Source organism: Corynebacterium sp. LK2590, assembly GCF_040946105.1.
GTDB lineage: Bacteria > Actinomycetota > Actinomycetes > Mycobacteriales > Mycobacteriaceae > Corynebacterium.
This window is the reverse complement of record NZ_JAYWMH010000002.1, coordinates 169,350-225,745: the sequence shown is the minus strand read 5'-3', so window position 1 is coordinate 225,745 and position 56,396 is coordinate 169,350. Positions and strand designations below refer to the sequence as shown.

The following is a 56,396-nucleotide window of genomic DNA, read 5'->3' as shown; positions in this document are numbered from 1 at the left end:
CAGCACCGCGATCTTCAAGAAACGGGCGTTGACCAGATTCGACAAGACGAAGTCGACGAGTCGGTAGGAGCCGCCGAAAGGCACGGCGGGTTTGGCGCGGTCTTCCGTCAACGGAAAGAGGCGTTTGCCCTCTCCGCCCGCGAGGACGATGGCAAGGACGTTAGGCTGGCTTCTCACAACCTCCAACCTATCCGCAGTATCGAAACTACGCAGCGGAAATGGCTAGTATTTACCCCCTGTTTACCTTCGGTGCGCGGCGCGGCATTAATCATTATTCTGGGAGGGTATGAGAGCCGGAATCTTTTCCAAGGAATACCCTCCCGAGGTCTACGGCGGCGCCGGGGTCCACGTCGCCGAGCTGACCCGCTTCATGCGCGACATCATCGACGTCGACGTCCACTGCATGGGCGCCGACCGCGCTGAGGCCGGGGTCTTTGCCCACGGCCCCGACAGCGCGCTGAACGACGCCAACCCCGCCCTACAGACCCTGTCGACCGGCCTGCGGATGGCGCACGCGGCCGACAACCTGGACGTGGTGCACTCGCACACCTGGTATTCCGGCCTGGGCGGCCACCTGGCGGGGCTGCTCTACGGCATCCCGCACGTGGTCACCGCCCACTCCTTGGAGCCGCACCGCCCGTGGAAGCGCGAGCAGCTGGGCGGCGGCTACGACATCTCCAGCTGGTCCGAGCGCAACGCCATGGAATCCGCCGACGCCGTCATCGCCGTCTCTGCGGGCATGAAGGACTCCATCCTGGACGCCTACCCGCACATCGACGCCGGCAAGGTGCACGTGGTGCTCAACGGCATCGATACGCAGCGCTGGCAGCCGCGCCACGGCGACTACCTGGCACAGCTGGGCGTGGACAGCCAGCGGCCGGTGGTCGCCTTCGTGGGCCGGATTACCCGCCAGAAGGGCGTGGAGCACCTGCTGCGCGCCGCCCGCTCCTTCGACCCGGGCATCCAGCTCGTTCTGTGCGCCGGCGCCCCCGATACCCCGGAGATCGCCGAGCGCACCCAGGCCTTAGTGGACACGCTGCGCGCTGAGCGCGACGGCGTCTTCTGGGTCCAAGAGATGCTCGACCACGACCGCGTCCAGCAGGTCTACACCGGCGCGGATATTTTCGTGTGCCCGTCCATCTACGAGCCGCTGGGAATCGTTAACCTCGAGGCCATGGCGTGCGGCACCGCGGTCGTCGCCTCGCGCGTCGGCGGCATTCCGGAAGTCGTCCGCGACGGGATTACGGGTACTCTGGTGCCCTACGACGCCGACGACGCCGCCACCTTCGAGGCGGATCTGGCCCAGGCCGTCAACGACCTCGCCGCCGACCCCGACCGCGCCCGCCGCTACGGCGAGGCCGGCCGGCAGCGCGCCGTGGAGGAGTTTTCCTGGGCGGCAATCGCACAACAAACGGTCGATATCTACCGCTCGCTGGTCTGAGTTTTAAGGAGTTTTTCTTGCCAATCCACATTCACCATCCTGAGCTTCACTTCGCTCCGGAAAGCGGAATCCTGGACGCTCCCGCCGGGGCGCTGCTCGACGGCACGACCTGGCACCTGTACTTCCAGTACCGCGCGCAGCCCGGGCAGGGCGCCCGGTGGGGCCATGTCTTCTCCGAGGACATGCCCTTCGACTGGTTGGAGTGCGACGACGTGCTCGCCCCCGCCGGCGGCGAAATCACGCTGCGCGCCGGCGCCGTCGCGGCAGTCGATGCCGGCGTGAACCTGTACTTCACCTCCGTGACGTCGACGGGCAGCACCGTGGCCCTGGCCCAAGACAAGGACTTCGACCGCGTCTGCGAGGTCTCCGACGACCCGTCCACCCTGGACGCGGCCATCCAGCGGGTGGGCACCGTCGCCTCCGACACCACCGATTTCTCCCGGTTCCGCTCCCCCTGCGTCGTGCCCGGCTGGGCCGAGGCCGACCGCGACGAGGGGCACGCCGGCTGGATCATGCTGGCGCTGACCGGCACCACGGAAACCCCGCAGCCGGTCATCCTCCACTCCGAGGACGGCACCTCCTGGACCTTTTCCGGCCCGCTGACCTTCGACGGCGACACCGGCCTGTCCGGCTGGAGCGCCGGCGGGGACCTGCCCCCGGTCGTCTCCCCGCGCATCATCCGCCTGCGCGATCAGGTCGACGACCACATCTACGACGTCCTGCTAGTGACCATCGAGCGCGGCGACCGAGAAGTCTCCGGCTACCTGGTCGGGCGCCTGGAGGGCACCGTGTTTAACGTACGTACCGGCTTCCAGCAGCTGGACTTCGGGCACGATTTCACCCGCCCGCGCACCACGAACTACATGCCGGGCACGGTCGACCAGCAGCAGCGCTTCGAGCAGTCGCGCCTGTTCGGTCTCATGAACGGCCAGGGCCGCGCCGACGATGCCACCACGCACCCCTCCTTCACCGAGGAAGGCTGGGCCAACGTGCTCTCCCTGCCGCGGCACGTCACCCTGCAGGGCGGCAAGCTCTTCCAGACCCCGGCCGTGGGCCTGCCGGACGCGGTTGCCGAGTCCTCCCGGGCGCGTTCCTGGGTGGGTCTGCTCAACGTGCCGGCCGGCTCCCACCTGACGGTCGAACTGCTCGACGCCGACGGGGATCCGGCCGCGGTCGTGACCCACTCCGGCGAGGAGCTCAGCCTTAAGCGCTGCTCCAAGTTCCAGGATCTCTACGCCGACGATGCCCCCGCCGCCGCCTCCCTCGCCGAGGACGACTCCGACTCGCTGACCATCATCATCGATGGCTCTACCGTCGAGGTCTTCGCCGACGGCGGCCAGGTGGCCATGGCCTCGCGCGTCTACTTCACCGGCGGCTGCAGCGGCCTGCGCACCAGCGGCGACGCCGAAATCCTGCGCGAGTGGGAGCGCGCCGGCTCTTAGGAGAACCGGCCGGGCTAGACCGCGCGCAGGCGGTCGAGGCGGGCGCGGGCGGTGACCGACAGCGTCGTCGGCAGGGCCGCTAGGCGCTCGTCGAGTTCGGCGGCGCTGATGTGCCGCGCCGACGGGCTCATCCCCACCTGGTCGCGGATGGATTCCTTGTCCAGGGTGATGGGGAAAGAGATATCCACCGGGTCGGCGGCCTGCTCGAGGTAGCCGCTGGCCTGCTCGTACATGCGGTCGATCTTGCCCTCTTCCACGCCCAGGATGCCCAGCGGCTCGCGCAGCTCGTCGAGGTGGCCGACCTCGGGGGTCAGCACAACGACCTGGCCGCCCGGGGCCAGGATGCGGCGGAATTCGGCCGGGTTGCGCGGGGCGAAAACCACGGAGATGGCGTGCACGCTGTTATCGCGCAGCGGCAGGCGCTCCCAGACGTCGGCGACCACGGCGCCGATCCGCGGGTGGGCCTTGGCCAGGTGCTTGGCCGCGTGCGGGGAGATATCCAGGCCCACGCCGCGCGAACCCGCAATGGAGTCGAGCGTGTGCGCCAGGTAGTAGCCGGTGCCGGCACCGACCTCGAGGATGCTCGGGGCGACATCGTCAGCCACCGGCTCCACGACGTCCTGGATGCTGCCGGTCACCGCCTCCACGAAGGGGGCGAAATGCCCCCTGGCCAGGTAGGTTTCGCGGGCGTTGACCATGTCCATGTCATCGCCCTGGTGTTTGAGCCCCGCCCCGGCCGCGAGGGTGACGTAGCCCTGCTTGGCTACGTCGTAGCTGTGTCCAGACTCAGACACGAGGCGGGAAAACTCGTCTGCGCCCTGCAGGGCACTTCCGTCGGCGGGATCCGCCAAAAGATCAATGATGTCGGAAAGCATAGACCTACTCTAGCTGGCGACTTCGGTCAGCAACGAACCGAGCTCCGCCGCCTCTTCCTTGGACAGTTCGATGACGATTCGCCCGCCGCCGTCGGAGGGGATCCGCATGACAATCTTGCGCGATTCTTCCACCGCTTCCATCGCTCCGCCCGTGGTACGAGGTTTCATAGCTGCCATGGTTTCCACACTTTCTTTACAAAGGATTACTGCTTCTTCCCAGTCTATCCTTTATTCACATCCGGGGTAGCGGCCCGGTACCTTTCCAGCTCGGTGCTAAGGGCGGCTATCACGCGGTCGACTTGGTCCTGGCGGTAGCCGTGGCGGGCGACGTCGAACTCCAGCTCGGCGTAGTTGCCGGCGGCGAGGGCGGCATCGTTGTGCTCATCGGCGGCCGCCGGGTTGGGGACGGCCTCCATGACGGGCCCGGGACCTACCAGCTTGCCCCACAGCCAGGCGCCCACGACGACGAGGGCGCCCAGCACCACAATCAGCACGAGCCAAGAAATCATGGTTTGAGGATACCAGCAAGCGCAGGCCGCTCGGCCACCTCAGGCACTCCCGCCCCGGCGCGGGCCAGGATGGTCTGCGCCACCACGTCCGCCATCGGTCCCAGCTGCTCCAGCGGCTTGTTGCGGTGGCGCCGCGGGGCCAGCGGCACCTGCGCTATCGATGCCCTCCCATAGGCCCGCCAGACATCAATCAGCAGGCCGGCCTCGACCCCGTAGTCGGCAACGAAGGGAAGCTGCACCGCACTCGCTCGCCGCAGGGCGTACTCGCCTCCCAGCGGCTGGTAGATATCGGCTAGCTCCGGGAAGAACAGGCGCAGCAGGGGCTTGGCGCTAAGCTCCGTCACCCGCCCGCCGCCGGTGGCTTGTGCCCCTAAGGTGCGCTCGTAGTGGGCCTTGACCAAGTGAATCCCCGGGTCCTGGAAGGGCCGGGCGAGGGCGTTGACCATGCCGGGTTCGGCGGAGTCCAGGTCGGCGTCGACGAAGACCACGACGTCGCCGCTCGCGGCGGCGACCCCGCGCCACAGCGACTCGCCCTTGCCGGGCACGGGCGCAATGCCCCCCAGCACCGCGCGCCAGTTGAGCACCGTGGCCCCGGCGCGGGCGGCCTCTTTCGCGGTCTCGTCGGTGGAGTCGGCGTCGATGACCAAGACCTCGTGCGGACAGTCGGCCAGGCAGGCGGCAACCACCCGGGCCACGGTGGCTTCCTCGTTGAGCGCCGGGATGACAACGGAGACTTTCATGCCAGCCCTCGCGTCGTGGCCAGCGGGGCCACCTCCCCCGCGATCGCCGCGGTCATGCGGATGACGTCGACGGTTGCGGCGACCTCGTGCACGCGGAAGGCCGCCACCCCGCGGGCTGCGGCCCAGGCCGTGGCCGCTAGCGTCCCGGCGACGCGCTCGCCCACCCCGCGTCCGACGGTCTCGCCCACGAAGTCCTTGTTCGACAACGCCATGAGCACCGGCCAGCCGGTCGCCACGACCTCGTCGATACGCCGTAGCAGCTCGAGCCCGTGGAAAGTATTCTTGCCGAAGTCGTGCGTGGGGTCGATAAAGACCAGCTCCTCCGGGCAGCCTAGACCCGCGGCCTTCTCGGCCAAGGCGGTGGTCTCTGCGATGACGTCGGCGACCACGTCGTCGAAGTGCACGCGGTGCGGGCGGGTGCGCGGGGTGATCCCGCCGGTGTGCGAGCAGACGTAGCCGACGCGGTGCTGGCCGGCGACCTCGATGAGCTGCGGGTCAAAGCCCGCCCAGGTGTCGTTGACCAGTCGGGCCCCGGCGGCGATGGCGGCCTCGGCGACCTCGGAACGCCAGGTGTCTACGGAGACGACGACGTCCGGGTAGCGCTCGGCGATGGCCGCGATGGTGGGCACGACGCGGTCGATCTCTTCGGCGGCATCGACCTGCGTGCCGGGCCCGGCTTTGACGCCACCGACATCGACTATCGATGCCCCCTCCGCAACGACCTGCTCGCAGCGGGCCAGGGCGCGGTCCAGCTCGAAGGTGCTGCCCTGGTCGTAGAAAGAATCCGGGGTGCGGTTGATAATCGCCATGACCTCGGCGATAGCGTGGTTGTGCATGGGGCTAGAGATCGCGGATGCGCCCGTCGGTCATGATGGCGTGCGCGCTGACGATGTGCTCGACGGCCTCGTCCACCGAATCCGTAACCAGGAACAGGTCCAGGTCGGTCTCGTTGATATAGCCGTCAGCAACCAGGCGCTTTTGCATCCACTCCACCAGGCCGGACCAGTACTCGGTGTCGAGCAGGACGATCGGGTAGTTCGTCACCTTGCCGGTCTGGACCATGCAGGCGACCTCGAAGAACTCGTCCATGGTGCCCATCCCGCCCGGCAGGCAAACGAAAGCCTGGGAGTACTTCAAGAACATAGTCTTGCGGGCGAAGAAATAGCGGAAGTTCAGCCCCAGGTCGACGTACTGGTTCAGGCCCTGCTCGAAGGGCAGCTCGATGCCCAAGCCGATAGACATGCCGCCGGCCTCGTGCGCGCCGCGGTTGGCGGCCTCCATGATGCCGGGGCCACCGCCGGTGATGACGGCGTAGTCCGCGCCGACTAGCTTGTTGCCCAGCTCGACGGCCTGGGCGTAGGAAGGGGCGTCCTCCGGCGTGCGCGCCGAGCCGAAGACGGTGACGGCCTTGGGCAGCTTCGACAGCGCGTCGAAGCCGGCCACAAACTCGCCCTGGATGCGCAGCACGCGCCACGGATCAGCGTGCTGCCACTCGTGGTCGGCGCCCGACTGCAGCAGGCGCTGGTCGTAGGTCGACTCCTGCTCGCCTTCGGTGCGCAGCAGCAGCGGCCCGCGCAGGGTGCGGTGGTAATTCTCAGAAAGGTGCTTCTGATTGTTTTTCTGCGGTGCCATCGACAACGGCTCCCTTTCTATCTGTCTTTTAAGAGTTTTCTCTTAAGAGTTCGTGCTGGTCAGGTACTGGCGCAGGACGCTGGCGACCGAGGTGATCTGGTCTACCGGGCACTGCTCGTCCGGCTTGTGCGCGAAACCGGGATCACCGCAGCCGAAGTTCACCGCCGGGGTGCCCATCTCGGAGAAACGGGCCACGTCGGTCCAGCCGTACTTGGCGCGAACCTGGCCGCCGACGGCATCGATAAGCGCGGCGGCCGCGGGCTGGCCCAGGCCGGGCAGCGCGGGCCCGGCGACGTCGTCGACCTCGATGTCGATGTTCTCGTGCTCGCCGAGGACCTCGCGCAGGTGGGCCATGGCCTCCTCCGAGCTGCGATCGGGCGCGAAGCGGTAGTTGACAAACAGCCACGCCTCGTCCGGGATGGTGTTGGTCGCCACCCCGGCCTCTAGGTGCACGATGTTGATGCCTTCCTTATACACGCAGCCGTCGATTTCGACGTCGCGCGGCTGATAGGCGGCGATGTTGTTGATGACCGGGGCCAGGGTGTGGGCGGCGTTCGAGCCGAGCCAGGCCCGTGCCGAGTGCGCGCGGGTGCCGCGGGCGGTGACCCGCAGGCGGATGCTGCCCTGGCAGCCGGCCTCGATCATCCCGCCGGAGGGCTCACCCAGCAGCGCCAGGTCCCCGGCCAGCCACTCCGGGTTGTCGCGCTGGATGTGGCCCAGGCCGTTGTATTCGGTGGCGACCTCCTCCCCCTCGTAGGCGATGAAGGTGAGATCGTGGGCCAAGGAGGCATCGTTAGCCAGGGTGGCAAAGGTGTGCAGGTAGACGGCCAGGCCGGACTTCATGTCGACCGTGCCGCAGCCGAACATCGTCTCGCCATCCATGTGATGCGGCACGTTGTCGGCCAGCGGGACCGTGTCCACGTGCCCGGCCAGGACCACGCGGGAATCCAGCCCGCGGTGGGTGCGGGCACAGACCGTGTTGCCGAAGCGAACGACCTCCACCTCCTCGATGTCGCGGAGGGCGGCCTCAATCGCATCCGCGATGGCTTCCTCGTGGTGGGAGGGGCTGGGGATGTCCACGAGCTGCTTCGTCAGCTCGACTGAGCAGGTCAGCAGATCTAGGTAATTCGGCTTCGGAGTACTCACAACCGGCCATGCTACCGCGTAACGCGGGGGTGGCGGGCGTGACCTTGGTGACGAACGTGTAAACTCCCAGCAAACACTCGCTGTATTTCAGCGGGATCGACATATCGCAAATCTGGGTTGGAGAATTCAATGGCTACGGAGAAACCACAGCGACTAAAAACCCGCCACCTGACCATGATGGGCCTGGGCTCCGCCATCGGCGCCGGACTGTTTCTCGGCGTGGGCGTGGGCATTCATATCGCCGGCACGTCCATTCTCATCGCCTATGCCATCGCGGGCGCCTTGGTCGCCCTGATCATGCGAATGTTGGGGGAAATGGCCTCCGCCCGCCCGTCGCTGGGCTCCTTTTCCACCTACGCCGGCCAGGCCTTCGGCAACTGGGCGCGGTTTACCTGCGGCTGGCTGTACTGGTTCATGCTGGTGATGGTCATGGGCGCCGAAATCACCGGCGCGGCGGCCATCATCGGCGGTTGGTTCGGCGTCGAGCCGTGGATCCCGGCGCTCATTGCGGTGCTGATCTTCGCGGTCATCAACTTCGCCTCCGTGCGCGGCTTCGGCGAGTTCGAATTCTGGTTCGCTGTCATCAAGGTCGCGGTGATCGTCGCCTTCCTCGTGCTGGGCGTGCTGATGGTCACCGGCCTGTGGCCGGGCACGACCTTCGTCGCCACGGAGAACTTCACCGATAACTTCCTGCCCAACGGCATCCCCGGCTTCGCCGCCGGCCTGCTGGCCGTGGCCTTCGCCTTCGGCGGCATCGAGCTGGTGACCATCGCCGCCGCGGAGTCCGAGGATCCCGCGCACAACGTCTCCACCGCCGTGCGCGCCATCATCTTCCGCATCATCGTCTTCTACCTGGGTTCGGTCGCCGTCATCGCCCTGCTGCTGCCCTTCGAGCTGATCCAGGACGCCGACGACGCCTCCCAGTCCCCCTTCGCCCTGGTGATGGGCACCGCCAACATCCCGGCCGTGGCCGGCTTCATGGAGCTCGTCATCGTCGTGGCCCTGCTGTCCGCGTTCAACGCCCAGATTTACGCGACCTCCCGCCTGGTCTTCGACATGGCCCGCGACGGCAACGCCCACCACGCCTTCCTGTTCACCAACGCCCAGGGCTCGCCGCGCAACGCCGTCGTGCTCTCCATGATCTTCGCCTTCGCCTCCGTCGGCCTGCAGTACTGGAACCCGCCGGGGCTGCTGACCTTCCTGTTCAACGCCGTGGGCGGGTGCCTGCTGGTCATCTGGATCCTGGTGGTCTGCTCCTACCTGAAGCTGCACCCCGAGATGAAGGCCAACGGCGAGCTCACCCAGCTGCGCACCCCCGGCTTCCCGTACGTGCCGTGGATCGTGCTGGCCGCCCTAGGCGCGCTGATCGTGCTCATGCTCTTCGACCCGGCCGCCCGCGCCCAGATCGGCGCCGTCGTGGCGATGTCCGCCGTCCTCATCGTGCTGTCTTTCGCGCTGCCGACCGGCGCGCGCAGCCAGGTGGGGCGCAACAAACGCTAATTAGCTAAACTGGCTCAACGTGCGTCTAAACAACTGAATACGTGGCATATTCCCTTCGATTTTTTCACGAGGCATTTTCACACTATGACTTCAGCATCCGCCCGCGGGCTCGCGACCATCACCCACGACGGCACGGTCTTGGACGTCTGGTTCCCGGCCGTCCACACCGATCAGCCGGTGGAGCAGTCCGGCACCACCCAGCTGGATGAGGTTCCCCAGCAGTTCGCTGAGCTGGTAGGCCCCGACGAGGAACGCGGCGTCGCCCGCGTGGCAGTTGCCACCGGCATCGCCTCGCTTGACGATGCCCCCATCGACACCTACGACGCCTACCTGCGCCTGCACCTGCTGTCCCACCGCGCGGTCCGCCCGCACGAATTGAACATGGACGGCATCTTCGGCCACCTGGCCAACGTCGTGTGGACCAACTACGGCCCGTGCGCCGTCTCCGACTTCCAGATGGTGCGCGGCCGCCTGGCCTCCCGCGGCCCGGTCACCGTGTACTCGGTGGACAAGTTCCCCCGCATGGTCGACTACGTCATCCCCTCCGGCGTGCGCATTGGCGATGCCGACCGCGTCCGGCTGGGCGCCCACCTCGCGGAGGGCACCACCGTCATGCACGAGGGCTTCGTCAACTTCAACGCCGGCACCCTGGGCGCCTCCATGGTCGAGGGCCGCGTCTCTGCCGGCGTGGTGGTCGGCGACGGCTCCGATATCGGCGGCGGCGCCTCCATCATGGGCACGCTGTCCGGCGGCGGCAAGGAGGTCATCTCCCTGGGCGAGCGCTGCCTGCTCGGCGCCAACTCCGGCGTCGGCATCTCGCTGGGCGACGACTGCGTCGTCGAGGCGGGCCTGTACGTCACCGCCGGCACCCGGGTTACCGTCTACGGCAAGGTCGCCGAGGCCGTCGGCGTCGAGGCCGGCGAGCAGGTTAAGGCCGCGAAGCTGTCGGGCGCTTCCGGCGTGCTGCTGCGCCGCCACTCCGTGACCGGCGCCGTCGAGGCCACCGAGTGGAAGGCCGCAGCCGTGGCCTTAAACTCCGACCTCCACAAGAATTAAAATTCGGCCGCTAAGGACCCCTTCGGGGGTCCTTTTTCGTAGGCGACCTACACTAAGAGAGTGTCTACTGCTGAACCTACTCCCGCCGCTACCCTCGGCCACGGCCTGAAGGTCCGCCACCTGACGATGATGGGCCTAGGCTCCACCATCGGTGCCGGGCTCTTTTTGGGCACCGGGGTCGCCATCGCCGCCGCTGGCCCGGCGGTCCTCGTCGCTTATGTCATCGCCGGCACCTTGGCCATCCTCGTGATGCAGATGCTCGGCGAGATGGGCACCGTCATTCCCGCCTCCGGCTCGTTTTCCGAGTATGCCGAGCACGGCATCGGACGCTGGGCGGGCTTTACACAGGGTTGGATCTACTGGCTGGCCACCGTGGCGGTGCTGGGCGCCGAAATCACCGGCGCCGCCGCCTTCATCGGCGCGTGGCTGGCCGTGCCGCCGTGGATCCCCGCGGCCGTGTGCGTGGCCATCTTCGGCGTGATTAACCTTTTGCACGTACGTTCCTTCGGCGAGTTCGAGTACTGGTTCGCCGCCATCAAGGTCGTCGTCATCGTCGCCTTCCTGCTGCTGGGCGTGGCGCTTATCTTCGGCCTGCTGCCCGGCCACACCTTCGTCGGCACCGAGATCTTCTTGGGCGACGGCTTCATGCCCAACGGGCTGTCGGGCGTGGCCACCGGCCTGCTGGCGGTCGCCTTCGCCTTCGGCGGCATCGAGGTCGTCGCCATCGCCTCCGCCGAGTCGGAGGACCCGAAGCGCTCCCTGGTCAACGCCGTGCGCTCGACCATCCTGCGTATCTCGGTCTTCTACCTGGGCTCCGTGCTGGTGATTACCTTCCTGCTGCCCTACTCTTCGCTGGGTGACTCCGATACCGCCGCCGCCTCGCCGTTTACCCGCGTGCTCGAGCACGCCGGTATCCCGTTCGCGGCCGGCCTGATGGAGGTCATCATCGTGCTGGCGCTGCTGTCTGCCTTCAACGCGCAGATCTACGCCTCCTCCCGCATGATGCACTCGCTGGCCACCCGCCGTGAGGCGCCGCGCATCTTCGCCCGCACCAACACCCACGGCGTCCCGCTGCCGGCCATTGGGCTGTCGGTGGCGCTGGCCGCCGTCATGGTCGTCCTCAACTACGCCGATACCGGTTGGCTGCTGACCTTCATGCTCAACTCGGCGGGCGCTTCCCTGCTTATCGTGTGGACCTTCATCGCGGTCGCGCAGCTGCGCCTGCGCCGCCAGCTCGAGGCCCGCTACGAGCTGCCCATCCGCATGTGGGCCTACCCCTACCTGACGTGGCTGACTCTGATTGCGCTGGCCGGCATCGCCGTGCTCATGCTCAGCGATGCCTCCTCCCGCATCCAGCTCGCCTCCGCCGCCGCCATGTTCGCGGTGCTGGCGGTTGCCGGGTTCATCAACTCGAAGGTCCGCGGCATTTCCCCGACCTCGACGCTGGACCTGCCGTAGCAGCTCGGCCGGCTGGGCGCTCACCGTGTGGTGGGCGCCCTTTCTTTGTGCCGGCTTCTGGTTCTCCGGCTGCGCTTATGCCGCCTGCCCTTCTGCCGGCTTCTCTTCCGCCGGCTTCTCTTCCGCCGGCTTCAATTGCCCGGCACAATGAACCCTTCGCGGGCAACGGCGGCGCTTTTCTGCGCGCGAGACCCGCCACCGTGACCGCGAAGGGCGCGCTAAGCGGAAATCACCCCCGCGGCCTACCCACTTGGTAGCAATGTCACCATTTAGGATGGGCATTTTGCAGGTCGCGCCCGCCAGAAACCGGCGTGGGCGGAGTATTTTTAGCGTTTGTCGGCCATTTCCGCCCTCTTCCCTAGCAATGACTCTGCCCGCTGCCTAGCTTTAGGTGCATGGCGATGTGGACGACTGCGCGGCTGCGGGAGGAGGGCATCGGCAAGCGGCGGATTCGAACGCTGCTGGCCGAGGGCCGACTTTTTCGTATCCATCGCGGCGTCTACACGGACCAGCAACCGAGCGCTCACGAGGTCGCGACGTGCCTGCTGGCGGCGTATCCGCGTGCGGCGCTGGCTGGGCGAAGCGCCATCGAGGTGCACTGTGGGCTGCCGCTGAGCTTTCCACTGACGCTGGAGGGGCCGCGGACCATCGTGGGTGAGAATTTCCGTGTCGTGCATTCACGGCTGCGCTCGAAGCAGCAGGTCAATGGTTTTCGGGTCGTGGAACCCTTGTGGGCGGCGCGGCGCTGCCCGGAGCGCAGCGGGCCCATGCTGGAAGGGCACTACCACGGCAAAGACGGCCGGGCTCGGCTGGCTAAGGACAGGCGCCGGATGGGGCGGATACCCAAGGGCCTGCGGGCGTGCCTGCGCGAGTGCGCCATCGGCACGGATTCGCTGCGCGAGCGGGAACTTGCGCGCGCCCTGCGCAAGGAGGGAATTTACCCGATTCATAACTCGGTCGTGGCTGGCTACCGCTTCGACCTGGAGCTGCGGCGGTGGAAGATTCTCATCGAGGTCGACGGCTATACCTACCATAGCCAGCACCGCAACTTCATCCTCGACCGCATGAAATCTAATGCCGGCCAGAACCACGGCTACCTGGTGCTTCGGTTTACCGGCGACTGCATTCGCTTCAACCTTCCCAGTGTGATCAACCAGATCCGCGACGCTATTCGGTGCCGCACGCGAGGACACCCCGGGCAAATGACGTATGTCAGCCGCGAGCCTGCTTGGAAGTGGCACTGGAACCTTTAAGCTTTGCCAGGTAGCCCGCTATTCTCTACGCTTAATCACGAAGATGGGCCTGTTGCGCCGTTGGCTCGGTGCCAATGGGACCTCCCGCCTCCGTAGCCTTCGGTTTTTGTCCCCGGCGGGAGTGGCAAGAGCCAAGAAAGGATTACCTGCCATGTCGATCGCCGATCACATCGCGAATCACACCTTTGAGCAGGTCGAGGCGTGCACCGAGGACGAGTACCAGCGGGAGATAGTATACAAGTCCTACGCCGTGGGGTATTCCACGATGGTCTTCAGCCTGTACACCGTCGGCGCAATCTTCGCCTGGCTCTTAGACGGGCAGCTCTCCCAAGTTTCCGTGGTCGTGATTCTGCCGTACGTCCTGGCCGAAATGCTCAGCACCCAATGGATGACCAAGCACATTCCCCGCCCGAAGCCCGCTACCCCGCGTCTTCTTCCCACCGCGCTTGTCGCTCTACCAGCTGCGATCATGATGGCGGGCATGTTCTACAACACCTACCAGGCGGGCCAGCTTGATACGGCTAGCGGCATCATCGTCGGCGGTATCTTGGGATTTCTCGGCGGGCTGGTTTTCACCCCGCTCATCATCAACCTCCTCCGCGCACGCGACCAGCGGCGCTTGGACGCCTCATTCGATGACTAGTTAGCTGGCCGGCTGGGCGACTACCGCCTGGCCGAAACCTCACTCGACCGCGCATGAACCCTTCGCGGTCACCGGCAAGGCAAATCCGTGCACCAATCCTCTGCCCGTGAGCGCGAAGGGCGCGCGAGGAAAGTTCTGCTGAACATACGAGTAGCCGGCCGACCGGCGCTACCGCGCATGAACCCTTCGCGGTCACCGGCAAGGCAAATCCGCGCACCAATCCCCTACCCGTGAGCGCGGAGGGCGCGCGGGCCGGCGGAGAGCCGGAAACAGGAGCCAACGGCTGCGCGAAACCAAGCGGAAGCGGGAGAAGCGGGCCGGGAATAAGCGCTAGGCGGGCTCCTGCTCGTGGACGACGCGCGGGCCCTCGGGCCGCGAGCGGAAGGTCCAGAGCTTGTTGATGATGAAGTTGACCGGCATGGCGAGAATGACGGAAATCATGTTGGCCCAGTAGGACATGGTGCGCAGGCCGGTGGAGTCGTCGAAGATATCGCGCGGCAGGCCGATTGGCGTGGTGGGGTTCATCAGCAGCACCATGAAAATCTGTGAGACGACCAGCGCGCCAAGGCCGGTGAGCAGGAACGGGAAGAAGCCGCGCAGCCAGGACACGCTGCTGACCGATTTGAAGGTCCACATGCGATTGAGCTGGTAGTTCCAGGTGTTGGCCACGAGGAAAGCGATCACCATGAAGACGTTGTACCAGCGCACGTTGAATTCGGTGCCGAAAATCGGGAACCAGACGTCGGTCTCGTGCACGGAGAAGAAGCCTTCGGCAATCTTCTTGCACAGCACGAACACGGCAAAGTTAACCAGCGCGCCCGAGCCGCCCACCATTCCGAATTTGATGAACTGCCGGAGGTTGGCCGCCATGCGCGCGAAGCTCTGCTCACTCATGAACTACCTTTTCAGGCCTGCGGATAACAACAATAACTCTTCGAGAATACTCCGCGACTACTGCGGGAGCGAAAACCGGCGCTGCGTGCCTTGCAACGGATCGGTAAAGCTAAGGCTGGTGTGCCACAGCTTGAGCGGCCGGGAAAAGTCGTAAAGGTCGAGGCCACGGTCGATTGGGTAGGTGTCGTCGCCGAGAATTGGCGCGCCCAGGTGGTTCAGCAGCACCCGCAGCTGGTGCGTGTGCCCGGTCTCCGGCCACAGGTCGGCCACCCGCCCGTGCGCGCGGACTCGGGTGCGGGTGGTGGTGCCGGTGGCATCGACGGCCACGCGGCGCTGCCCGGCGATCTTGCGCATGGGCAGGGTTATGAGCTCGTCGATGTCCAGCGGGGCGGAAAGCTCCGCGCGGTACTGCTTGCGAACGCGGCGCTGGGCGAAAAGCTGCTGGTAGACGCTGCGGGTGGCGCGCCGGCGAGAGCAGACCACAATCCCCGCGGTCAGCCGGTCCAGCCGGTGGATGGGCACGATTTCGTCCTCGCAGAACTCGAGGCGGAGGCGGGTCTGGACGGTGTTGCGGACGATGCGCCCGTTGCTCGTCGTCGGCAGAAAGTGCGGCTTGTCCACCACGATGAGGTCCTCGTCAGCGAAGAGGACGCGGTGGTAGAACGGGACCTCCACTTCCGCCGGCACGACGGGGTGAAACCACGCCGGCACGGGCCGCGGCAACGCTTGGCCGGGACGGAGTTTCTCGCCCTCGGCAAACGGGGAATCACCAGCACGGGCGGCCCAGTACTCCCCTTCCCACGGAACGCGACCGCGCAGGACGGTCTTTTGCGGGGAGATACCCTCCCGGCAGCCGATGGGCGGCACTAGCGCCCCAGGCGCTCCACCGCGGCGGCAATACCTTCGTCCGTGCCGTTGAGGCCCATGCGGATGTATTGCTTGCCGGCCGGGCCGTAGAAGTCGCCAGGTGCGACCAGGATGCCGCGCTCGGCCAGCCAGTCGACGGTCGCCCGGCAGTCCTCGCCGCGGGTGGCCCACAGGTAGAGGCCGCCGTCGGAGTGGTCGATCTTGAAGCCCGCTGCGGTCAGTGCCTTCATCAACGCCACGCGCCGGCGGGCATAGAGCTGGCGCTGCAGCTGCTCGGAGGCGTCGTCGTCAAGCGCGGCGACCATCGCGGACTGGATGGGGCCGGGCACGATGAGGCCGGCGTGCTTGCGCACGGCCAGCAGCTCCTGGACGAGGTCGCGGTCGCCGGCGATAAACGCCGCGCGGTAGGACGCGAGGTTCGCCGTCTTGGACAGCGAGTGCAGGGCCAGCAGGCCGGTGTGGTCGCCGTCGCACACGCGCGGGTCCAGGATGGATACCGGCGGGTTGTCGTCGTTCCAGCCCAGGCCGAGGTAGCACTCGTCGGAGGCGACGATGGCATCGTGAGCCCGGGCCCAGGCGACTACCTCGCGGAGGTGCTCGACGGAGGCGACCTCCCCGGTCGGGTTGGCGGGATAGTTGAGGTAGACCAGCGAGGCATCGCCGAAGTCGGCGGTGTCGTCGGCTCGGACAACCTCGGCGCCGGCGAGACGCGCGCCTACCTCGTAGGTCGGGTACGCCAGGCCGGGGATCACGATCCGGTGGCCACTGAGCCCCAGCAGGGTGGGCAGCCACGCGATGGCTTCCTTAGAACCGATAACCGGCAGCACCGACTGGGTATCCAGGCCGGTCACGTGGTAGCGCCGCTCCAAAGCGCTCACGATGGCCTCTTGTAGCTGCGGCGTGCCGGCGGTGGCGGGGTAACCCGGCTCCGCGGCCGTCGATGCCAGGCCCAGCTGCACCCCCGGCGAGACCGGGTCCACGGGGGTCCCGACGGACAGGTTGATGATTCCGTCCGGGTGCGCGGCGGCCTTGGCCTTGGCATCGGCCAGCGAGTCCCAGGGAAAGTCCGGTAGCTTCTCCCCCAGCGGGGTGCGGTTCATGGTGCTTCTACTCCTGATTCTGTGGCGGCAACGCGGCGATCATCGGCGCGTCGAAGTCCTGCGGGCCCAAGGCGGCAGCCCCGCCCGGGGAACCCAGATCGTCGAAGAAGGCGGCGTTGGCGTCGTTGTAGTCGAGCCACTCGTCCGGCACGTCGTCCTCGTAGAAGATGGCTTCCACCGGGCAGGCGGGCTCGCAGGCGCCGCAGTCCACGCACTCGTCAGGGTGGATGTAGAGGGAACGCTTGCCTTCATAGATGCAGTCGACCGGGCACTCCTCGACGCAGGACCGGTCCATCACGTCAACACAAGGTTGGGCGATTGTATAAGTCATGGGTGAAAATTATCTCCTGATCCAGTTTTTAGGCCGTTAAATAGTATGTCACTTCGTCTTGACAAAATGCCAGACACCGCCCGCTATGCCCGCAAAAAGCAGGCACACGGTGCGAATATTATTGGCTAGTAGTTGATCCCCGGTTACTTCAACGCCAAACAAAAATATCGCGAAGAGCAGGATCCACACCGCCAAAGGCAGCGCGACCACGAAGGGATTCGAGCTCCACAGCCGCGCCGTTTTGGTCAGCACGTGGTTGAACAGGAACGCCACCACGATGGTAATCGGGAACGGTACCGGCCCAATCCACGCGTTGAGGTAGACCACCTCCAGCAGACAGGACAGCGCCGCCCCGAGGCACAGCCACGTCAGCCCACCGACGGCCTCGGCCCGCGTGAAGTCGGTGCGGATAACCGCCTCCTCGCCGCTCATGAGTCTAGCTCCCCCAGCAGCCCACGGATGCCCTCGCCGAGCGGCGACGGGCCTTGGGCGAGCTGGAAGGACTCGGTGCGCGGCAGCGGCATCAGCAGGCGGTTGGACAGCGCGTAGCCGGTGGGCACCTCGGCCGGGTTGGTGGCTTGCACCCAGGCGGGTTCCGGGTTGGTCTCGGTGACGGTGCCGTCGCCGAGCCAGATCTGGGTCGCGTGGGCGGCCATCGCGCGCCGCTTGGCCTGGTAGGCGGCCGGGGTGAGCCGGACCTTGAGATCGGCGCCGGCGTTGGTGAAGTTGTCTAGGTAATCGGCGATCGGCAGCTGCCAGCCCTCCGGAACGCGCAGGGTCTCCAGCGCCCCCAGCGTCAGCTCGCGCTCGTAGATGGCCCACCACACCCGGGGCACGGCCCATCCGGCCTGCTCTAGCGCCTGGTGGGTAGCCTGGTGCACCGCGATGTGGTCGGGGTGCCCGTAACCGCCGTCGGGCCCGTAGGTGATGACGGCATCAGGGCGTAGCTCGTCGATGAGCTGGGCGATGAGCTGCGCCGCCTCCGGGACGCGGTTGACCAGGGCGCGTGGGTTGGCGTGGGCGGCGGATTCTGCCATGCCGGAGTCGCGGAACTGGCCGGGCCCGCCCAGCAGCACCGACCGCGCGCCCAGGTGGGCGACGGCGGCGTCCAGCTCGCCGATGCGGAAACCTCCCAGCTGGTCGGCCTCGTCCGCCACCAGGTGCTGGTACTTGTCCCCGATGACCTCGCCTTCCTCGCCGAGCGTGGCCGTCGCGACGGTGACCTGCGCGCCGCGCGCGCTCAGCCCGGCGATGGTCCCGCCGGTAAACAGGGTCTCGTCGTCCGGATGCGCGTGGGTCAGCAGGACCCGAAATCCCGACAGGTCCAGGTTAGTCTTCGACACGTTCTCCTTCTTTCCAGGTTGGGGCGGTTTCCAGCGACCACTCGGCCGGCGCGCCCGCGGGGCCGGCGATGCCCCGGCCCACGGCGTGTACCCGGGTTTCGTCGATGATCGGCACGTAGAGGGTCTGGGCCGCATTCAGGGCGCGCACCTGCTCGAGGGCCTGTTCGCCCGTGTATTCGCCTCCCAGGATACGCCCCAGCTGCGCCTCGGCGTCCTCGGGGCAATAGCCGGACAGGTCGCCGCCAGCCTTGTTCTCGGGGCTCGGGCAAACGAAATAGTCGGCGAAGTCCGCCGGCTGCAAGGTCAGGTCGTGCCAGGCGAGGACGGCATCGGCGCGCTCGTTGGGCAGTAGCGTGGAGGTGATGACCGACATCTTCTCCCCGACCACCTCGGCGGCAATGCCCTGGCTGGTGAGCACGTCCACGAGCGCATGGGCGGCGTTGGTGGCGGGCACGTCGGACGGGTCCGCGGCCAGCTGGATGGGCCGGTTCTCGGCGAGCTCGCGCAGCGGGGTGAGATCCGCGCCGGCGGACACCGGGTTGCGGGCCACGGCCAGGTCCGCGCTGCGGCCGGTGGCCAGGCGGGCCAGCTGATCGGTATCGACGAGGCTGGCTAGGGCGCGGCGGACGGAGGCATCGGCAAGCGTTCGGGTGGATAGCTGCAGGCGCAGCTGCCGCAGCCCGGCCTGGGTCTGGGCCTCGACCCCGGGCACCAGGGACAGCGACTCCATGGTGGTCTGCTCCGGCAGGGTGTCGGCGAAACCGACCTGGCCGGTGCGCAACATGTTGACCGCCTGCTGGGACGAGCGCATGTAGTGCAGCTCGATCACGTCCAGCTGGGCCGGCTCCGCGCCCCAGTAGCGGTCGTTGCGGTTCAGGGTGATGATGCCGCGGGCGTTGTCCACGGAGGCGACCAGGAAGCGCCCGGCCGAGGCCGGGATGTCGTTGGCCAGGGCGGCGCTAAAGGAGGCGTCGCCTTCCTCCAACAGGTGGGCGGGCAAGAGGTGCTGGAACAGCACGCGCCAGTCAGCCACGCGGGTGGATAGATCCACGGTGACAATCTTGCCGCCGTCGGAGCTGTGCACCGCACTGATCGCCTGGTAGGCGGCCGGGGATTTCACCCCTGGGGCGCTGCGCATCTTCTCCCACAGGTAGCTGAAATCGGCTGAGGTCAGCGGGGTGCCATCGGACCACTGGGCGGCCGAGGAAATCTCGTAGCGCAGGCGCTGGGCCACGCCCTCCGGGGCCTCGACTTCCTCGGCGGAGTCCACCACGTCGGTATCTAGCTGGTCCCCATGGAAAACCGACGGCAGCACGAGGTCGGCGATGTCTTCAACGAGCTGCTGGTTGTCCGCCAAGAGGTGCGGGTTCAACCCGGCCTGGAGCGGGTCGACGCCGACGGCCACGCGCGAGCGCTCGGTGGGCTCGGGCGGCGGGTTGGTCGTCGTCGAGGTGGTAGAGGGCTCCGACGGGGCCTCTTCGACCACCGGCGGCGGGCCCGGGTTCGCCGCGCACGCACTGAGAACGCCGCCGCCCAGCAGCCCGGCGCTCAGCAGCGCGATCGCGCCGCGAAACGGCTTTGTCACCGGTGCACCTGCCTTCTAGAAAGAAATAAATCCCACCCCACTTTAGTGCAGTAGGGGCGGGATGAGGTAGTTAACGCTCGGGCGAACTACTTATTGAGCTGCTTGTTGCGGGAGGCCGCGCGCTTGCGGTCGGTCGCGGACAGAATCACCTTGCGCACGCGCAGGGCGTTCGGGGCGACCTCGACGCACTCGTCGGTGCCACAGAACTCGAGGGCCTCTTCCAGGCTCAGGGTGTGGGCCTTGGCGAGGGTGACCGTGGCGTCGGCGGTGGCCGAGCGCATGTTGGTCAGCTTCTTTTCCTTCGTGATGTTGATGTCGATGTCCTCATCACGGTTGTTGGCACCGACGACCATGCCCTCGTAGGCCTCGTCGCCCGGCTCCACGAAGAAGCTGCCGCGGTCGGCCAGCTGGGTCAGCGCGTACTGGGTGATCTGGCCGGTGCGGTCGGCGACCAGGGAGCCGGTCGGGCGGGACTTGATCTCGCCGGCCCAGACGTCCAGGCCGTCGGAGATGGAGTTGGCGATGCCCGCGCCGCGGGTCTCCGTCATGAACTGGGTGCGGAAGCCGATGAGGCCGCGGGCCGGGATGCGGAAGACCATGCGGACCCAGTCGCCTTCGCGCACGTCCATGGACTGCATCTGGCCCTTGCGGGTGGCCATCAGCTGGGTGACCGCACCCTGGTGCTCGGAGGGCACGTCGATGGTGATCAGCTCGTATGGCTCGTGGACCTTGCCGTCGATCTCCTGGGTGACGACCTGCGGCTTGCCGATGGTCAGCTCGAAGCCCTCGCGGCGCATGGACTCGATGAGCACGGACAGCGCCATCTCGCCGCGGCCCTGGACCTCCCAGGCGTCCGGGCGCTCGGTCGGCAGGACGCGCAGGGAGACGTTACCGATGAGCTCCTGGTCCAGGCGGGCCTTGACCAGGCGGGCGGTCAGCTTGTCGCCGCCGCCACGGCCGGCCATCGGCGAGGTGTTCACGCCGATGGTCATGGAGATGGCCGGCTCGTCGACGGTGATGCGCGGCAGGGCCTCCGGGTGCTCCGGGTCCGCGATGGTGTCGCCGATCATGATGTCGGAGATGCCGGAGATGGCCACGATGTCGCCGGCGATGGCGTCCTCGGCCGGCTGGCGCTCGAAGCCAACGGTGCGCAGCAGCTCCGCGACCTTGACGGTCTTGGTGTGCTGGTTGCCCTCGTCGTCGTAGTGGATCCAGGCGACCTGCTGGCCCTTCTTGATGGTGCCGGAGTAGATACGCAGCAGCGCGATACGGCCCAGGAAGTCGGAGGAGTCCAGGTTGGTCACGTGCGCCTGCAGCGGGGCGTCGATGGTGGCCGACGGCTCCGGCAGGACGTCGTAGATGACGTCGAAGAGCGGCTGCAGGTCCTCACCGGCAGGCACGTTGCCGTCGCCCGGGTTCTCGGTGGAGGCGATGCCGGCACGACCGGAGGCGTAGAGCACCGGCAGGTCGAGCAGCTCCTCGGCGGCGGCCGCGGCCTCCGGATCGTCCAGGCCGGCGGCGATTTCCAGCAGGAGGTCCTGGGATTCGGTGACGACCTCGTCGATGCGGGCGTCCGGGCGGTCGGTCTTGTTGACCGCGATGATGACCGGCAGCTTGGCCTCCAGGGCCTTGGTCAGCACGAAGCGGGTCTGCGGCAGCGGGCCCTCGGAGGCATCGACCAGCAGGACCACGCCGTCGACCATGGAGATACCGCGCTCGACCTCGCCGCCGAAGTCGGCGTGGCCCGGGGTGTCGATGACGTTGATAATAAGGTCGGCGCCATCCTTGCCCTTACCCTTACGGATAATCGCGGTGTTCTTGGCCAGGATGGTAATGCCGCGCTCTTTTTCCTGGTCGTTGGAGTCCATGACACGGTCCGTGTGTTCGCCGTGTTCGCCGAAAGCGCCGGACTGCTCCAGCATGCCGTTGACCAGGGTGGTTTTGCCATGGTCAACGTGGGCGACGATGGCGACGTTACGGAACTCAGTATGGGTCACGAATCGATTCTCCTTCAATGGAATCTCGGGTTTCCCGCTTTCCTTGCCGGGAGCAGGCTCTTGCCGCCCAGGCTCCCAGGAACGGGACATTTTTCAACGGGGTACTACGATACCCCGCCTGCTGGTTCGCTGCAGAATTGGCCACCGAAAAACCGCCCAAAATTATCCCCGCCGCCCTCCCGGCCCCCGCAGCGGCTTCCGCATTTGCCCCGCGCTGGGATGTGTAACGAAACCATTACATTCGACGAAAGATGAAGTAATAGTCAAGTTTCCAGTTGACTGTTGCCAAAAATTGAATACTGTTACTACAGGTGAAGTTGTTACGGCTGTAACTAATGTGACTCAGGAGGCTTGCAGACACAAATCCCGGGGTCAGATTAGTCACCGCCGGACAACGACTTCTTTACTAGAACTTATCCCCCACCCAAGGACTGCGTTCATCGTGACCATTTCCTCTGCGGACCACGCCAACCACCCGCGCCGCCGGAACTCGACGTCCCGCCTCGGCCGCGCGGCAGCCATGTCAGCCGCGACCGCCGGCCTTATCGGCGCCCTCGTTGCCATGGTCTCCCCCGCCGAGGCCGCCGCGCAGGTACCGGCGCCCGCCGCCTCGGCCGCGTCGTCCGCCGCCGAGCTGAGCGCGCAGTTCGAAGACGCCGTCGGCTCCTCGCTGCCGGTGGATCACTTGGGCCGGCCCACCCCGCAGGCGGCCGCGCAGGTGCGCGACTTCGCCTACCAGCCGTGGATGCCGGAGGACGCGCGCAACGCCATCCTGGCCGCGCTGGCTTATACCACCGGCCAGGGCGGCGGCGAGGCCGGCGTGGAGATGCCCGTCGGCGGCCCGAACTTCCGCCAGTTCTACTGGCCGACCGTCTCCGGCCGCTGCATCGGCGGCACGCAGGACTCCGTCGGGTCTGCCATCGCGGTGCCCGGTCCGACCAAGATCCCCACCCCTGGCGCGGGCGCCGGCGAGACCGCCTTCCTGTTCACCGCCATGGGCACCCAGGCGGCCACGCCCAACCAGGGCCAGATGAACGTCCACTGGTTCAACCTGAACAACTTCCGCAGCGGCGTTACCGCGCTGGGCAACCACGGGATTAACCCGGACGGCCCGGCGACCATCTCGGGCCGCGCCGCCACCGGCCCCGGCACCGTCGTCGCCCTGCTCAGCGGCGCCGTCAACACCGAGGAGGGCAGCTGCCGCTTCGCCCCCACCGCCGCCATCGTGGAGGTTAATTAAAGCTATGAGCGTTGACTTGCATCCCGTGAAGGAAGAAACCTTCGACACGCGCGGCGATTTCAACATCGATCCGAAGGGCTTTAACCGCCCGGTCGACCGCTACGAGCGCACCGATTTCGGCCTCTACATGGGCCGCGGCGCCGACCACCCGTGCTTCGGCTACCTGGAGTCCTGGCTCCTGCCGGAACTGCGCCTGCGCGCCAACATCTTCCACTTCCGCCCCGGCGTCGAGCACTCCCAGGACTTCTACTTCGACATCGCAGATATCTCGGTGACCGACGACGTGTGGTCCACTCGTGACCTCTACGTCGACTTGGTCTCCCTGACCGGCCGCCCGGTCGAGGTCTTGGACATCGACGAGCTCGCGGCCGCCACCTCCGCCGGTTACCTCACCGCCGAGGAGGCCGAGGGCGCTATCGATGCCACCCTGACCGCGGTCGAGGGCATCACCCGCCACCGCGACGACGCCATGGAGTGGCTGCGCCAGCTGGGCTTCCCGCTCACGTGGGCCGACGAGGTAGAGCTCGTGCCCGCCGGCAACGCCTAAGCACTCTAGCGTCGCAAGTGTTGCAGCCGCCGGGGATCCGGGGTAGATTGCAATCGTTTTAGCTGTTGATTTTTGCTTAAAATTCTTGCTTTCGCCTTTATTCGCCTAGCACTGTTCGGAGAGTGGTTTCATGACCGGTGGCCTTCTTGCCTTGTTCGATGACATCGCGCTGATCGCGCGTTCGGCGGCCTCGTCGATCGACGACGTCGCCGCGCTGACGGGCAAGACCTCCGCCAAGGCCGTCGGCGTGGTGGTCGATGACGCCGCCGTGACCCCGCAATACGTCGCCGGCGTGGACCCCAAGCGCGAGCTGCCGATGATCTGGCGCATCACCAAGGGCTCCCTGGTCAACAAGCTCATCATCATCCTGCCGGTGGCCCTCCTGCTGTCCTGGCTGGCCCCCTGGGCGCTGACCCCCATCCTGATGCTGGGCGGTTGCTACCTGTGCTTCGAGGGCGCCCACAAGATCGCCGCGAAGCTGCTGCCGGGCATGCAGGATCAGGAAACGCCGGTGCGCGAGTCCGGCCCGGAGGCTGAGGATTCCCTCGTCTCCTCGGCCATCCGCACCGATCTCATTCTCTCGGCCGAGATCATGGTCATCGCTCTCAACGAGCTGATGGAGGAGTCCTTCGGGCTGCGCGTGGTCACGCTGATCACCATCGCCATCGTCTTCACCCTGGGCGTCTACGGCGCTGTGGCCGTGCTGGTCAAGATGGATGACATCGGCCTGCGCTTGCTCGAGCGCCGCGAGGGCAATTCCTTCGTGGGCAAGGCCCTGGTCAAGGGCATGCCCTACGTATTGCACATCATCGGCATCATCGGCACCGCCGCGATGCTGTGGGTCGGCGGCCACATCCTGACCTCCGGCCTGGCCGAGTTCGGCTTGAGCGCGCCCGCCGATGCCGTCCACCACTTAAGCCAGCTGGTCCCCGCCGGCGTGCTGGAGTGGCTGGTCGATACCGCCGGCTCGATGGTCTTCGGTTTCATGGGCGGCGCCATCATCGTCGCCGTCGTCGAAGGTATTCAGCATGTCCGGGCGGCCAAGTAGCACCACCCGTAGCACGCGGCTGAAATCCCGGCTTTCCTACTTGGCCCTGCTGGTCGCGAGCGGTATTTCCGCCGGCCTGGTCGGCATGGCCATGACGCTGTTCGTCGACGCCCTCCTGTTGGTGGGCGCGCACGACGATCCGGGCCCTGCCCACTGGCTAACCGTCGTCGGCGTGCCGTCCGCCGGCGGGCTGCTGGCCGGGGCCGGCTGGTGGTGGCTGCGCCGCGGCGGTCCCGTGCGCACCGTGGACGACGCGTTAAGCGGCGGCCGGGGCCTGCCGCTAGGCCGCACGCTAGCCGATGCCGCCTTCCAACTGCTCGCCGCCGGCACGGGCAGCTCCATCGGCCGGGAGAACGCCCCGCGCCAGGGTGCGGCCGCCCTCGCCGCGGCCTTCCCCCGGAAAGACGGCCATACCGACAGCGTCGTTCGCGAGCTGTTGCCTATCGCCGCCGGCGCCGGGCTGGGCGCGGTCTATAACGTCCCGCTGGCCGGGGCCATCTTCGCCTTCTCCGTAATGCGGATAACCCCCACCTTCCGCACGGTGTGCTCCGCGCTGGCGGTTTCCGGGCTGGCGACCGTAACCGCCTGGCCGGTGGTGGGCCACCAGGCTTTCTATACGCTGCCCGACTTCTCCCCCAGCCGCGGGCTCGTCCTGGCGGCCGTGGGCTGGATGGTGGTGGTGATGCCGCTGGCCGGCGGCATCGGCGGCGCTTTCGCAGCCGGCGCGGACTGGGCCGGCCGCAACCGCACCCCGCCGCGGTGGTACCTGCCGCTTTCCGTCGGCACGGCCGGGGCGGCCGTGGGCGCCTGCGCGCTGGTCTTGCCGCCCGTGCCGGGCAACGGCTTCGATATCATCCAGCTCACGCTGCACCTGGGCGGCAGCGGCGCGCTCTTTGCCTGCCTGCTGGTGGCCAAACCTGTCCTGACGGTGCTCTGCCTGCGCTGCGGGGCCGTGGGCGGCACGCTCACGCCCGCACTGGCCACGGGGGCATCGCTGGGCGGGGCCGCCGCCTTCTTCTTTCATTGGGCCGGCCTGCCGTGGATGGACAGCGAATACTCGATCATCACCTGCGCGCTCATCGGCGCCGCCGCAGTGCTGGCGGTCACTCAGCGGGCTCCCCTCTTCGCCGCCGTCATCACCTGGGAACTGACCGCGGCCCCGCTGTGGCTGGTCGGCCCAATTGTCGTCTCGGCGCTGGGCTCGTTCTACCTCGCCCGCGGGGCGCGGCGGGCGGCGGCTGCGCGCAAGACTCCTACAGGAACAGCAGCAGCGACAGCGCCATGATGGCCATGCCCGCGATGACGCCGTAGATGGCGAAGTGGTGCTTGCCGGTTTCCTCGGCCGTCGGCAGCAGCTCGTCCAGGCTGATAAAGACCATGGTGCCGGCGATGGCGGCGAAGCTAATGCCCATCGTCGCCGGTCCCAGCAGCGGCATCAGGAGCACGAAACCGATAAGCGCGCCCATAGGCTCAGCTAAGCCGGAGACCAGCGCCCACCAGAAGCCCTTGGCGCGCGAGCCGGTCGCCTCCCGCAGCGGCACGGCCACGGCGATGCCCTCGGGGATGTTGTGGATGGCAATCGCCACCGCGACGGGCAGCGCGACCTGGACGTCCTCGAGGCCGGCCAGGAAGGTGGCAAAACCCTCCGGGAAGTTGTGGATGGCCAGCGCGCCGGCGGTGAACACCCCGGTCTTCATGAGCCGGCGGCGGCGAGCGGCTTCCTCGGTGGTGCCGGGCTCGTGCGGGTTAATTTCCTCCGGCACCAGGCGGTCGATGATCGCGATGACGGCAATGCCTGCGAAGAACGCGCCGACGGCCGCCCAGGTCCCGGCGCGCGCGTCGGCGAAGGCCTCGGTGAGCTGCTCTTTGCCCTCCGGGAGGATCTCGACGAAGGAGACGTACAGCATCACGCCGGCCGACAAGCCCAGGGCCCCGGCCATGAAGCCGGGGCCCGGGTTGCGGCGGCTGACGGCAATGGCGCCACCGATCGCGGTGGACAGGCCGGCCAGCAGCGCCAGCCCGAAGGCGAAGGCGATGGTGGGCAGATCGTGCATGCCCACTACCTTAAAGGCCCGGCCTTTCCCCCGCCGTTATTAGTCCGACTTAACTCCGCCGTCGCCTTCCGGCTCGACGCCGCTGTTGTCCTCGGCGATGTACTCGCCGGTCTCGTAGTCGTAGCCGACGGCGTTGCCCTCCTCGTCGGTGCGGGTGTACCACTCGGTGACCTCGTCCGCGGTGGAGTCGAAGTCGGCGCCGGTGGCGTAGTCGGACTCGGAGGGGGTCGGCTCGATGGTCAGGGCGAAGTCGTCGCCGTAGTCGCGCACGCCGTGGACGACGGCGTTGGAGATCGCCTGGGACTCGTAGTGGGCACGGATGCTCATCGGGTCGTTGCGCAGTTCGCGCACCAGGGCCACGCACATGGCCACGATGATGACGGCGAAGGGCAGCGCGGTAATCGTAATGAGGTTCTGCAGGCCCTGCAGGGCGTTGCGACCGCCGGCCAGCAGGATCACCACGGCGATGCCGGCCATACACAGCACCCAGAAGATGGTGATCCAGGGCTTGGGCCGCGGGTTGCCCTTCTGCGTCATCTGCGAGTTGACCAGCGAGGCCGAGTCCGCGGTGGTCACGAAGAAGACCGCGAGCATCACCATCACCAGCGGCGCGACGATTTCGGTACCGGGGAGCTTATCCAGCACCACGAAGAAGATCTCCTCCGGCGCGGGCATGGACTCGGCGGTGCCGTCGGGAGCCACGGCGTTGGACTGGCGCTGCAGCCAGATGGTGGTCCCGCCCAGGATGGTGTAGGCGCCCACGATGATGGCGGCCGGGATAAAAAGCACGCCCAGGATGTACTGGCGGATGGTGCGCCCGCGCGAAATCTTGGCCACAAAGACGCCGACGAACGGCGCCCAGGACACCCACCAGGCCCAGTAGAACGTGGTCCAGGCCGAGAGGTAGGCCTGCATCTCTTCGCCCTCGCCCATGTTCGCGGCCAGCATGTCCGGCATGGAGCCGACGTACTCGACGACCACGGCCGGCAGCATATTGGCCAAAAACGCGGTCGGGCCGACCACGAAGAAGAAGATCGCCAGGCCGAGCGCCAGGGCCAGGTTGATGTTGGACAGCCAACGGATGCCGCGGGCCACGCCCGAGACCGCCGAGGCGATGGTGCCGACCGAGAGCACCATGATGATGACCAGCGCCAGGGCGTTGCCCTCCGGCGACCAGCCGGTGACCACCTCGACGCCGCGGCTAATCTGCAGCGCGCCGATGCCGAGCGTCGCCGCCGTACCGAACAGCGTGGCGATGATCGCCAGGCCGTCGATAACCCGGGCCTGCCAGGAGTCGTTCTTCTTGGTTCCCAGCAGCGGCAACAGGATGGAGCTCATCAGCGGCACGCGCCCGCGGCGGTAGGACACATAAGCCACGGCGAGGCCGACGATGGCGTAGATGGCCCAGGCATTCAATCCCCAGTGCATGGCCGCCTGTGCCATCGCGCCCATCATGGCTTCCTCACTGGCGGCCTCGTAGGCCCCGGGCCGCGGCGAGAGGTAGTGGCTGAGCGGCTCGTAGGGGCCGAAGAAGATGATGCCAATGCCGATGCCGGCGCCAAAGAGCATGGCCGCCCAGCTGACCGTGGAGAACTCCGGCTTTTCCCCGTCCACGCCGAGCGGGATGCGCCCGTAGCGGGAAAACGCCAGGATGAGGAGCAGGAAGACCAGCCCGATGGCCAGCACGGTAAAGATCCAGCCCAGGTTCGTCATGACCCATTCGAGGGCGACCGAGGATGCATCGAAAACCTGCTGCGGGGCCAGCACGCCCCAGATGATAAACGCCACGATGAGGCCGCCGACCACCACCAGGATGGGTTTGTCCACCCCGTACTTGATCTTCTGGTCCTCGATGGACACGCCCGGCGCCAGCGCCGGGTGGATGTTGTGCGGGTAGATGATGTCCTTGAGCACCCGCTTGGCCTGCGGCAGGCGGCCTGGCTTGCGGTTGTGCCCGGCGCCGCGCTGGGCCGAAACCGGTTCCGACCCTACGCCGGCGTCGGACGATGATGAAGGTTCTTGCTGCGAGATGAGGATCCTCCTTGCCCTAGACACTCGATTCCCGAGTGGATAAAAGAGTGGACAGAACACATAAGTCGATACTTCTGTGGCGTATACCATAACGCACTGTGTGCTGGACTTCTCCACTTTGGGCAAACGTCCACCCTAGTAATCGGGTAAAGGCGGCGGAGGCCTCGATAGACTGTCTGGCAGTGAGGGCTTGCCGCTCAGCTTTCGGCTGGTTCTGGCTGAGCCCACCCGTTTCTCAAAGCAACCGCAGGAGCGCCGCCTTATGCGTAACTACCATCTGCCCGCCCAGTTCCTTGGCGTGGAGCACCTGGCCCTCCTGGATCACCTCATCCCCGCCGCGGTGCTGAGCCTGCCCGGCCTGGCGCACGAGCCGCAGGTCTTAGAGGTTAGCCTGGAGCCCCTGCCTACCGGCTGGCGGGTCCGGGCCGCCGTGGGCATCATCGCCACCATCACCGCGGAAGAAGCGGTGGCCTTCCCCTCCCTGGAGCGCCTGCGGCGCGCCGGGCTGGTGCCCACCACGTGGGCGCAGTGCGAGATTGCCGACGGCCAGGTCGAGGTCGGCATCCACCTGGGCCCGGACGAATGGTTGGTCCCCGTCAACACGGTGCCGGCCCAGGCAGCGCTCCTCGACGGCGGCCAGCCCGCCGCGGTGGATACCTCCCGCGGGGACCTGCCGGACGATTTCGCGGCGCGCAGCCGCGCCTGCCAGCTCATCGTGCGCGTGGACAGGCAGGCCGCGGAGCTCATCGCCAGCACCGAAGACCACGTCTTAGGCACCATCGGGGCCCCGGCCGACTACCCGGCGCTGACCGCAGCTCTCGATGCCGCGGGTGACCGCTCCGTCTGTGCGCGTGCCTATGTGGCCGACGGCAGCATCGCCGTCGATGTCCCCGCCGACGCAGAAGCGCTGCGCTTTCGCCCCGTCCCGCCTGCGCTGCCGGACGCGCAGGCCTGGCCGGCCCGCCCGCAGCCGGTCCCCCAGGTCTGGGACGTCACTCTCGATTGCGCCGCCTTCCCCCTGCCCACCCCGGGCGGGCGGCCGGTTTTAGGGCCCGATGCTCCCGACGAGGAGGAGGCCCCCAGGAGCGCCTTCGGGCCTTTCCCGAAGCTGCACCACGACCCGCCGGCGCAGGACTAGCGCCTCCCGCTAGCGCAGCTCGCGGTGCCCGGCGTCGATCCGGCGGGTCACCCGCTGGGCATCGAAGTGGTCGAGCACCGGGATGACCACGCGGCGGGTGGTGCCCAGCGCCTGGCGCGCCTGCGAGGTCGTAAACGGCTGGTCCAGCTCGCCCAGGCGGGCCTTGGCCCACTCCAGACTGGCCGGCACCAACACCACCCCGCCGCCCAGGCGCACCACGCGCCCGGCGCGCTCGGCAGCGGCCAGCTCCTTCGCGCCCAGCCCCCAGGCCTCCAGGTCGCCGGCCTCGGGCGCCGCACAGGGGGCATCGGCCAGCTGCTTTTCCAGCTTGGCGATGCCTTCTTCCGCCGCGCCGAGGCCCGCCTGGCGCCCCGGCAGGCTCAGCAGCCCGTCGGCGGAACTGACCTTCGCCGCGGCGATGACGACGTCGAGAAGCTCCTCGCCGGGCAAGGCCAACAGGTGGACCGCGGCCACGCGCGGCATGCCGGCGGCCAGCGGGTTGTCGGCGAAATAGGCCTCAAGTGCGCCCAGCAGCTCGGTCTTCCACTCCGTGACCGCGCGGGCGGCAATCCACCACCCGCGGAAGGCGACCACGCCGGCCGGTCGGTTGTCCGTATCCAGGCCCTGGCGGGCCAGGTCCTCGACGCGCACGGCCTTGCGGCGACGTACCTGTTCCCCGGCGTCGCTGGCATCGGTAATGCCCGCCAGCACCTGGCCGCGCCGGGTCCCGTCCCCGCGGCGGTTGAGCTCCGGCGGGGCGACGTCGATGACCTCGACGCCGGCCAGCACGTGGCGCGCGCCCGAGCCGCGCAGGATGAGGCGGTCCCCGACCACGACCGGTAGCGGCTCCGGCAGCTGCAGGCGGGCGTGCTGGGTGTCGAAGGGCCGCACGTGCACACCCACCCCGGCGCTGCCCAGATGGGCGACGACCTCCTGCGGGACCTCGTCCAGGCCCCGGCCCGTGGTGCGGCGCACGTCGATAACGCGGGTGGCCTCCCACTTGCCCGGGGTGGCCAGCACGTCGCCGCGGTGGATGGTGCCGGCGTCGATGCCGCGCAGGTTCACCGCCACCCGGCTGACCGGCTGGGCAAGGTCGATGGCGGAGTTCTCACTGTGCAGCCCGCGCACCTCGACCTCGCGCACGCCGGTGGCCTGGAACAGGCTGAGAGTGTCCCCGGGCCGCAGGGTGCCGGCCACCAGGGTGCCGGTGACCACGGTGCCCGCGCCGGTGATGCTAAACGACCGGTCGATCCACAACCGCACGGCGGCTGCCGGGTCCGGTTCCGGCCCGACCAGGCCGTCGAGGGCCTCGCGCAGCTTGTCGATGCCCTCGCCCGTGACCGCCGAGACCTCCACCACCGGCGCCTGCGCCAGCGGCGTGCCGGCCAGCTCCCGCTGGACCTGGGCGGCGGTGTTAGCCCGCTGTTGCGCGTCCGCCTTGTCCGCGCGGCTTAAGACCACCACCGCGCGCTCGATACCCAGCGCCACCGCGGCGTCGCGGTGATCGCTGCTCTGGGCCTGCCAGCCCTCGTCCGCGGCGACGACGAAGAGCAGGATGGGCGCCGGCCCCAGGCCGATGGGCCCCAGCCCGGCCAGCATGTTGCCCAGGAAACGCTCGTGCCCGGGCACGTCGACGAAGGCGACGTCTTCCCCGCTGGGCAGCGTGGTCCACGCAAAGCCCAGGTCGATGGTCAGCCCGCGGCGCTTTTCTTCCTCCCAGCGGTCCGGCTCCATGGTGGTCAGCGCTTTGACCAGGGTGGATTTGCCGTGATCGACGTGTCCGGCAGTGGCGATGACCTGCATCTAGATAGCCTCCTTCAGGGCCGCGAGCAAGGTGGGATCTTCTCCGGGCGGCACGCAGCGCAGATCCACCAGGCAGCGCCCGTCGTGGACGCGCGCGAGCACCGCCGGGCTGCCCTTGCGCAGGCGCCCCGCCACCTTGTCGTCTAAGGCGATGGCGTAGCCGGGCAGCGGGTACTCCGGCGCCCCGCCGCCGCCCACGCGCCCGGCGTGCTCGACGACCTGCGCGCCCAGCTCCGCGGCCATCGCCTCCGTGCGGGCTTTCAGCGGCTCGGCGCTGACGTGCAGCGCGTCCGCGACGGCGTTGCTCGGCGTGTTCAGCGCGGCCTCTAAGGCGTTGAGCCGCAGCTTGTCCACCCGCAGCGCCCGGGCCAGCGGGTGCTTCTTCATGCAGGCGATGGCCTCCCGAGTGCCGAGCAGAATCCCGGCCTGGGGGCCGCCCAGCAGCTTGTCCCCGGAGGCGATGACCACGTCCGCGCCGGCCGCCAATTGGGCGTGCAGGTCGGGCTCGTCCGGCAGCGTCGCGTCCGGGGTCAGAAGGCCCGATCCCAAGTCCACGATGAGGCGGACGCCATGCTCCTGCGCGACCGGGCGCAGCTGCTCCACCGAGACCGCGCTAGTAAAGCCGGTGATCCGGAAGTTCGAGGGGTGCACCTTCAAGATGGCGCCGGTCTCCGGACCAATGACTCCGACGTAGTCGTGGAGGTGGGTCCGGTTCGTCGCCCCGATCTCGCGCAGGCGCACGTGCGAGGACTCGATGAGCTCCGGTAGGCGGAAGCCCGCGCCGATTTCGATGAGCTCTCCCCGCGAGATAATCACTTCCTGGTGCGGGGCCAGCGCCGCAGTAGCCAGCAGCAGGGCGGCCGCGCCGTTGTTTACGATGAGCGCGTCCTCAGCCGCCGGGCACGCCGCAAGCAGCGCATTGACCGCCCCGCGTCCGCGGTGCTTAGAGCGCAAGCCCGTCTTGAGATCCAGCTCCACGTCGGTGTAGCCGGCGGCGGCGACCAGGGCATCGACGGCCGCGGGCGGCAAGGGGGCGCGTCCCAGGTTCGTGTGCACGATAACGCCCGTGGCGTTAATGACCGGCCGCAGCGAATACGGCTGGGCGCTGCCGACTCGCCGGGCGACCTCGCTCGCCACGTCCTCCGGCGGCACCTGCCCGCGGCGGGCCTGGTTGAGGACACCGTCGACGATGCTGCGAATCACCGGCTCAGCCACGTGCGCCCGGGCCTGCTCGACCTCGGGCAGTTTCAGCAGTTCATCGGTGCGCGGGATGTTGCGGCGCGGGTCAGTCACGGCACTCCTGGATAAAAATAAGCTTATTGGCGGAGACGGACAGGAATCGAACCTGCCAGACCGAGATACTCGGCCTCACCGGTTTTGAAGACCGGGGCGCCCACCAGGACGCAGACGCCTCCACCGGAGACTCTACCAAGCACCCCCGCGGCCAACACCAGCGCCCGCCTGCCTAGGTGCGCCCTTCGCGGTCACCAGCGCGAGCAAAGTGCACACTTTCCTGCTCCCGGTGAGCGCGAAGGGTTCATGGGAGGGGCGACAACCGTACCATCCCGGGCGCTTTGACGGGTAGGCTCGGGGGCATGGACGATATCAAGCTGACCTCATTCGCAGCAGGCGGCGGTTGCGCCTGCAAAATCCCCGCCGGCGAGCTCGAATCCGCCGTCGAAGGCCTGGTGGGCCACGCGGACCCGAACGTCATCGTCGGCCTGGACGCCGGCGACGACGCCGCCGCGGTCAAGATCCAGGACGGGCTGGCCGTCATCTCCACCGCCGACTTTTTCACCCCGATGCTCAACGACCCCTATGACTGGGGCCGGGTCGCCGCGGCGAACGCGCTGAGCGACGTCTACGCGATGGGCGGCACGCCCGTTACCGCCATCAACCTCGTGGGGTGGCCGCGCGAGGTGCTGAGCCTGGACATCCTGCGCGAGGTGCTGCGCGGCGGCATGGACGTAGCCGAGCAGGCCGGCATTTCGATTACCGGCGGGCACTCTATTACCGCGCCGGAGCCGCTCTACGGGCTCTCGGCCACGGGCATCGTGGACCCGGACAAGCTCATGCGCAACGATTCCGCCGAGGCGGGCCTGCCCATCACCCTGACCAAGCCCATCGGCGTCGGCATCCTGAACAACAAGCACAAGGCCACCGGCGAGGCCATCCCGTCGGCGGTCGAATCCATGACCACGCTGAACCGGGAGGCCGCTCAGGCCGCCACCCAGGCCGGGATCAAGGCCGCGACCGATATCACCGGCTTCGGCCTGCTGGGCCACCTGTACAAGATGTGCCGGGCCTCCGGCATCGCGGCGGAGATTGATCAGTCGGCCGTGCCCGCCATCGACGGCGCCCGCGAGGCGTTGGCCGACGGCTTCATCCCCGGCGGCTCCCGCCGCAACCTGGACTGGGTCCGCCCGCACCTGGACGGCGGCGAGGCCAGCGAGGAAGACCTCATCTTCCTGGCCGACGCGCAGACCTCCGGCGGCCTGCTGCTCATCGGTGAGGTGCCGGGCTACCCGGTCATCGGCCGCACCGTGCCGGCTACCGGCGAGGCCCTGATTAGCGTGCGCTAGCGGCCCAGCTTATTTTTCAGCTTGCCCAGCAGACCCGGCTTGGTCTGCTGGGTTTTGTTGTCCATGCGCGGGCCGGTGACGTGCTCACCGCGCTCGAAGACGAAGGTCATGCGCGCGCCGGTGCGTTCCGGCTCGCCGACCAGGCGGTGGCCGGCGGCGGTGGCATCGTCAGGCACGTTGCGGAAGGCCTGCGGGCAGTCGGTGGTGATCTGCAGCTTCTGCCCCGGGTCCATGTCCTGCAGGGCGCTCAAAGTCTGGATAACCGGGTAGGGGCAAGATTCGCCGCAAAGATCCAGCTCGAAATCAGGTAGCTCGTTCACTAGTTGTCCTTTCCGTACTGGGCGTCGAGGCGGCCGCGGCGGTCGGTGCGCAGCGGAGCCTGCGCCAGCCACCACAGGCCGAGGGCGGCCAGCGAGGCGATGAGCGCCAGCCACGGGCCCCAGGATTCGTAGAAGTTGAATTTGATGGCGTTGGCCACCAGGGCATCGTAAATGCCCCAGTGATCCCAGCCGTAGGCCAAGACGGTGGCGCCGATGATGTTGCCGGCGAAGGCCACCCAGGCAACCAGCTAGCCCTCCATCGCGCGGTACATCATGCCGGTCTCGCAGGCGCCGGCGAAGATGATGCCGATGCCGAAGAGGAAGCCGCCCAGGATGGTGCCCCAGCCGGCCGGCTTGGTCAGCGGGGTGGCATCCGTAAGCAGCAGGACCGCGAAGGTCACGACGACGGCGGCGGCCAGACCGATGATCAGCGAGTCCGCCAGCTTGGTCTTCTTGGTCACCCACAGGTCACGGAACGCGGCGGTAAAATAGATCTGGCCGCGCTGGATGAGCACGCCGAAGGCCAGGCCGAAGAGGACGGCCACTCCCAGCAGCGGCTGGCCGGAAGCGAAGTAGACGACGGCGATGACAAGCGTCACGATGGTCACGGCGATGCCCAGCCAGCGCTTGCGCTGCAGCTGCCGGCGCACGTCCGCCAGGCCCACCTTGGGCGTGTTGATCGGCTTGGGCTTGGAGGGCCCGCGCCACCACGGCATTTTGATGATCTTGACGCCCACGGCCGTGCCGACCGCGGTCATGATGGTAAACAGCCAGGCGTGCAGGGAGAACTGCGGGATGCCGGTGAACATGGCGGCGAGGTTGCAGCCAAACGCCAGGCGGGCGCCGAAGCCGGCGATGATGCCGCCGCACAGGGCCTGGACCCAGCGGCGCTTCAGCGGCGGGATGCGCCAGCGGAAATCGCCGGCGATGAGGGCGGCCACCAGGGAGCCAATGAGCATGGCGACGACGATCCAGCCGTCGGTGCGCTGGAGGGGGTTGCCCTCCATGGTGGTGACCTCCTGGTAGTACTGCCAGGACTGGATATCTGCGCCCAGGGCCTCGACCAGGTGGCCGCCCAGGCGGGTGAACTCGCCGGTCACTGCCCAAACAGTGCCGGTCAGAAGGAAGTAGAGACCACTGAGCACGCCCAGGATGGCGAACACGGGTCCAGGGGCAAGGCCTACGCGGCTGCGATAGAAGGCGTCGTACGAGCGCTTGTCATAGGACGACTTCGTGCGGGGAATAGTCACGAATATGCAATCTTTCATTCGGTTGTAGCTCGTGCCGAAGGTTCTGTCCCACCTTGGGCACACGAGCCAACGTTATGCCGCCCTTTGACAGGGCTGACAAACCGAAAACTCAGACTGCGCTGTCCCCCGCTAATCTGGGGTGACGACCGAGCTATCCAAGCCCTGCTCCGCCCGCCGCGCGGCGGCGCGGCGCTTCTGCGGGCCGATGGTCGTCATCGGGTCCTTGACCGCCTCCAAACCCGCATTCAGCACGCCGAAACGCGTGCACGCCGAGCCGGCCAGCAGGCTCAGTCCGGAGGCGACCGCGCCCCACCGCGACTTGGTCAGCGCGGAAATCGCGGTGCCCACTCCCCCGGCGGCGATGAAGTACTCGGAGGCCTTCATCAGCTTGCCGGGCGTGCCCTTGTGCAGGGTCTCGCGCGGCTCGGGCTCCATGTTTTCTTCCATGACGCGGGTGGCGACCAAGTCGCTGACCGCGGCCATCATGCCCAAGGCACGGGCCGGGCCGGCGAACTGCTGCGGGGTGGTCACCATCGCCAGGCCGGAGGCCGCCGCCGAGGCCGAGGAGACGAAGACGAAGGCCAGGTGCCGCTTCGTGTCGTTCCAGGTCGGGTTCGAGGTGTTGCCCAGCAGCACGGCGGTGTAGCCGGCCAGCGGGCCGCCCAGTACACCGGCGACGACGCCGGCCGGGCCGGCCGCGCCGTGCACGGCCTTGCGCGCGAACTTCGGCAGGGGGACGCGGCGCCCGGTGGCATCGTCGAGCTCGGACAGAGCTGGCAGCGGGGCCGCCGTGGCGAAGGTAGCCAGGATCCAGGAACCGATGCTCATCGGCGAGGTCACCTTGAACACGCGGAACATGTTGAGCAGCCGCTCCGGGCGGCCCAGGTCGAGCACCAGGCAGACCGAGCCGGCCGCGGCTGCGCCGAAGGCGGAGATAGACGTCGAACGCCGCAGCGCTCGGTTGCCGGTGGCCTGCGCGCCCAGCGACAGCAGCGCCGAACCGCCGGAGACGCCGCCTAGGAACAGGTAGACGCCAATCGGCCACTCCCACGGCGGGGCCTTGACCACGGGCTTGCCGTAGTAGGAGGAGAACTCGAAGTCCTCCGCCATCCGCTGCTCCTTGGAGCCGTCCTGCGCACCGGCGCCTACCTTGCCGCGCTTCTTGCGCTTCGGCTTGGTGCCGTCGAATTTCTTGTAGCGGTTAGCCCGCTCCGGCTGCGGGGGCCGGTATTCGTCGTATGCGCTCACTTCTTGCCTCCCAACACGAAGGATCCCGCGACCGCCAGCGCCATCGCGCCGATGGCCTTAGCTGCTGTCTTGTACATCTGCGGCAGATCCGCAGTAGGCACGCGCGGATCCGGCGGCAGGCCGTAGACCTCCGGCGAATCCAGCAGCAGGAACAGCGAGCCGGTGCCGCCGACGCCGTCCTCCGAGTTCGCCCCGTAGAGGCGCGCCTCGTGCAGGCCCTGCGCGTGCAGCTCGCGCACGCGCTCCTGGGCGGCGGCGAGCATGTCGTCGTAGGTGCCGAACTGGATGGAATTGGTCGGGCAGGTCTTCGCGCACGCCGGCTCCTGCCCCATCTTTAGCCGGTCGTAGCACATGGTGCACTTCTGGGCCACGCCCAGGTTTTTCACCGGCATGGGCTGGCCCGCGGTGTGGTCGTCGCCCTGCGGTTTAAGCTGCTTGAGCTTGGCCAAGACGTTGACGCCCGCGTGGGGGTTGTCCTGGTGATCGACGGTGGCGGTCTTGTCCGTCTTCAGGGTCACGCCGCCGTCGTCGCGGCGCTCAATCACGCCGAACGGGCAGCCTGCCACGCAGGTACCGCAGCCGTTGCAGACGTCGTCTTGGACGACCACGGTGCCGTACTCGGTGCGGAAGAGCGCGCCCGTTGGGCACACGTCCAGGCAGCCGGCGTGGGTGCAGTGCTTGCACACGTCCGAGGACATCAGCCAGCGGAAATCCGAAGTATCCGGCGGGGTGGTGTCAATCTCTGGCTCCGCGCCGCCGATGGTCGGCATGCCCAGCGAGATGAGCTTCCGCCCCTCCTCGCGGGCCTCCTGGATGCGGTCGTCGCCCTGCTCCACGAACGCCACGTGGCGCCAGGTATTCGCCCCCAGCGCGCCGGTGTTGTCGTAGGAGTTGCCGGTGAGCTCGTAGCCCTCGACGGGGTTACGGTTCCACTCCTTGCAGGCGACCTCGCAGGCCTTGCAGCCGATGCACACGGAGGTATCGGTGAAAAACGCCATGCGCGTGTATGAGTCATACCCGTGGGAGTGCTCGGTCAGCGCGTTGGAATTAGCGCCCAAAACGTCAGTCACCTAGAACTCCTTTCCTTCGTCGTCCGCCACGTTGCCGGCGGTCCGGTCCGTGCCGGTGCCGCCGTCCTCGTCGGCATTTTTGGACTCGATGGTGAACTCATCGAGCACGTCGACCAACTGGTTGCCCGAATCCAGGTCCAGGTTGGCCCGGCGCTGGTATTCGTGCAGCAGCTCCAACTTGGCCTGGCCGCGCGGGCGGCGGCCCGGCTGGATATCGCAGGCGCCGATCTTCGAGTTCTGGATGAACACGTTCGGCTCCAGCGTAAGCCCCAGCAGGTCGTTCGGGCCGTCGCCGGCCACCACCGCGTTGTTGGAATCGCCGTAGTGGAACGGCAGACCCAACTGGTGGAACTCCTGGCCGTTGATGACCATCGGCTCCATGCGGTCGGTGACCAGCACCTGCGCCTCGATCACGCCGCGCGGCGAGACAATCGTGGCCCAGCCGCCGTTTTCCAGGCCGCGCTTTTCTGCCAGGGCCTTGGAGACCTCGCAGAACAGCCCCGGCTGGAGCTCCGCCAGGTACGGCAGGCGGCGCGACATCGCACCCGAGGTGTACATCTCCGTCAGTCGGTACGTGGAGAAGACGAACGGGAAGACCTCGGATCCCGGCGTGCCGGCCTCCGGCTTCGACAGGTTGTCCGGGCGCTTGATGGTCAAGCGCGTCGGCGACTGCTGCTGCTTGTACAGGATGTTGCGCACCGGAGACTCATGCGGCTCGTAGTGCGTCGGCAGCGGACCGTCCGACAGGCCCGACGGAGCGAACAGCCAGCCGCGGCCGTCGGTCTGCATGATGAAGGCATCCGTGCCGTCCAGGGCAGCCGGGCCCACCGCGTCGATGGGCGCCTTGTAATCCGGCGGCAGCGTGGCCGGGAAGTCCGGCACGTCGTCGCCGGCCCACTTGCCGGCCTCGGCGTCCCACCAGATGTACTTCTTGCGCTCCGACCACGGGGTGCCGTCCGGCGCCGCCGATGCCCGGTTGTACAGGATGCGGCGGTTCGCCGGCCACGCCCAGCCCCATTCCAGAGCGACCTCGTTCTGCTCCGAACCCGGGACCTTCTTGGCCGAGTGGTTGATGCCGTCCTTGTAGACGCCGGTGTAGATCCAGCAGCCACCCGAGGTGGTGCCGTCCGACTTCATCTCCGTGAACGCCGGCAGCAGCTGGCCCTTCTTCGGGCCGTCCAGGTAGTAGCCGTTGATCTCCTTGAGGATGTCCTCCGAGTGCGGCTCGCCTTCCTCGTTTTCCTCGTAGTCCCACGCCAGCGCCTGGATGGCGCGGTCGCGCGGGTCGGTGGAATCCGCCAAGCGCTCCTTGATCTTCTTACCCAGCTGGTAGAAGAACCACAGCTCGCTGGTGGCGTCGCCCGGGGCATCGACAGCCTTGAAACGCCACTGCAGCATGCGCTGCGTCTGCGTGAAGGTGCCGGCCTTTTCCACGTGGGTGGCCGCCGGCATGAGGAAGACCTCCGTGCCGATCTCTTCCGTCTTGAGCTCGCCGGTCTTAATCTCCGGGGAGTCGTGCCAGAAGGAGGCGGTCTCGATCTCCTGGAAGTCGCGGACCACCAGCCACTTCAGCGCGGCCAGGCCACGGCGCTGCATGCCACCGTTGGACTGCGCCACCGCCGGGTTCTGGCCGAAGACCAGGTAACCCTCGACCTGCCCGTCGAGCATGCCCATGAGCGTCTCGTAGGTCGAGTGCGCCCCGGAGATGCGCGGCATCATGTCGAAGCCCCAGTTGTTGTCCTTCGTGGCGTTGTCGCCGAAGTAGGACTTCATCAGGGACACGGCGTAGTTTTCACCGATCTGCCAGAAGCCCTTCGAGCCCGGCTTGGCGAAGTTGGCCACGTAGTTGTCCCAGCCGTCGTCCTGGACGTGCGGCATCGGCAGATAGCCCGGCAGGTTGTTAAACAGCGTCGGGATATCCGTCGAGCCCTGGATCGAGGCGTGCCCGCGCAGCGCCATGATGCCCGAGCCCGGGCGGCCGACGTTGCCCATCAGCAGCTGCAGGATAGCCGCCGTGCGGATGAACTGCGCGCCCAGCGTGTGCTGGGTAAAGCCCAAAGCGTAGGCGAAGCACGTCGTGCGATCCGGCTTGGAGTTATCCGCGATCGACTGCGCCAGGTAGTAGAAGTCCTCCTGCGAGATACCGCAGGTCTCCTCCACGATCTCCGGCGTGTAGCGCGCGTAGTGACGCTTGAGAATCTGGAACACCGAATTCGGGTGCTGCAGGGTCTCGTCGCGCTCCACGTTCCACGCCTGGCCCTCATCCTTCTTGACGTACTGCCACGAGTCGTTGACGTACTTGCCGGTCTCCGGGTCGAAGCCGGAGAACAGCCCGTCCAAGTCCTCGGTGTCCAGGTAGTCGTCGCTGATGATGGTCGGCGCGTTGGTGTAGTTGACCACGTAGTCGTGGAAGTACAGATCATTGTCGATCATGTACTTGATCAACGCACCCAGCAGCACCACGTCCGTGCCGCCGCGGATACCGATGTGTCGGTTCGCGAAGGCAGAGGTACGCGTGTACCGCGGGTCCACGTGGATGATGCGGGCACCACGCTTCTTGGCCTCAACCACCCACTGGAAGCCCACCGGGTGGCACTCGGCCATGTTCGAACCCTCAATGACGATGCAGTCCGCATTCGCCATATCCTGCAGCGGCTGGGTTGCGCCGCCGCGGCCAAACGAAGTTCCCAAACTGGGAACGGTGGCGGAGTGTCATATGCGGGCCTGATTTTCGACCTGCACCGCGCCCGTGGCGGTAAACAGCTTCTTAATCAGGTAGTTTTCCTCGTTATCGAGCGTCGCCCCGCCCAGGCCTGCCACGCCCATGGTGCGGTTGAGCGGACGGCCGTAATCGTCCGTGTCCTGCCAGCCGTTGCGGCGGGACTCCAGGTAGCGGTCCGCGATCATCTCCATCGCGGTATCCGTGTCCAGGTCCTGCCACTCGGTGGCATACGGCGCGCGGTACTTGATGGTGGTCAGGCGGGACTCGGAGTTGATCAGCTGCTCCGAGGCCGAGCCCTTCGGGCACAGGCGGCCGCGCGAGACCGGCGAATCCGGATCGCCCTCGATCTGGATAACCTTGTCATCTTTAACGTAGACGCGCTGGGAACAGCCCACCGCGCAATAGGGGCACACGGACTGGACAACCTTGTCCGCCTCCGCGGTCCGGCCGTGCAGGTGCTGGCTCTTGGCGGACTGGGTATTCACGTCCCGTCCGAAGGCGTCACCCGAGCGGAACTGGCGCACGACAGGCCAGTTGAGAGGGCTAAATTTAGACATGTCCTCAATCTACGGCGCAGACCGCCCGATTTCCAGAAAGGCTATCCTAATTAAGCCCTGTTAGAGCCACTGCCACGGCTTTTAGTTGCCGCGTCAACTTCCGGCGTTCTAAACCGGATCGTAGACGCGCACGCGCAGCCCGTAGCCACCGCCGTCCAACGCGACCATCTGCGGGATAAAATCCTCCGGCCGCGGATGGTCGGGCAGCTCTTCGAGGTAGCGCTTGTGCTCGCTCAACGATGCCACCCCACCAGCCACCGCTTCCCCACTCAGCGTCTGCACGTGGGTACTGTCCGGGTCGTTAGCCACCAGCAGCCGCTGCGCCTTGTGGGCCGGCAGGTCTAGGTCCTGGAAGATCCAGGGGTTGTCGGCGTCCCGGATGGCGTCAATCGTGGACACGCCCACCGCGCGGTGGTCGACGTGGTTGAGCCCCCAGCGCGCCTGCAGGCCGAACATCATGATGGCGACGGTATCCGGCTTAAACTTCCGGATCTTGGCGGCGATGGCCCGGCGCACCGCGTGCGAGTGCTCCACCAGCCCGTCCGGGAAGTCCAGGATCTCTAGGTCCTCGACCCCGACGGCCGCGCAGGCGCGCCGTTGCTCCTCCGCGCGCAGCGGGCCGCATTCCTCCGGCGGCAGGCTCCTAATCCCGGCCTCGCCGGCGGTGACCAGCAGGTAGGCCACCTCCTTGCCGGCGTCGGTCCATTGCTTGACCGCGCAGGAGATGCCGTACTCGGCGTCGTCCGGGTGCGCTACCACCACGAGAATGCGTTCCAGCTGCGAATCATCCAGTGTCTCCAGAGCCATATCCCCATTCTGCCAGGAGTTTCGGCGGCCGGCTAGGGCTTGCGGGATTGTGCTATTGACCTGCCAGGGTCTAAGGTGGAACAGGCAATTAAAAGAACTACCCTGTCTATTTTTCCTAACCTAGTCGGTTCATTTCTAAAGAAGGTTTCTCATGTCCTCTTCCACGCCATCGTCCGCGGCCACGCCCGCCGACGATAAGAACACCCGCGGCTCCTCCGGCCTGCCCAAGTGGGCCACCGGCTTCGGCGCCCAAGTTATCGCCGGCCTGATTATCGGCCTCATCCTCGGCTTCATCGCCGCCGGCATGGGCGGCACCTCCGAGGATCCCAACTGGCTGACCTCCCTGCTCACCGGCGTCGGCTCCGCCTACGTCCAGCTACTCAAGGTCATGGTGCCGCCGCTGATTTTCGCCGCGGTCATCACCTCGGTCGCCAACCTGCGCAAGGTTGCCAACGCCGCCTCCCTGGCGATTTCCACCCTCATCTGGTTCGCCATCACCGCCCTGATTTCCGTAGTCATCGGCATTCTCGTCGCCGTCGTCATAAAGCCGGGCGTGGGCACCACCGTGGACGCCTCCACCGCCGAGGAACCCAGCAACGTCGGCTCCTGGCTCGGCTTCCTCCAGTCCATCGTCCCGGAAAACTTCATCGGCCTGGGCGCTTCCTTCAGCGACAACGAGGTCTCGCTGAGCTTCGGTGCCCTGCAGATCCTCGTCGTCTCCCTGGCACTGGGCATCGCCGCCGTCAAGGCCGGCAAGGCCGCCGACCCGTTCCTGAACTTCACCGAGTCCTTCCTCAAGGTCATCCAGGTCGTGCTGTGGTGGATCATCCGCCTGGCACCCATCGGCACCGCCGCGCTCATCGGTAAGGCCGTCTCCTCCTACGGCTGGGACGCCCTCGCCTCCCTGGGCAAGTTCGTGCTTGCCATGTACGTCGGCCTGGCCCTGGTCATCCTGGTCGTCTACCCGGCCGTGCTGGCCTACAACCGCATCCCGGTCATGGGCTTCTACAAGCGCGTTTGGCCCGTGTTCTCCCTGGGCTTTGTCACCCGTTCGTCCATGGGCGTCATGCCGGTGACCCAGCGCTTTACCGAAAAGGCCATGGGCGTGCCGCGCGAATACGCCTCCTTCGCCATCCCGCTGGGCGCGACGACAAAGATGGACGGCTGCGCCTCCATCTACCCGGCCATTGCGGCCATCTTCGTCGCCCAGTTCTACGACATCCCGCTGAGCCCGACCCAGTACCTGCTCATCATCTTCGTCTCAGTCATCGGCTCGGCCGCCACCGCGGGCACGACCGGCGCGACCGTCATGCTGACCCTGACGCTGTCCACCCTGGGCCTGCCGCTGGCCGGCGTCGGCCTCTTGCTGGCCATCGAGCCCATCATCGACATGGGCCGCACCGCCGTCAACGTCACCGGCCAGTCCGTGTGCGCCACCATCGTCGCCAAGCGCGCGGGCATCCAGGACAAGCAAGTCTGGGACGCCGCCGAGCACGGCGTCGGCGATATCATCGAGCCGTCCAAGCAACCTGCCGCCTAAGCCGGTACCGCCCAAGCCCCCTCCTGGGGGCTTTTTTCATGCCTTACACCCCCTTGATGAACCCTTCGCGGTCACCAGCACGACCCGGCTGCACCAGAATCTGCTCCCGGTGAGCGCGAAGGGCGCACCTCTAAATGTCTTCGGTGTGCAAGTTGCTGCCCTTGGCGGCGTCGGTGCGACCGTGGACGAGGTAGTAGACGCAGCCCGCCATCACGATGAGGCCGGCGAGCAACCAGTACATGGCCGAGTAGCCGGTAGAAGAAATGAGCATGCCCAGGAAGATCGGGCCGAGCCCCACACCCAGGTCGAGGAAGAGGAACATGGTGGAGATGCCAGCGCCCATCTCCTCACGCTTGACCAGCCGCACGGAAATCGCCTGCACGGCCGGCATGATGGAGCCATAACCCAAGCCGACCAGCGAGCCCGCGAGGACCACGTGCCAGTCGGCGGTCGCCGTGGCCAACAGGGCGAGGCCAGCGATAAAGCCCGCCAGCGTGATGTAGATGACACTGTTGTCACCGCGCCGGTCCTGGAGACGCCCCAGGAAGAAGCGCATGGCAAAGGTCATTAAGGCATAGGCGATGAAGAACAGCCCGGCACCGGCGGTCAGGCCGGTCGCGTGCGCATAAGAATTAAGGAAGGTCACGACGCCGGTGTAACCGATGCCGACTAGGAACATGAACACGCCAATGGGCGCGACCCGCGGGTGGACCACCGCGGCCAAGGTGAACTTCGGCCGGGAGTCGCGGTTGCTTTCCGGAACCTTGAGGAACAAGGCGACGACAAGATCGATGATGGTCAGCGCGGAAACGACCACGAACATCGTGGTATACCCCGGCCCGTTGGCCAGAAAGAGGCCGATGGCCGGGCCGATCGCCGTCGCCAGCGTGGTGCCGAGGGCGAAATAGCCGGTCCCCTCGGCGCGCTTGCGGTTCGGGATGACGGCTTGCGCCACGGCCATAATCGCCGTGGAGGTCACCGCGTAGCCCACACCGTGCACGAAGCGAACGGGAATGAGCACCGCCAGCGAATGCGCCGGGAAATACAAAACACAGCTGACTACAACCAGTACCAGGGACACCAAGAGCGAGGACCGGCGGCCGACGGCGTCGACTACGTAGCCGGAAAAGAGCCGGGCCACGGTGGCGCCCACGACGAAGGAGCTAGCAGCGAAGCCGCCGGCGGTATCGGAAGCACCGAATTGGGTGACGGCATAGACCGCCATCGTGGTGATCAGGATGTAGAAGACGAGGAACTGCGCGAAGTTTACGATCCACGCGAGGATAAAAGTCGGGTTGAAAAGCTTGTCGTTGTCGGCATGCGTTACGGACGTATGGGTCACCTTCTTGAGTTGTGGCAAGCTGCACGCGGCAGCGGGAATTATTGGAACCGAAATACTTTATCAGTACCACTTAGCCGCCCAAGCACTGCCTCACCGACGACAAGACCTAGGCGAATACCTGCTGGAACTAGTCGAAGACCTGCTGGCAGCACAAAACCCCGGCAGGCGCGGGGCCTGCCGGGGTGTGCTATTTAGACGAGGAAGTGTTTACTTCTTGTCCTGGGTGCCCAGGCCGTCGGTGTCGATCTGCTCCTTGCGCAGCTCCTCGGTGTGGCGCTGGGTCTCGGTGACCTGCTCCTTGTTGAGGTTGATCTTCTCGACCGGGACGGTCTGCTTGTCAACGTTGAGGCGCTCCTCGTGCAGGGTGACGGAAGCTTCCTCGGTGTCGCCGTCCTTGATCTCGCCGGTGAAGTTAGCAGCCTTTTCCTCGGAGATCGGGGTGCGCTCGACGCGGACCTCTTCGTGGGTAACCGGAACCTCGACGGTCTCGGTGTCGGTGACGACGTACTTGCGCAGGCGAGCCTCGCCGGAAGCAACCTTTTCCTTGTTGACGTTGAGCTGCTCCTCGGAACGGATCATGGAGCCGTCATTGTTAGCAGCGGTGCGGTCGTCGGTAGCAGCCTGGCGCTCGGTGGCTGCGGCCTCGCGGTCAGCAACGTTCTTGTCAGCAGCGTGCTCGCCGGCAACCTTCTTCTCGTCGGCAGCGGTGCGCTCGCCGGCAACGCCAGCGCCTGCAACACCTGCGCCGGCGCCAGCACCAGCGACACCAGCGGTACCGGCGTTGGTGCGGTCCTGCTCGCGGTTAACGTCGCGGTTGGTGTCGCGGTACTCGGTGCGGTCCTCGGCCTGCTCCAGGCCGTAGTGACGGAAGATGTCGTTCTGCTGTTCCGGGGTCAGTGCGGAGTCGGAATCGAAGTCCGGGGCATCCTTGATGCGATCCTTGGAAAATGCCAGACGCAGCTCGTCACCGTTGAAGTCGTGGCCGCGCAGCGGGACCAGGCTGCTGTTCATGCCGAACAGACCGTGCTTGACGTCCACGAAGGTGGGCTTACCGGTGTTGTCGTCCACGAAGATCTCGTTGACGTCGCCGAGCTTCTCGCCGTCCTTGTCGTAGGCGGTGGCGTTGAGCAGGTCCTTGATGTCCTTAGACATAGTCACACTTTCCTCTCGGTTAGTTATTGGTAATTTCGTCTGTCGGAATCACACGGCCTACACCCGTGATTTGCTTTCTTATCACCGGCGTAGTTAACTTATTCGCTTTTCCGTGCTGCCACCCAAGGTACGCGTCCAGCTCAATATCGCCATGAAAACGTCTGTGTTTTCCATGAATGGCCGCGAAATGGGAACGTTATCGCAGGCCAGAACTTTGATAACAAATCGGCTACATTTGATTCGCGCCCGATGTTAACAGTGTCTCGCGTCGCATAAGTGTCGTTTATGGGGTCTCCGACACGCTACCCCCGCGGTCCGGCGGCCCAGCGTTCCCACCGCTGAAACGACTCACTCCAGCCCGGGCACACCGACTAAACTAGAAGGAACTGAGTCCGCCGGCCCCGAGCTAGAAAGTCCGTCCCTCCATGTTCAACCACTCCGGCGCCGCCGCCCATGCCGTGACCGGCATCATTAACTACATCCGCTCCCGGCGGCTGACCACTGGCGATAGCCTCCCCTCTGAGGCAGCCCTGTGCGAGGAGCTGGGCTGTTCCCGCTCCAGCGTGCGCGAGGCGGTACGCACCCTGTCGAGCCTGGACATCGTCGAGGTGCGCCACGGCCACGGGACTTATGTCGCGGACATGTCCCTGTCCCCCATGGTCACGAGCATGGTCTTCCGCATCGTCTTGGACACCGACCACTTCCTCGAGCGCCTCCTGGACGTGGTCAATACCCGCCAGGCCCTCGATCTGTGGATGACCGACGACCTGGTCAGCCACTACCGCGGCGAAGACATGTCCCAGCTACAAACTATCGTCGAGGGCATGCGGGCCCGGCGCGCCAAGGGCGAGTTGTTCACCCGCGAGGACCGCGCCTTCCACGCCCAGCTCGTCTCGGTCACGTCCAACCCCCTCATTAAAGAGCTTTCCGATGCCTTCTGGCAGGTCCACATGGCCGTCCTCCCGCACGTGCGGATCGCCCTGTCGGAAAACCTCGACCTGACCGTCGAGGCCCACCAGGACATCATTAACGCCCTTTATGCCGGCGATGCCGAAGCCTACCGCCGCGTCGTCGTCGAGCACTACTCACCGCTCAAGCGTGCCATCGACCGACACACCATGGGGCACCGCTCTAGCGCGCGCCCGAGCTAGGCATGCAAAAGCCCGGCCGCGGAAGCAAGGTTCCGGCGACCGGGCATCGTCAAGCAGGGTTTAGTGCTGCCCCTCTGCGATCTCCTCGACCAACTTGTCGTTGAAGGCCGGCAGATCGTCCGGCGTGCGAGAGCTGACCAGACCCTGGTCGCAGACGACCTCGTCGTCAACCCAGGTAGCGCCCGCGTTGCGCAGGTCAGTCTGTAGGGACGGGAAGGAGGTCAGGGTGCGGCCCTTGAGCACGTCCGCATCCGTGAGGATCCACGCGCCGTGGCAGATGACGCCGAGCGGCAGGTAAGCATCGACGTGCTTGCCCACCAGCTCGACCGCGTCCTTGTCCATACGCAGCGCATCCGCGTTACCGGTGCCGCCGGGCAGGATGATGCCGTCGAAAGACTGCCCCTTGGCCAGGGACGTCGTGGTGTCGACGTCCACCTTGGTGCCGTTCTTGCCCTCGATGACGCCTGCCTTCGGCGCGATAATCTTCACGGTCGCACCCGCGTTCTTCACGGCCTCGACCGGGGAGGTCAGCTCCGAATCCTCAAAGCCGTCAGTCGCGATAACCGCAACGGTCTTGTTGGACAGATCAGCCACAACAATCACTCCTTGAAATTCGAAAGTAACTTACGGTCCCCGATCGTAGGCGCCATTTTTCGTTCTTGCAGAAGCCCTCCGCACGGGGCGAATCTGGGCCCAGAAGAATTACACTTCGATGCCCGCGGCCTGAGCCACCTTCCGGTACCCGGCCGCATGGTCCGCGACGCTGGCGTGGGCGTTGAGGCCGCTCGGGTTGTCGAGCACAAACAAACGGGTGCCCTCCCACGGCGAATCCTGCTCCCCGATGACTGCCTGGGGCAGTTTAAAAGCCTTGCGGTAGGCGGTAATCCCCAGCACGGCCACGACCTTCGGGTGGTGTGTGCTAACGACGTCGTCCAGGCGTGCCGGGGCCTGGAGCAGCTCGTCGGTGGTTAGCTCATCGGCGCGGGCGGTCGCGCGCGGAACGAGGTTGGACACGCCGATGCCGAGTTCTTGCAGTTCGGCGAAATCGGCGTCCGCGTAGCCGCCCGAGGCATCGAATTGGTGCGTGGTCAGCCCAGCCTGGTAGAGACCGGGATAGAAGCGGTTGCCGGGGCGGGCGAAGTGCGCGCCGGTCGCCGCGGTCCACAGGCTGGGGTTGATACCAACAAACAGCAAACGCAGCGGCTCCGGCAACAGATCTGGCACGGTGGCGCCGCGGTAGGCGGCCAGTTGTTCTTGGCTAAAACGCATAGACCCCAGGCTAGTCCCGTCAGCCGCTAGACTTTGGCACCATGGCTTCCCTGTTGGTCACCGCCTTCGGTCCATTCGGGCCGAGCTCCTACAATCCGACGCGCGCGGCATTGCCGGGCATCGAAAGCGCGCTTGCCGATGCCGCCGTCACCACCGCCGTACTTCCCGTGGAGTTCGCCGCCGCGCGAAGGCAATTGCGCGGCCTCATCGCCAGCCATCGTCCAGACTTCGTGGTGTGCTTAGGGCTGGCGGAATCCCGCCGGGCGCTATCGATGGAAAAGGTGGCGGTCAATGTGATGGCCGCGCGCCTCCCGGACAACGCCGGTGCACAGCCGCTAGATGAGCCGGTCTGCGCCGGGGCGCCGGCGGCGTATTTTTCTACCCTGCCGGTGGCCGGCATGGCCGCGGCGGTGCGCCGGGAAGACCTCCCCGCGGAGGACTCCTACAGCGCGGGCACCTACGTGTGCAACACCGCCATGTTCACGGCCCTGCACGCCACGGCCGGAACACCCGCCCGCGCCGGGTTCATTCACGTGCCCCAGGCCCTCGGCGCGGAATCCTCCGCCACCGGAGCGCTCACCAATGAAGGACTCACGCAGGGTGAGATCACGGCCGGCATCGTCGCTGCCTTGCGGGCGCTGGCGACGGGTGTCGCCGAAAGACAGGACAGTACGCCTCCGCCCGCTGGGCACGTAGATTAAGGCGCTGGCCACACATAAAAAATCCGGCCCAGGAGCACACTGCCCCGGGCCGGAAAGCATCCAGGTCTAGACGTTGAACTTAAAGTCCACGACGTCGCCGTCCTGCATGATGTAGTCCTTGCCTTCCTGGCGGACCTTGCCGTGGTTGCGGGCCTCGGCCATGGAGCCGGCGGCGTCGAGGTCCTCGAAGGAGACGATCTCGGCCTTGATGAAGCCCTTCTCGAAGTCGGAGTGGATAACGCCGGCGGCCTGCGGGGCGGTATCGCCCTGGTGGATGGTCCAGGCGCGGGACTCCTTCGGGCCGGCCGTCAGGTAGGTCTGCAGGCCGAGGGTGTTGAAGCCGGCCTTGGCCAGGGTCTGCAGGCCCGGCTCGCTCTGGCCCACGGACTCGAGCAGCTCGAGGGCCTCGTCGTCGTCCAGCTCCAGCAGCTCGGTCTCGGTCTTGGCATCCAGGAAGACGCAGTCGGCTGGGGCGACCAGCAGGCGCAGCTCTTCCTTCTTGTCCTCGTCGGTAAGCACCTCTTCGTCGGAGTTGAACACGTAGAGGAACGGCTTCGCCGTCATCAGGTGCAGCTCCTTGAGGAGGTCGAGGTTGACCTTGCCGTCCTTGGCGGCGGCGAACAAGGTGGTGTCGTCCTCGAGGATTTCCTGGGCCTTCTTGGTCTCCTCGACGGTCTCGGCCAAGTCCTTGTTCTTCTTGGCTTCCTTCTCCAGCCGCGGCAGTGCCTTTTCGATGGTCTGGAGGTCGGCCAGGATGAGCTCGGTGTTGATCACCGAGATATCGCTGGTCGGGTTGACCTGGCCGTCGACGTGGATGACGTTATCGTCGGAGAAGGCGCGCACGACCTGGCAGATGGCGTCGGCCTCGCGGATATTGGACAGGAAGGCGTTACCCATGCCCTCGCCTTCGGAAGCACCCTTGACGATGCCGGCGATGTCTACGAAGGAAACCGTCGCCGGCAGAATGCGCTCGGAGGAGTAGATTTCCGCCAGGCGGTTCAGGCGCGCATCGGGAAGCTCCACCAAGCCCACGTTGGGCTCGATGGTGGCGAACGGGTAATTCGCCGCCAAGATGTCGCTGCGGGTCAGGGCGTTAAACAGCGTGGACTTGCCAACGTTGGGCAATCCGACAATTCCTAATGTAAGACTCACGTGCCCAATCCTAACGCACTGGGGGCAGGTAGCCGACAGCCGGTTGCAGGTATTTCCCATTCTTACGGCCTTTTAAGGCAAGATAGTGGACGTGAGTTCTAAAGAAGATGAAGCCGCCAACCCGGCCATAACCTCCGCGGAGGGCCAACAGAAGCTGCTGAAGTCGGTCTCTCCCCACCCACCGGGCGACCAGGTCGACCGCTTGGTCGTGCTCGGGCACTACATCCGCAGCATCGCCCTGTGGTCGGTGCGCGTCTTCGTCATCGGCCTGCTGGTCTACGCGCTCGGCTGGCTCATCGGCAGTTTCTGGGAGGGAATTCTGCCGGTCATCCTGGCCCTGATCGTCTGTACCGTGCTGGCGCCGTTCGCCTCCTGGCTGCGACGCCACCGCTTCCCCGCCTCGCTGGCCGCGGCGATTACCATGCTGACCTTCGTGTCGTTGGTGGGCGGACTGGTCGCGTTCATCGCGCCGGATTTCGCGCGGCAGTCGCAGTCCCTCTACCTGCAAACCGTCGAGGGTATCCAGCGCCTGCAGCTGTGGGCGCAGGGGCCGCCGCTGAACCTGGACAGCGACGACATGGGCCAGTACATCGACGACATCGCCTCCTGGCTGCAGGCCCAGGCCGGCGACATCGCCGGCTCCGTGTTCACCGGCATCGGCACGGCGACCTCCCTGCTGATCACCCTGGTGGTCGTCACCGTGCTGACCTTCTTCTTCCTCAAGGATGGGCATAAATTCCTGCCGTGGCTGCGCGAGAGCGTCGGCCGCCGCGCCGGCTGGCACCTGACCGAGCTGTTCACGCGCGGCTGGAACACGCTGGGCGGGTTCATCCGGGCCCAGGCGCTGGTCTCCGGCATCGATGCCATCTTCATCGGCGGCGGCCTCGCCATTATCGGCGTGCCGCTGGCGATGGCCCTGGCGATCATCACCTTCATCGCCGGGTTCATCCCGTTCATTGGCGCCATCGTGGCGGGCGCGCTGTCCGTGACCATCGCCCTGGTCTCCCTAGGCTTTACCGAGGCCCTGATGGTGCTCGGCCTGGTCCTGCTGGTCCAGCAGCTGGAAGGCAACGTGCTCTCGCCGTTGCTGCAGGCCCGCGCGATGAGCCTGCACCCGGTTATCGTCCTGGTCTCCGTGACGTTGGGTTCGGCGCTTTTCGATCTGGTCGGTGCCTTCCTCGCCGTGCCCGCCGCGGCGATGATCGCGGTGGCCTACCGCTACGTCCAGGACATCCTCATGCTGCAGTCCGGTGAAAAGTCCACCGACGACGTCGAGTTCTCCACCATGGCCGGCTACCTCGTCGGCCGCGTCAAGCAGGAACAGGGCCTGCGGCAGCGCCAGGATTGGCGTGAGGAGGCCCCCGAGCCCGACGGTGCCGACGTGAGCGAACTAGTCGATCTGAGCTCCCCGCCGCCGGAGTACGAACGCCCGGCGGCCCGCACCGGCATCCGCAAGCTGAAGGACAAAATCGCGCGAATGTTCGAAACGCGGGAGGGATCTTAAGGCTTCCGTCCGGCGGGTGTGCGAAGTTAGAAGGCATGAGTACTTCCACGCTCGCCACGGTTGCCTTCCTTCTCATTAGTGTGGCCCTCGGCGCGGTCCTGGGCTGGCTCGGGCACGCCCACTGGCAGCGCCGGCAGCCCACCGCCGCCACGACCGGCCCCAGCGCCGCCGAGCAACAACAGGCCGCCCTCCAAGCCTCCCAGCAGCGGCGCGCCGACGTCGCCGAATCGCTAGCTCCCCTGGAAAAGGCCATGGACCGACTGGGCCTGCACCTGCGCGAGCTGGAGGCCGACCGCGCCAGCGAGTTTTCCTCCCTACGCGGCCAGGTCCAGGCGATGATGCGCACCTCTACCCGCCTGTCCGACAGGACCGACCAGCTGGTCACCGCGCTGCGCTCGCCCAATGTGCGCGGCCGGTGGGGCGAGATTCAGCTCGAGCGCGTCGTCGAACTGGGCGGCATGGTCAAGCACGTGGACTTTAACCCACAGGTCTCCGCCCACTTCGGCAGCCACCAAGTCCGCCCGGACCTGCTCATCCACTTGTCCGGCGGGCGCCACATCGTCATCGACGCGAAGGTGCCGTTTAGCTCCTACCTCGACGCGCTGGAGGCCCAGGACCCCGAGGAACACGCGGCCTTTCTGCGCCACCACGTCCACCAGATGCGCAACCACATCACCACGCTTGCAGGCAAGGACTACATCGAGGCCTTCCAGCCCACCCCGGAGTTCGTGGTCCTCTTCGTGCCCGCGGATCCCTTCCTGGACGCGGCGCTTAGCGTGGACCCCGAGCTTTTGGAATTCGCCTTCTCCCGCAACATCGTCATCGCCACCCCCACCACGCTCTTCGCCCTGCTGCGCACCGTGGCGCTGGGCTGGCGGCAGGAAGATCTCTCGGACAAGGCCCGGGAGGTCCAGCGCCTGGGGCGCGAGCTCTACAGCCGGGTCAACACCGTGGGCGAGCACTTCAACAAGGTGGGGCGCAACCTGGAAAAGGCAGTCGATGCCTTCAACTCCACGCTGGGTTCCTTCGACAGCCGCGTCATGGTCACCTCCCGGCGGCTCGCGGAGATGGACATCTCGGCCCGCACGGACAAGCACCCGCCGCAGATTTCCCCGGTCGAATCCTCGCCGCGCCACGCCGCCGAGTCCGACTAGTATCTAGCCTCCGGCTCTCTCCCGGGCAGGGCCCAGAACCTCCGGCCCTGCCTGGGCGACTTCGGGCACGCGGCCAAATGATTCCCAGGACACGATGGGCGGCAGGTAGAATAACGCCTCGTGTCACATGCGAACGCTTTTCATAAAACCCAGGCTCGAACGGCCCGCGGTGGGCTGCCGCTCGGCATGGCGATCGCTATCGTCGCTGCGGCTTTGACCACCGGACTTCTCCTGTCCCTCCTCTTCGGGGACCTGGGGTGGCCGTACCTACTCTGCTACATCGTTAGCGTTCTGGCTGTCACCTGCACCGTGGCCCCGCGGGGGCTGTACCTGACCGTGGCCACATCCCCGCTGCTGTACGCCGTGTTCACGCTGCTCTGCGGTTGGCTGGTTACCCAGGAAAGGGCCAGCGAGGGGGCTTCAGCGTTTTCTGCTACGGCCCTGGTCACCGGCGCCTTCCCGTTCCTGGAGCACTTCATTCCGTTTTTCCTGACCACGCTGGCGTCCATCGCGATTATGGCCTTCCGACTGCGGCGGCTGCGGTCTAACGCCCGTACGGAAAACGAAAAGGCCCAGGTCGCCCGCCGCGCGGAGGCCGCGGCCGACAAGCGCAATCGCGACACCAGCGCCCGGGCCCGCGAGCGCAGTAGCCGGCTCACCGTGGCCGAGCTCATTGCCCGCAACGAGGAGCAAAAGCGCCACGCCCAGGCCGGCAATATCCCGCTGGGCCGCACGTCTGGGCTTGGCTCCGAACAGCCCGCCTCGCGGGGTGGCCGCGTCCGCGAGCGCGACCGGGAACAGCGCCGGCAGGAGCAGACCAACCAGCAGGCCTACCGCCCGGATCCGAACCGCCGCGCGGGCAGGCCGGGTTCCTACCTTCCCCGGTACGGCGAGGCCACCAGCCGGCTGGCTGAGACGTCCCGCCAGTACTCGCCGAAGTCTCAGGCTCAGGCCCGCCGCATGCGGCCGAATCCCTCCCGCGACGACAACCTCTACGAGGACTAGGCGAAAGGCTAGACGCGGCAAGATAATCACAAGCGGCGAGGCGGTCACATTCTTTAAGGTGGCCGCCTCGCCGCTTTCTTTGCGCCCCGGCACTGGGGCGCGGTGGGTTTAAGACTGGTTTGCTGCCGCTTCCTTGGCTGCCTTGGTGCGAGCCGGGCGCAGCTCGCGCGGGAGGGCGAACTGGATGGTCTCGGTGGTGGTGGTGACCTGCTCCACGTCGCTGTAGCCGCGCTCGTCGAGGTACTCGAGCACCTCGCGGACCAGCAGCTCCGGCACGGAGGCGCCGCAGGTCACGCCGACGGTCTGCACGCCGTCGAGCCAGGACTCGTCGATCTCCTTGGCGAAGTCGATCAGGTGCGACTCCTTCGCGCCCGCGTCCAAGGCCACCTCGACCAGGCGAACCGAGTTCGAGGAGTTGCGGGAGCCGACCACGATCATCAGGTCGCACTTCGGGGCGATGGCCTTCACCGACTCCTGGCGGTTCTGCGTCGCGTAACAGATATCGTCTGACGGCGGGTTCTCCAGGTGCGGGAAGCGCTCGCGCAGCTTGTTGACGATGGTGATGGTCTCATCCACCGACAGGGTGGTCTGGGACAGCCACACGAGCTTCTCGTCGTGGAGGAACTCCGGCAGTTCCGCCACGCCTTCCACGCCGTCAACCAGGTGGGTAATCTCCAGGGCCTCACCGGCGGTGCCCTCGACCTCCTCGTGGCCCTTATGGCCCACCAAGAGGATGTGATAGCCGTCGCGCTCGAAGCGCTGGACCTCCTTGTGCACCTTCGTCACCAGCGGGCAGGTCGCGTCCAAAGTCAGCTGGCGGCGCTGCTGGGATTCCTGGCGGACGGCCGGGGAAATGCCGTGCGCCGAGAAGACCAGGTGCGCGCCCTCGGGGGCCTCCGATGCCTCGTCGACGAAGACCACCCCGCGCTCGGCCAGGGATTCCACCACGTAGCGGTTGTGCACAATCTGCTTGCGCACGTAAATCGGGGCGCCGTATTTCTCCAGCGCCTTTTCTACTGTTTCCACCGCGCGGTCCACACCGGCGCAGTACCCGCGCGGGGCCGCGAGAAGCACATTCTTTCCAGCATCAGTCATGCCCCCAGAATAACGAAATCCACTGCAAAACAATAGACTGGGTGCAAACGCCTATAATCACGGGAGAACGGGAGGAAGCTCACACATGAATGCACCGGCGAATACCCCGGATACTCCGTGGCCGGTGGGCAAGGTCAATGACCAAGTCAAAGGGTGGATCGAGCGGCTAGGCTTCCTCTGGGTCGAGGGCCAGCTAACCCAGATCAACGTCAAGAACACGTGGAAGCTGTCCTACCTGACCCTGCGCGACGTCGAGCAGGAAAAGTCCGTACAGCTGACCTGCCCCACCAACCTGATCCGCTCCCTGCCGACTCCGCTCAAGGACGGCGACCGGGTCATCATCCGCGGCAAGCCGGCCTTCTACGCCGGCCGCGGCAGCTTCTCGCTGTGGACGACGGAGATCCGCCACGTCGGCCTGGGCGAGCTACTCGCCCGCATCGAGATGCTGCGCAAGCAGCTGGCCGCCGAGGGGCTTTTCGACCCGGCCCGCAAGAAGCGCCTGCCCTACCTGCCGGGCAAGGTCGGCCTGATTACCGGCCGCGGCTCGGCGGCCGAACGCGACGTCATCTCCGTGGCCCAGGACCGCTGGCCGGCCGTCCAGTTCCGGGTCATCAATACGGCGGTGCAGGGCCGCTCCACGGTCCCAGAGGTCGTCGACGCCCTGCAGCAGCTGGACCGGGATCCGGAGGTAGACGTCATCATCATCGCCCGCGGCGGCGGCTCGGTCGAAGACCTGCTCCCGTTTTCCGAGGAGGCCCTGCAGCGCGCCGTGGCGGCCGCGGCCACCCCGGTGGTCTCCGCCATCGGCCACGAGCCTGACAGCCCGGTGCTCGACAACGTGGCGGACCTGCGGGCGGCCACCCCGACGGACGCGGCCAAGCGCGTCGTGCCCGACGTCATGGAGGAAAAGGCGCTGATCAACGAGGCCCGCCAGCGCATGGCCGGAGCGCTGCGCGGCTGGGTGGACAACCAGCGCCGCGGGCTGGCCAATATCCGCTCCCGCCCGGTGCTGGCCGATCCCCTCTCCCCGATCACCGCCCGCCGCGAGGAGATCGACCGCTCTCGGGCCACCATGCGCCGCGACGTCAATTACCTGCTCGAC

53 protein-coding genes and 1 tRNA gene (2 of these 54 cut by a window edge) are annotated in these 56,396 nt (G+C 66.8%); 20 read left to right on the top strand and 34 right to left on the bottom strand.

All coding sequences use genetic code 11. The annotated features are described in order from the left end of the window. A protein-coding gene (gene glgC, locus VVR85_RS03735; RefSeq protein ID WP_368519612.1) for a glucose-1-phosphate adenylyltransferase crosses the window boundary here: on the bottom strand, positions 1–177 show its 5' end (the start). 1,041 nt of this gene lie to the left of the window's left edge; 177 of the gene's 1,218 nt are visible here — the first part of the coding sequence; the start codon lies at positions 175–177; its stop codon lies beyond the left edge, outside the window. A gap of 109 nt (positions 178–286) precedes the next feature. Here glgC and glgA point away from each other — a divergent pair, with 109 nt between their 5' ends. Then, positions 287–1,441 (top strand): glycogen synthase, encoded by a 1,155-nt coding sequence (gene glgA / locus VVR85_RS03730; RefSeq protein ID WP_368519611.1) that lies wholly within the window; start codon positions 287–289, stop codon positions 1,439–1,441. Positions 1,442–1,464: 23 nt separating this feature from the next. After that, positions 1,465–2,883, top strand: a complete 1,419-nt coding sequence (locus tag VVR85_RS03725; protein WP_368519797.1) for a GH32 C-terminal domain-containing protein — start codon at positions 1,465–1,467, stop codon at positions 2,881–2,883. Positions 2,884–2,897: 14 nt separating this feature from the next. Here the strand turns inward: VVR85_RS03725 and VVR85_RS03720 are convergent, their stop codons facing one another. The 7 genes from VVR85_RS03720 to dapE are packed head-to-tail and all read right to left on the bottom strand — an operon-like array spanning position 2,898 to position 7,785. Next, positions 2,898–3,758, bottom strand: coding sequence for a methyltransferase domain-containing protein (locus VVR85_RS03720; protein WP_368519610.1), 861 nt, complete (start codon positions 3,756–3,758; stop codon positions 2,898–2,900). Positions 3,759–3,767: 9 nt separating this feature from the next. Continuing rightward, positions 3,768–3,935, bottom strand: coding sequence for a DUF3117 domain-containing protein (locus VVR85_RS03715; RefSeq protein WP_070769414.1), 168 nt, complete (start codon positions 3,933–3,935; stop codon positions 3,768–3,770). A 44-nt stretch (positions 3,936–3,979) separates the two neighbouring features. Beyond that, on the bottom strand, positions 3,980–4,267 hold the full coding sequence (locus VVR85_RS03710; protein WP_368519609.1) for a cell division protein DivIVA: 288 nt from the start codon (positions 4,265–4,267) through the stop codon (positions 3,980–3,982). Next, the gene (locus tag VVR85_RS03705; RefSeq protein WP_368519608.1) at positions 4,264–5,007 is read right to left on the bottom strand and encodes a glucosyl-3-phosphoglycerate synthase; all 744 of its coding nucleotides are present in this window, start codon (positions 5,005–5,007) and stop codon (positions 4,264–4,266) included. Before VVR85_RS03705 ends, VVR85_RS03710 begins: the two co-directional genes overlap by 4 nt. Next, the gene (gene folP, locus VVR85_RS03700) at positions 5,004–5,843 is read right to left on the bottom strand and encodes a dihydropteroate synthase (RefSeq protein WP_368519607.1); all 840 of its coding nucleotides are present in this window, start codon (positions 5,841–5,843) and stop codon (positions 5,004–5,006) included. Before folP ends, VVR85_RS03705 begins: the two co-directional genes overlap by 4 nt. 4 nt (positions 5,844–5,847) lie before the next feature. After that, the gene (locus tag VVR85_RS03695; protein ID WP_368519606.1) at positions 5,848–6,639 is read right to left on the bottom strand and encodes a TIGR00730 family Rossman fold protein; all 792 of its coding nucleotides are present in this window, start codon (positions 6,637–6,639) and stop codon (positions 5,848–5,850) included. A 42-nt stretch (positions 6,640–6,681) separates the two neighbouring features. Beyond that, the gene (gene dapE, locus VVR85_RS03690; protein WP_368519605.1) at positions 6,682–7,785 is read right to left on the bottom strand and encodes a succinyl-diaminopimelate desuccinylase; all 1,104 of its coding nucleotides are present in this window, start codon (positions 7,783–7,785) and stop codon (positions 6,682–6,684) included. A gap of 129 nt (positions 7,786–7,914) precedes the next feature. Between dapE and VVR85_RS03685 the strand changes: the two genes are divergently transcribed. The 5 genes from VVR85_RS03685 (at position 7,915) to VVR85_RS03665 (ending at position 13,695) form a co-directional block, all read left to right on the top strand. Next, positions 7,915–9,285, top strand: coding sequence for an amino acid permease (locus tag VVR85_RS03685; RefSeq protein ID WP_368519604.1), 1,371 nt, complete (start codon positions 7,915–7,917; stop codon positions 9,283–9,285). A gap of 84 nt (positions 9,286–9,369) precedes the next feature. Next, a complete protein-coding gene (gene dapD, locus VVR85_RS03680; protein ID WP_368519603.1) occupies positions 9,370–10,341 on the top strand; it encodes a 2,3,4,5-tetrahydropyridine-2,6-dicarboxylate N-succinyltransferase in 972 nt (323 codons plus the stop codon). 126 nt (positions 10,342–10,467) lie between these two features. Then, entirely contained in the window at positions 10,468–11,799 is a 1,332-nt protein-coding gene (locus tag VVR85_RS03675) for an amino acid permease (protein WP_368519796.1), read from the top strand. A 395-nt stretch (positions 11,800–12,194) separates the two neighbouring features. Further along, on the top strand, positions 12,195–13,052 hold the full coding sequence (locus tag VVR85_RS03670) for a DUF559 domain-containing protein (protein ID WP_368519602.1): 858 nt from the start codon (positions 12,195–12,197) through the stop codon (positions 13,050–13,052). A gap of 151 nt (positions 13,053–13,203) precedes the next feature. Further along, on the top strand, positions 13,204–13,695 hold the full coding sequence (locus VVR85_RS03665) for a hypothetical protein (RefSeq protein WP_368519601.1): 492 nt from the start codon (positions 13,204–13,206) through the stop codon (positions 13,693–13,695). 330 nt (positions 13,696–14,025) lie between these two features. On the opposite strand, the gene VVR85_RS03660 is transcribed toward VVR85_RS03665, so the two are convergent. From VVR85_RS03660 to typA, 8 genes are all read right to left on the bottom strand, one after another. Further along, positions 14,026–14,589: a GtrA family protein gene (locus VVR85_RS03660; RefSeq protein ID WP_368519600.1), complete on the bottom strand. Its 564-nt coding sequence runs from the start codon at positions 14,587–14,589 to the stop codon at positions 14,026–14,028. Between the two features lie 57 nt (positions 14,590–14,646). Beyond that, positions 14,647–15,447 carry a pseudouridine synthase gene (locus tag VVR85_RS03655; RefSeq protein ID WP_368519795.1) on the bottom strand — a complete coding sequence of 267 codons (801 nt, stop codon included), beginning with the start codon at positions 15,445–15,447 and terminating at the stop codon, positions 14,647–14,649. Between the two features lie 8 nt (positions 15,448–15,455). Continuing rightward, positions 15,456–16,556, bottom strand: coding sequence for a succinyldiaminopimelate transaminase (dapC, locus tag VVR85_RS03650; protein ID WP_368519599.1), 1,101 nt, complete (start codon positions 16,554–16,556; stop codon positions 15,456–15,458). Positions 16,557–16,563: 7 nt separating this feature from the next. After that, entirely contained in the window at positions 16,564–16,887 is a 324-nt protein-coding gene (gene fdxA / locus VVR85_RS03645; protein WP_070769427.1) for a ferredoxin, read from the bottom strand. Positions 16,888–16,935: 48 nt separating this feature from the next. Then, entirely contained in the window at positions 16,936–17,319 is a 384-nt protein-coding gene (locus VVR85_RS03640; RefSeq protein WP_368519598.1) for a hypothetical protein, read from the bottom strand. After that, positions 17,316–18,230 carry an N-acetyl-1-D-myo-inositol-2-amino-2-deoxy-alpha-D-glucopyranoside deacetylase gene (gene mshB / locus VVR85_RS03635; protein WP_368519597.1) on the bottom strand — a complete coding sequence of 305 codons (915 nt, stop codon included), beginning with the start codon at positions 18,228–18,230 and terminating at the stop codon, positions 17,316–17,318. The genes VVR85_RS03640 and mshB overlap by 4 nt, the downstream gene beginning before the upstream one ends. Continuing rightward, positions 18,217–19,815, bottom strand: a complete 1,599-nt coding sequence (locus tag VVR85_RS03630; protein WP_368519596.1) for an ABC transporter family substrate-binding protein — start codon at positions 19,813–19,815, stop codon at positions 18,217–18,219. The genes mshB and VVR85_RS03630 overlap by 14 nt, the downstream gene beginning before the upstream one ends. A gap of 86 nt (positions 19,816–19,901) precedes the next feature. Beyond that, positions 19,902–21,812, bottom strand: coding sequence for a translational GTPase TypA (gene typA, locus VVR85_RS03625; RefSeq protein WP_368519595.1), 1,911 nt, complete (start codon positions 21,810–21,812; stop codon positions 19,902–19,904). A 520-nt stretch (positions 21,813–22,332) separates the two neighbouring features. Between typA and VVR85_RS03620 the strand changes: the two genes are divergently transcribed. From VVR85_RS03620 to VVR85_RS03605, 4 genes are all read left to right on the top strand, one after another. Continuing rightward, positions 22,333–23,052 (top strand): hypothetical protein, encoded by a 720-nt coding sequence (locus VVR85_RS03620; protein WP_368519794.1) that lies wholly within the window; start codon positions 22,333–22,335, stop codon positions 23,050–23,052. Between the two features lie 4 nt (positions 23,053–23,056). Then, positions 23,057–23,599 carry a DUF402 domain-containing protein gene (locus VVR85_RS03615; RefSeq protein WP_368519594.1) on the top strand — a complete coding sequence of 181 codons (543 nt, stop codon included), beginning with the start codon at positions 23,057–23,059 and terminating at the stop codon, positions 23,597–23,599. A gap of 130 nt (positions 23,600–23,729) precedes the next feature. Beyond that, complete coding sequence (locus VVR85_RS03610; protein ID WP_368519593.1) at positions 23,730–24,647, top strand: DUF808 domain-containing protein; 918 nt, start codon at positions 23,730–23,732, stop codon at positions 24,645–24,647. Next, entirely contained in the window at positions 24,628–25,932 is a 1,305-nt protein-coding gene (locus VVR85_RS03605; RefSeq protein ID WP_368519592.1) for a chloride channel protein, read from the top strand. The genes VVR85_RS03610 and VVR85_RS03605 overlap by 20 nt, the downstream gene beginning before the upstream one ends. Here the strand turns inward: VVR85_RS03605 and zupT are convergent. Continuing rightward, positions 25,901–26,701, bottom strand: a complete 801-nt coding sequence (gene zupT / locus VVR85_RS03600) for a zinc transporter ZupT (protein WP_368519591.1) — start codon at positions 26,699–26,701, stop codon at positions 25,901–25,903. The genes VVR85_RS03605 and zupT overlap by 32 nt on opposite strands. A 39-nt stretch (positions 26,702–26,740) precedes the next feature. Next, entirely contained in the window at positions 26,741–28,633 is a 1,893-nt protein-coding gene (locus tag VVR85_RS03595) for a BCCT family transporter (RefSeq protein WP_368519793.1), read from the bottom strand. A gap of 361 nt (positions 28,634–28,994) precedes the next feature. Here VVR85_RS03595 and VVR85_RS03590 point away from each other — a divergent pair, with 361 nt between their 5' ends. Beyond that, positions 28,995–29,870, top strand: coding sequence for a hypothetical protein (locus VVR85_RS03590; protein ID WP_368519590.1), 876 nt, complete (start codon positions 28,995–28,997; stop codon positions 29,868–29,870). A gap of 9 nt (positions 29,871–29,879) precedes the next feature. On the opposite strand, the gene selB is transcribed toward VVR85_RS03590, so the two are convergent. The 3 genes from selB to VVR85_RS03575 all read right to left on the bottom strand — a co-directional run bounded on the left by selB (position 29,880) and on the right by VVR85_RS03575 (position 33,088). Continuing rightward, complete coding sequence (gene selB, locus VVR85_RS03585; RefSeq protein WP_368519589.1) at positions 29,880–31,673, bottom strand: selenocysteine-specific translation elongation factor; 1,794 nt, start codon at positions 31,671–31,673, stop codon at positions 29,880–29,882. After that, on the bottom strand, positions 31,674–32,966 hold the full coding sequence (gene selA, locus VVR85_RS03580) for an L-seryl-tRNA(Sec) selenium transferase (RefSeq protein ID WP_368519588.1): 1,293 nt from the start codon (positions 32,964–32,966) through the stop codon (positions 31,674–31,676). It abuts the gene before it with no gap. Positions 32,967–32,993: 27 nt separating this feature from the next. After that, positions 32,994–33,088 (bottom strand) — tRNA-Sec (locus VVR85_RS03575). A gap of 180 nt (positions 33,089–33,268) precedes the next feature. Here VVR85_RS03575 and selD point away from each other — a divergent pair. Next, a complete protein-coding gene (selD, locus tag VVR85_RS03570) occupies positions 33,269–34,255 on the top strand; it encodes a selenide, water dikinase SelD (protein WP_368519587.1) in 987 nt (328 codons plus the stop codon). Here the strand turns inward: selD and yedF are convergent. From yedF to VVR85_RS03535, 7 genes are all read right to left on the bottom strand, one after another. After that, the gene (yedF, locus tag VVR85_RS03565; RefSeq protein ID WP_290225688.1) at positions 34,252–34,575 is read right to left on the bottom strand and encodes a sulfurtransferase-like selenium metabolism protein YedF; all 324 of its coding nucleotides are present in this window, start codon (positions 34,573–34,575) and stop codon (positions 34,252–34,254) included. The genes selD and yedF overlap by 4 nt on opposite strands. Then, on the bottom strand, positions 34,575–34,811 hold the full coding sequence (locus VVR85_RS03560; RefSeq protein WP_368519586.1) for a hypothetical protein: 237 nt from the start codon (positions 34,809–34,811) through the stop codon (positions 34,575–34,577). The genes yedF and VVR85_RS03560 overlap by 1 nt, the downstream gene beginning before the upstream one ends. Before the next feature lie 12 nt (positions 34,812–34,823). Further along, the gene (gene yedE / locus VVR85_RS03555; protein ID WP_368519585.1) at positions 34,824–35,825 is read right to left on the bottom strand and encodes a selenium metabolism membrane protein YedE/FdhT; all 1,002 of its coding nucleotides are present in this window, start codon (positions 35,823–35,825) and stop codon (positions 34,824–34,826) included. A 129-nt stretch (positions 35,826–35,954) separates the two neighbouring features. Beyond that, the gene (gene nrfD / locus VVR85_RS03550) at positions 35,955–37,073 is read right to left on the bottom strand and encodes an NrfD/PsrC family molybdoenzyme membrane anchor subunit (RefSeq protein WP_368519584.1); all 1,119 of its coding nucleotides are present in this window, start codon (positions 37,071–37,073) and stop codon (positions 35,955–35,957) included. Next, positions 37,070–38,071 carry a 4Fe-4S dicluster domain-containing protein gene (locus VVR85_RS03545; protein WP_368519792.1) on the bottom strand — a complete coding sequence of 334 codons (1,002 nt, stop codon included), beginning with the start codon at positions 38,069–38,071 and terminating at the stop codon, positions 37,070–37,072. Before VVR85_RS03545 ends, nrfD begins: the two co-directional genes overlap by 4 nt. Positions 38,072–38,143: 72 nt before the next feature. Next, positions 38,144–41,422 carry a formate dehydrogenase-N subunit alpha gene (gene fdnG, locus VVR85_RS03540; protein ID WP_368519583.1) on the bottom strand — a complete coding sequence of 1,093 codons (3,279 nt, stop codon included), beginning with the start codon at positions 41,420–41,422 and terminating at the stop codon, positions 38,144–38,146. Positions 41,423–41,530: 108 nt separating this feature from the next. Continuing rightward, positions 41,531–42,229, bottom strand: coding sequence for a PIG-L deacetylase family protein (locus tag VVR85_RS03535; RefSeq protein ID WP_368519582.1), 699 nt, complete (start codon positions 42,227–42,229; stop codon positions 41,531–41,533). Between the two features lie 151 nt (positions 42,230–42,380). On the opposite strand from VVR85_RS03535, the gene VVR85_RS03530 reads away from it, so the two are divergent. Beyond that, the gene (locus VVR85_RS03530) at positions 42,381–43,769 is read left to right on the top strand and encodes a dicarboxylate/amino acid:cation symporter (protein ID WP_368519581.1); all 1,389 of its coding nucleotides are present in this window, start codon (positions 42,381–42,383) and stop codon (positions 43,767–43,769) included. Between the two features lie 130 nt (positions 43,770–43,899). Here the strand turns inward: VVR85_RS03530 and VVR85_RS03525 are convergent, their stop codons facing one another. Beyond that, positions 43,900–45,111, bottom strand: coding sequence for an MFS transporter (locus VVR85_RS03525; RefSeq protein ID WP_368519580.1), 1,212 nt, complete (start codon positions 45,109–45,111; stop codon positions 43,900–43,902). Positions 45,112–45,318: 207 nt separating this feature from the next. After that, entirely contained in the window at positions 45,319–46,263 is a 945-nt protein-coding gene (locus VVR85_RS03520) for a PRC and DUF2382 domain-containing protein (protein WP_368519579.1), read from the bottom strand. Positions 46,264–46,688: 425 nt separating this feature from the next. Between VVR85_RS03520 and VVR85_RS03515 the strand changes: the two genes are divergently transcribed. Next, positions 46,689–47,414, top strand: a complete 726-nt coding sequence (locus tag VVR85_RS03515) for a FadR/GntR family transcriptional regulator (protein WP_368519578.1) — start codon at positions 46,689–46,691, stop codon at positions 47,412–47,414. A gap of 60 nt (positions 47,415–47,474) precedes the next feature. On the opposite strand, the gene VVR85_RS03510 is transcribed toward VVR85_RS03515, so the two are convergent. Together VVR85_RS03510 and VVR85_RS03505 are read right to left on the bottom strand one after the other, a co-directional pair. Next, complete coding sequence (locus VVR85_RS03510) at positions 47,475–48,008, bottom strand: type 1 glutamine amidotransferase domain-containing protein (protein WP_368519577.1); 534 nt, start codon at positions 48,006–48,008, stop codon at positions 47,475–47,477. Positions 48,009–48,116: 108 nt separating this feature from the next. Next, positions 48,117–48,683, bottom strand: a complete 567-nt coding sequence (locus VVR85_RS03505) for a mismatch-specific DNA-glycosylase (RefSeq protein WP_368519576.1) — start codon at positions 48,681–48,683, stop codon at positions 48,117–48,119. A gap of 41 nt (positions 48,684–48,724) precedes the next feature. Between VVR85_RS03505 and VVR85_RS03500 the strand changes: the two genes are divergently transcribed. Further along, positions 48,725–49,384, top strand: a complete 660-nt coding sequence (locus tag VVR85_RS03500; protein ID WP_368519575.1) for a pyroglutamyl-peptidase I — start codon at positions 48,725–48,727, stop codon at positions 49,382–49,384. A 66-nt stretch (positions 49,385–49,450) separates the two neighbouring features. Here the strand turns inward: VVR85_RS03500 and ychF are convergent, their stop codons facing one another. Next, positions 49,451–50,536 carry a redox-regulated ATPase YchF gene (gene ychF / locus VVR85_RS03495; protein WP_368519574.1) on the bottom strand — a complete coding sequence of 362 codons (1,086 nt, stop codon included), beginning with the start codon at positions 50,534–50,536 and terminating at the stop codon, positions 49,451–49,453. A gap of 127 nt (positions 50,537–50,663) precedes the next feature. Between ychF and VVR85_RS03490 the strand changes: the two genes are divergently transcribed. The 3 genes from VVR85_RS03490 (at position 50,664) to VVR85_RS03480 (ending at position 54,199) form a co-directional block, all read left to right on the top strand. Beyond that, positions 50,664–52,040, top strand: coding sequence for an AI-2E family transporter (locus VVR85_RS03490; RefSeq protein WP_368519791.1), 1,377 nt, complete (start codon positions 50,664–50,666; stop codon positions 52,038–52,040). 35 nt (positions 52,041–52,075) lie between these two features. Continuing rightward, on the top strand, positions 52,076–53,194 hold the full coding sequence (locus VVR85_RS03485) for a DNA recombination protein RmuC (RefSeq protein WP_368519573.1): 1,119 nt from the start codon (positions 52,076–52,078) through the stop codon (positions 53,192–53,194). 120 nt (positions 53,195–53,314) lie between these two features. Beyond that, the gene (locus VVR85_RS03480) at positions 53,315–54,199 is read left to right on the top strand and encodes a DUF6542 domain-containing protein (RefSeq protein WP_368519572.1); all 885 of its coding nucleotides are present in this window, start codon (positions 53,315–53,317) and stop codon (positions 54,197–54,199) included. A 108-nt stretch (positions 54,200–54,307) separates the two neighbouring features. Here the strand turns inward: VVR85_RS03480 and VVR85_RS03475 are convergent, their stop codons facing one another. Continuing rightward, a complete protein-coding gene (locus VVR85_RS03475; RefSeq protein WP_368519571.1) occupies positions 54,308–55,294 on the bottom strand; it encodes a 4-hydroxy-3-methylbut-2-enyl diphosphate reductase in 987 nt (328 codons plus the stop codon). Positions 55,295–55,379: 85 nt separating this feature from the next. Here VVR85_RS03475 and xseA point away from each other — a divergent pair, with 85 nt between their 5' ends. Continuing rightward, on the top strand, positions 55,380–56,396 hold the 5' portion of the coding sequence (xseA, locus tag VVR85_RS03470) for an exodeoxyribonuclease VII large subunit (protein ID WP_368519570.1). Its footprint extends 225 nt past the window's final position; 1,017 of the gene's 1,242 nt are visible here — the first part of the coding sequence; it begins with the start codon at positions 55,380–55,382; the stop codon falls past the right edge of the window.

Excerpts from the sequence above, each read along its gene's own strand:
- glgA (WP_368519611.1), top strand. The coding sequence starts at position 287 with ATGAGAGCCGGAATCTTTTCCAAGGAATACCCTCCCGAGGTCTACGGC.
- VVR85_RS03720 (WP_368519610.1), bottom strand. The coding sequence starts at position 3,758 with ATGCTTTCCGACATCATTGATCTTTTGGCGGATCCCGCCGACGGAAGT.
- VVR85_RS03715 (WP_070769414.1), bottom strand. The coding sequence starts at position 3,935 with ATGGCAGCTATGAAACCTCGTACCACGGGCGGAGCGATGGAAGCGGTG.
- VVR85_RS03710 (WP_368519609.1), bottom strand. The coding sequence starts at position 4,267 with ATGATTTCTTGGCTCGTGCTGATTGTGGTGCTGGGCGCCCTCGTCGTC.
- VVR85_RS03705 (WP_368519608.1), bottom strand. The coding sequence starts at position 5,007 with ATGAAAGTCTCCGTTGTCATCCCGGCGCTCAACGAGGAAGCCACCGTG.
- folP (WP_368519607.1), bottom strand. The coding sequence starts at position 5,843 with ATGCACAACCACGCTATCGCCGAGGTCATGGCGATTATCAACCGCACC.
- VVR85_RS03695 (WP_368519606.1), bottom strand. The coding sequence starts at position 6,639 with ATGGCACCGCAGAAAAACAATCAGAAGCACCTTTCTGAGAATTACCAC.
- VVR85_RS03685 (WP_368519604.1), top strand. The coding sequence starts at position 7,915 with ATGGCTACGGAGAAACCACAGCGACTAAAAACCCGCCACCTGACCATG.
- dapD (WP_368519603.1), top strand. The coding sequence starts at position 9,370 with ATGACTTCAGCATCCGCCCGCGGGCTCGCGACCATCACCCACGACGGC.
- VVR85_RS03675 (WP_368519796.1), top strand. The coding sequence starts at position 10,468 with ATGATGGGCCTAGGCTCCACCATCGGTGCCGGGCTCTTTTTGGGCACC.
- VVR85_RS03670 (WP_368519602.1), top strand. The coding sequence starts at position 12,195 with ATGGCGATGTGGACGACTGCGCGGCTGCGGGAGGAGGGCATCGGCAAG.
- VVR85_RS03665 (WP_368519601.1), top strand. The coding sequence starts at position 13,204 with ATGTCGATCGCCGATCACATCGCGAATCACACCTTTGAGCAGGTCGAG.
- VVR85_RS03660 (WP_368519600.1), bottom strand. The coding sequence starts at position 14,589 with ATGAGTGAGCAGAGCTTCGCGCGCATGGCGGCCAACCTCCGGCAGTTC.
- dapC (WP_368519599.1), bottom strand. The coding sequence starts at position 16,556 with ATGAACCGCACCCCGCTGGGGGAGAAGCTACCGGACTTTCCCTGGGAC.
- fdxA (WP_070769427.1), bottom strand. The coding sequence starts at position 16,887 with ATGACTTATACAATCGCCCAACCTTGTGTTGACGTGATGGACCGGTCC.
- VVR85_RS03640 (WP_368519598.1), bottom strand. The coding sequence starts at position 17,319 with ATGAGCGGCGAGGAGGCGGTTATCCGCACCGACTTCACGCGGGCCGAG.
- VVR85_RS03620 (WP_368519794.1), top strand. The coding sequence starts at position 22,333 with ATGTCAGCCGCGACCGCCGGCCTTATCGGCGCCCTCGTTGCCATGGTC.
- VVR85_RS03615 (WP_368519594.1), top strand. The coding sequence starts at position 23,057 with ATGAGCGTTGACTTGCATCCCGTGAAGGAAGAAACCTTCGACACGCGC.
- VVR85_RS03610 (WP_368519593.1), top strand. The coding sequence starts at position 23,730 with ATGACCGGTGGCCTTCTTGCCTTGTTCGATGACATCGCGCTGATCGCG.
- VVR85_RS03605 (WP_368519592.1), top strand. The coding sequence starts at position 24,628 with ATGTCCGGGCGGCCAAGTAGCACCACCCGTAGCACGCGGCTGAAATCC.
- zupT (WP_368519591.1), bottom strand. The coding sequence starts at position 26,701 with ATGCACGATCTGCCCACCATCGCCTTCGCCTTCGGGCTGGCGCTGCTG.
- VVR85_RS03590 (WP_368519590.1), top strand. The coding sequence starts at position 28,995 with ATGCGTAACTACCATCTGCCCGCCCAGTTCCTTGGCGTGGAGCACCTG.
- selB (WP_368519589.1), bottom strand. The coding sequence starts at position 31,673 with ATGCAGGTCATCGCCACTGCCGGACACGTCGATCACGGCAAATCCACC.
- selD (WP_368519587.1), top strand. The coding sequence starts at position 33,269 with ATGGACGATATCAAGCTGACCTCATTCGCAGCAGGCGGCGGTTGCGCC.
- VVR85_RS03545 (WP_368519792.1), bottom strand. The coding sequence starts at position 38,071 with ATGGCGTTTTTCACCGATACCTCCGTGTGCATCGGCTGCAAGGCCTGC.
- VVR85_RS03535 (WP_368519582.1), bottom strand. The coding sequence starts at position 42,229 with ATGGCTCTGGAGACACTGGATGATTCGCAGCTGGAACGCATTCTCGTG.
- VVR85_RS03530 (WP_368519581.1), top strand. The coding sequence starts at position 42,381 with ATGTCCTCTTCCACGCCATCGTCCGCGGCCACGCCCGCCGACGATAAG.
- VVR85_RS03520 (WP_368519579.1), bottom strand. The coding sequence starts at position 46,263 with ATGTCTAAGGACATCAAGGACCTGCTCAACGCCACCGCCTACGACAAG.
- VVR85_RS03515 (WP_368519578.1), top strand. The coding sequence starts at position 46,689 with ATGTTCAACCACTCCGGCGCCGCCGCCCATGCCGTGACCGGCATCATT.
- VVR85_RS03505 (WP_368519576.1), bottom strand. The coding sequence starts at position 48,683 with ATGCGTTTTAGCCAAGAACAACTGGCCGCCTACCGCGGCGCCACCGTG.
- VVR85_RS03500 (WP_368519575.1), top strand. The coding sequence starts at position 48,725 with ATGGCTTCCCTGTTGGTCACCGCCTTCGGTCCATTCGGGCCGAGCTCC.
- VVR85_RS03485 (WP_368519573.1), top strand. The coding sequence starts at position 52,076 with ATGAGTACTTCCACGCTCGCCACGGTTGCCTTCCTTCTCATTAGTGTG.
- VVR85_RS03475 (WP_368519571.1), bottom strand. The coding sequence starts at position 55,294 with ATGACTGATGCTGGAAAGAATGTGCTTCTCGCGGCCCCGCGCGGGTAC.